Annotated in this window: 46 protein-coding genes and 1 pseudogene (2 of these 47 cut by a window edge); 19 read left to right on the top strand and 28 right to left on the bottom strand. The window is 68.1% G+C overall.

The window, feature by feature from the left end; translation table 11 throughout:
* Positions 1 to 62 (top strand): annotated as a pseudogene (locus LRA89_RS07065) (ThuA domain-containing protein); its annotated part reaches 754 nt to the left of the window's first position; the annotation flags it as partial.
* Positions 63 to 98: 36 nt separating this feature from the next.
* On the top strand, positions 99 to 449 hold the full coding sequence (locus LRA89_RS07060) for a cupin domain-containing protein (RefSeq protein WP_230769768.1): 351 nt from the start codon (positions 99 to 101) through the stop codon (positions 447 to 449).
* Between the two features lie 189 nt (positions 450 to 638).
* Here the strand turns inward: LRA89_RS07060 and LRA89_RS07055 are convergent, their stop codons facing one another.
* The 3 genes from LRA89_RS07055 to LRA89_RS07045 all read right to left on the bottom strand — a co-directional run bounded on the left by LRA89_RS07055 (position 639) and on the right by LRA89_RS07045 (position 3,723).
* A complete protein-coding gene (locus LRA89_RS07055) occupies positions 639 to 1,073 on the bottom strand; it encodes a hypothetical protein (protein WP_230769584.1) in 435 nt (144 codons plus the stop codon).
* Positions 1,074 to 1,089: 16 nt separating this feature from the next.
* Positions 1,090 to 2,628: a carboxylesterase/lipase family protein gene (locus LRA89_RS07050; RefSeq protein WP_230769583.1), complete on the bottom strand. Its 1,539-nt coding sequence runs from the start codon at positions 2,626 to 2,628 to the stop codon at positions 1,090 to 1,092.
* A gap of 69 nt (positions 2,629 to 2,697) precedes the next feature.
* Entirely contained in the window at positions 2,698 to 3,723 is a 1,026-nt protein-coding gene (locus LRA89_RS07045; protein WP_230769767.1) for a LacI family DNA-binding transcriptional regulator, read from the bottom strand.
* A 117-nt stretch (positions 3,724 to 3,840) separates the two neighbouring features.
* Between LRA89_RS07045 and LRA89_RS07040 the strand changes: the two genes are divergently transcribed.
* Together LRA89_RS07040 and LRA89_RS07035 are read left to right on the top strand one after the other, a co-directional pair.
* A complete protein-coding gene (locus tag LRA89_RS07040; protein WP_230769582.1) occupies positions 3,841 to 4,668 on the top strand; it encodes a 2-keto-4-pentenoate hydratase in 828 nt (275 codons plus the stop codon).
* Positions 4,649 to 5,935, top strand: a complete 1,287-nt coding sequence (locus tag LRA89_RS07035; RefSeq protein ID WP_230769581.1) for an MFS transporter — start codon at positions 4,649 to 4,651, stop codon at positions 5,933 to 5,935. The genes LRA89_RS07040 and LRA89_RS07035 overlap by 20 nt, the downstream gene beginning before the upstream one ends.
* 19 nt (positions 5,936 to 5,954) lie before the next feature.
* Here LRA89_RS07035 and LRA89_RS07030 read toward each other — a convergent pair whose 3' ends face one another.
* Complete coding sequence (locus tag LRA89_RS07030) at positions 5,955 to 6,353, bottom strand: EVE domain-containing protein (protein WP_230769580.1); 399 nt, start codon at positions 6,351 to 6,353, stop codon at positions 5,955 to 5,957.
* Between the two features lie 149 nt (positions 6,354 to 6,502).
* Here LRA89_RS07030 and LRA89_RS07025 point away from each other — a divergent pair, with 149 nt between their 5' ends.
* Together LRA89_RS07025 and LRA89_RS07020 are read left to right on the top strand one after the other, a co-directional pair.
* Entirely contained in the window at positions 6,503 to 6,886 is a 384-nt protein-coding gene (locus LRA89_RS07025) for a hypothetical protein (protein ID WP_230769579.1), read from the top strand.
* Positions 6,887 to 6,965: 79 nt separating this feature from the next.
* A complete protein-coding gene (locus LRA89_RS07020; protein ID WP_230769578.1) occupies positions 6,966 to 7,277 on the top strand; it encodes a DUF3297 family protein in 312 nt (103 codons plus the stop codon).
* Positions 7,278 to 7,380: 103 nt separating this feature from the next.
* Here the strand turns inward: LRA89_RS07020 and trhO are convergent, their stop codons facing one another.
* The 6 genes from trhO to LRA89_RS06990 form a co-directional block, all read right to left on the bottom strand.
* A complete protein-coding gene (gene trhO / locus LRA89_RS07015; RefSeq protein ID WP_230769577.1) occupies positions 7,381 to 8,328 on the bottom strand; it encodes an oxygen-dependent tRNA uridine(34) hydroxylase TrhO in 948 nt (315 codons plus the stop codon).
* Positions 8,328 to 9,140 (bottom strand): LytR/AlgR family response regulator transcription factor, encoded by an 813-nt coding sequence (locus tag LRA89_RS07010; RefSeq protein ID WP_055759312.1) that lies wholly within the window; start codon positions 9,138 to 9,140, stop codon positions 8,328 to 8,330. Before LRA89_RS07010 ends, trhO begins: the two co-directional genes overlap by 1 nt.
* Positions 9,137 to 10,237: a sensor histidine kinase gene (locus LRA89_RS07005; protein ID WP_055759315.1), complete on the bottom strand. Its 1,101-nt coding sequence runs from the start codon at positions 10,235 to 10,237 to the stop codon at positions 9,137 to 9,139. The genes LRA89_RS07010 and LRA89_RS07005 overlap by 4 nt, the downstream gene beginning before the upstream one ends.
* Positions 10,238 to 10,386: 149 nt before the next feature.
* Positions 10,387 to 12,888 carry a TonB-dependent receptor gene (locus LRA89_RS07000; protein ID WP_230769576.1) on the bottom strand — a complete coding sequence of 834 codons (2,502 nt, stop codon included), beginning with the start codon at positions 12,886 to 12,888 and terminating at the stop codon, positions 10,387 to 10,389.
* A gap of 153 nt (positions 12,889 to 13,041) precedes the next feature.
* Positions 13,042 to 15,171, bottom strand: coding sequence for an NAD-dependent DNA ligase LigA (ligA, locus tag LRA89_RS06995; RefSeq protein ID WP_230769575.1), 2,130 nt, complete (start codon positions 15,169 to 15,171; stop codon positions 13,042 to 13,044).
* A 32-nt stretch (positions 15,172 to 15,203) separates the two neighbouring features.
* Positions 15,204 to 17,249, bottom strand: a complete 2,046-nt coding sequence (locus LRA89_RS06990) for an EAL domain-containing protein (RefSeq protein WP_230769574.1) — start codon at positions 17,247 to 17,249, stop codon at positions 15,204 to 15,206.
* A 273-nt stretch (positions 17,250 to 17,522) separates the two neighbouring features.
* Here LRA89_RS06990 and LRA89_RS06985 point away from each other — a divergent pair, with 273 nt between their 5' ends.
* Complete coding sequence (locus LRA89_RS06985; RefSeq protein ID WP_230769573.1) at positions 17,523 to 19,043, top strand: fumarate hydratase; 1,521 nt, start codon at positions 17,523 to 17,525, stop codon at positions 19,041 to 19,043.
* Between the two features lie 236 nt (positions 19,044 to 19,279).
* The gene (gene clpB / locus LRA89_RS06980) at positions 19,280 to 21,856 is read left to right on the top strand and encodes an ATP-dependent chaperone ClpB (RefSeq protein ID WP_230769572.1); all 2,577 of its coding nucleotides are present in this window, start codon (positions 19,280 to 19,282) and stop codon (positions 21,854 to 21,856) included.
* A gap of 85 nt (positions 21,857 to 21,941) precedes the next feature.
* On the opposite strand, the gene LRA89_RS06975 is transcribed toward clpB, so the two are convergent.
* The 7 genes from LRA89_RS06975 to otsB all read right to left on the bottom strand — a co-directional run bounded on the left by LRA89_RS06975 (position 21,942) and on the right by otsB (position 33,914).
* Positions 21,942 to 24,968 (bottom strand): TonB-dependent receptor plug domain-containing protein, encoded by a 3,027-nt coding sequence (locus LRA89_RS06975; RefSeq protein WP_230769571.1) that lies wholly within the window; start codon positions 24,966 to 24,968, stop codon positions 21,942 to 21,944.
* A gap of 258 nt (positions 24,969 to 25,226) precedes the next feature.
* Complete coding sequence (locus tag LRA89_RS06970) at positions 25,227 to 28,181, bottom strand: TonB-dependent receptor plug domain-containing protein (protein ID WP_230769570.1); 2,955 nt, start codon at positions 28,179 to 28,181, stop codon at positions 25,227 to 25,229.
* 248 nt (positions 28,182 to 28,429) lie between these two features.
* On the bottom strand, positions 28,430 to 29,050 hold the full coding sequence (locus LRA89_RS06965; protein WP_230769569.1) for a MarC family protein: 621 nt from the start codon (positions 29,048 to 29,050) through the stop codon (positions 28,430 to 28,432).
* Positions 29,047 to 29,922 carry a bifunctional methylenetetrahydrofolate dehydrogenase/methenyltetrahydrofolate cyclohydrolase FolD gene (gene folD / locus LRA89_RS06960; protein ID WP_230769568.1) on the bottom strand — a complete coding sequence of 292 codons (876 nt, stop codon included), beginning with the start codon at positions 29,920 to 29,922 and terminating at the stop codon, positions 29,047 to 29,049. Before folD ends, LRA89_RS06965 begins: the two co-directional genes overlap by 4 nt.
* A gap of 55 nt (positions 29,923 to 29,977) precedes the next feature.
* Positions 29,978 to 31,360: an alpha,alpha-trehalose-phosphate synthase (UDP-forming) gene (locus LRA89_RS06955; protein WP_055760487.1), complete on the bottom strand. Its 1,383-nt coding sequence runs from the start codon at positions 31,358 to 31,360 to the stop codon at positions 29,978 to 29,980.
* Entirely contained in the window at positions 31,357 to 33,153 is a 1,797-nt protein-coding gene (locus LRA89_RS06950) for a glycoside hydrolase family 15 protein (RefSeq protein ID WP_230769567.1), read from the bottom strand. Before LRA89_RS06950 ends, LRA89_RS06955 begins: the two co-directional genes overlap by 4 nt.
* A complete protein-coding gene (gene otsB / locus LRA89_RS06945) occupies positions 33,150 to 33,914 on the bottom strand; it encodes a trehalose-phosphatase (RefSeq protein ID WP_230769566.1) in 765 nt (254 codons plus the stop codon). Before otsB ends, LRA89_RS06950 begins: the two co-directional genes overlap by 4 nt.
* 74 nt (positions 33,915 to 33,988) lie before the next feature.
* Here otsB and LRA89_RS06940 point away from each other — a divergent pair, with 74 nt between their 5' ends.
* Entirely contained in the window at positions 33,989 to 35,221 is a 1,233-nt protein-coding gene (locus tag LRA89_RS06940; protein ID WP_230769565.1) for an MBL fold metallo-hydrolase, read from the top strand.
* A gap of 359 nt (positions 35,222 to 35,580) precedes the next feature.
* A complete protein-coding gene (locus LRA89_RS06935; RefSeq protein WP_230769564.1) occupies positions 35,581 to 36,366 on the top strand; it encodes a DUF3088 domain-containing protein in 786 nt (261 codons plus the stop codon).
* 3 nt (positions 36,367 to 36,369) lie between these two features.
* On the opposite strand, the gene LRA89_RS06930 is transcribed toward LRA89_RS06935, so the two are convergent.
* Positions 36,370 to 37,005 (bottom strand): hypothetical protein, encoded by a 636-nt coding sequence (locus LRA89_RS06930; RefSeq protein ID WP_056497991.1) that lies wholly within the window; start codon positions 37,003 to 37,005, stop codon positions 36,370 to 36,372.
* 156 nt (positions 37,006 to 37,161) lie between these two features.
* On the opposite strand from LRA89_RS06930, the gene LRA89_RS06925 reads away from it, so the two are divergent.
* From LRA89_RS06925 to LRA89_RS06910, 4 genes are read left to right on the top strand one after another with little or no spacing between them, the layout of a single operon-like run.
* The gene (locus LRA89_RS06925) at positions 37,162 to 38,160 is read left to right on the top strand and encodes a glycosyltransferase (RefSeq protein WP_230769563.1); all 999 of its coding nucleotides are present in this window, start codon (positions 37,162 to 37,164) and stop codon (positions 38,158 to 38,160) included.
* Complete coding sequence (locus LRA89_RS06920) at positions 38,157 to 39,176, top strand: acyl-CoA dehydrogenase (protein ID WP_230769562.1); 1,020 nt, start codon at positions 38,157 to 38,159, stop codon at positions 39,174 to 39,176. Before LRA89_RS06925 ends, LRA89_RS06920 begins: the two co-directional genes overlap by 4 nt.
* Positions 39,173 to 39,817 carry a PIG-L deacetylase family protein gene (locus tag LRA89_RS06915; RefSeq protein WP_230769561.1) on the top strand — a complete coding sequence of 215 codons (645 nt, stop codon included), beginning with the start codon at positions 39,173 to 39,175 and terminating at the stop codon, positions 39,815 to 39,817. The genes LRA89_RS06920 and LRA89_RS06915 overlap by 4 nt, the downstream gene beginning before the upstream one ends.
* Positions 39,814 to 40,392, top strand: a complete 579-nt coding sequence (locus LRA89_RS06910; RefSeq protein ID WP_230769560.1) for a class I SAM-dependent DNA methyltransferase — start codon at positions 39,814 to 39,816, stop codon at positions 40,390 to 40,392. Before LRA89_RS06915 ends, LRA89_RS06910 begins: the two co-directional genes overlap by 4 nt.
* Positions 40,393 to 40,682: 290 nt before the next feature.
* Here the strand turns inward: LRA89_RS06910 and LRA89_RS06905 are convergent, their stop codons facing one another.
* Genes LRA89_RS06905 through LRA89_RS06880 form a run of 6 tightly spaced genes read right to left on the bottom strand, consistent with a single transcriptional unit; the run spans position 40,683 to position 46,598 of the window.
* Entirely contained in the window at positions 40,683 to 41,567 is an 885-nt protein-coding gene (locus LRA89_RS06905; protein ID WP_230769559.1) for an RDD family protein, read from the bottom strand.
* Entirely contained in the window at positions 41,554 to 42,546 is a 993-nt protein-coding gene (locus LRA89_RS06900; protein WP_230769558.1) for a stage II sporulation protein M, read from the bottom strand. Before LRA89_RS06900 ends, LRA89_RS06905 begins: the two co-directional genes overlap by 14 nt.
* The gene (locus tag LRA89_RS06895; RefSeq protein WP_230769557.1) at positions 42,543 to 43,769 is read right to left on the bottom strand and encodes a DUF58 domain-containing protein; all 1,227 of its coding nucleotides are present in this window, start codon (positions 43,767 to 43,769) and stop codon (positions 42,543 to 42,545) included. Before LRA89_RS06895 ends, LRA89_RS06900 begins: the two co-directional genes overlap by 4 nt.
* Positions 43,766 to 44,722 carry an AAA family ATPase gene (locus LRA89_RS06890; protein WP_230769556.1) on the bottom strand — a complete coding sequence of 319 codons (957 nt, stop codon included), beginning with the start codon at positions 44,720 to 44,722 and terminating at the stop codon, positions 43,766 to 43,768. The genes LRA89_RS06895 and LRA89_RS06890 overlap by 4 nt, the downstream gene beginning before the upstream one ends.
* Entirely contained in the window at positions 44,719 to 45,927 is a 1,209-nt protein-coding gene (locus LRA89_RS06885; protein WP_230769555.1) for a hypothetical protein, read from the bottom strand. Before LRA89_RS06885 ends, LRA89_RS06890 begins: the two co-directional genes overlap by 4 nt.
* Positions 45,924 to 46,598, bottom strand: a complete 675-nt coding sequence (locus LRA89_RS06880) for a hypothetical protein (RefSeq protein WP_230769554.1) — start codon at positions 46,596 to 46,598, stop codon at positions 45,924 to 45,926. Before LRA89_RS06880 ends, LRA89_RS06885 begins: the two co-directional genes overlap by 4 nt.
* Before the next feature lie 126 nt (positions 46,599 to 46,724).
* Here LRA89_RS06880 and LRA89_RS06875 point away from each other — a divergent pair, with 126 nt between their 5' ends.
* From LRA89_RS06875 to LRA89_RS06860, 4 genes are all read left to right on the top strand, one after another.
* Positions 46,725 to 47,588 carry a hypothetical protein gene (locus LRA89_RS06875; RefSeq protein ID WP_230769553.1) on the top strand — a complete coding sequence of 288 codons (864 nt, stop codon included), beginning with the start codon at positions 46,725 to 46,727 and terminating at the stop codon, positions 47,586 to 47,588.
* A gap of 43 nt (positions 47,589 to 47,631) precedes the next feature.
* Positions 47,632 to 49,038 (top strand): amidohydrolase, encoded by a 1,407-nt coding sequence (locus LRA89_RS06870; protein ID WP_230769766.1) that lies wholly within the window; start codon positions 47,632 to 47,634, stop codon positions 49,036 to 49,038.
* Positions 49,035 to 50,339: an amidohydrolase family protein gene (locus tag LRA89_RS06865; protein ID WP_230769552.1), complete on the top strand. Its 1,305-nt coding sequence runs from the start codon at positions 49,035 to 49,037 to the stop codon at positions 50,337 to 50,339. Before LRA89_RS06870 ends, LRA89_RS06865 begins: the two co-directional genes overlap by 4 nt.
* Positions 50,340 to 50,591: 252 nt before the next feature.
* Positions 50,592 to 50,942: a hypothetical protein gene (locus LRA89_RS06860; protein WP_156349116.1), complete on the top strand. Its 351-nt coding sequence runs from the start codon at positions 50,592 to 50,594 to the stop codon at positions 50,940 to 50,942.
* 42 nt (positions 50,943 to 50,984) lie between these two features.
* Here the strand turns inward: LRA89_RS06860 and LRA89_RS06855 are convergent, their stop codons facing one another.
* The 4 genes from LRA89_RS06855 to LRA89_RS06840 all read right to left on the bottom strand — a co-directional run bounded on the left by LRA89_RS06855 (position 50,985) and on the right by LRA89_RS06840 (position 56,726).
* Entirely contained in the window at positions 50,985 to 51,914 is a 930-nt protein-coding gene (locus LRA89_RS06855) for a glutaminase (protein WP_055760495.1), read from the bottom strand.
* A 123-nt stretch (positions 51,915 to 52,037) separates the two neighbouring features.
* On the bottom strand, positions 52,038 to 53,162 hold the full coding sequence (locus tag LRA89_RS06850) for a GDSL-type esterase/lipase family protein (RefSeq protein ID WP_230769551.1): 1,125 nt from the start codon (positions 53,160 to 53,162) through the stop codon (positions 52,038 to 52,040).
* Between the two features lie 120 nt (positions 53,163 to 53,282).
* On the bottom strand, positions 53,283 to 55,853 hold the full coding sequence (mutS, locus tag LRA89_RS06845; RefSeq protein ID WP_230769765.1) for a DNA mismatch repair protein MutS: 2,571 nt from the start codon (positions 55,851 to 55,853) through the stop codon (positions 53,283 to 53,285).
* A 405-nt stretch (positions 55,854 to 56,258) separates the two neighbouring features.
* On the bottom strand, positions 56,259 to 56,726 hold the full coding sequence (locus tag LRA89_RS06840) for an Lrp/AsnC family transcriptional regulator (protein ID WP_055759392.1): 468 nt from the start codon (positions 56,724 to 56,726) through the stop codon (positions 56,259 to 56,261).
* Between the two features lie 177 nt (positions 56,727 to 56,903).
* On the opposite strand from LRA89_RS06840, the gene LRA89_RS06835 reads away from it, so the two are divergent.
* Positions 56,904 to 57,671: the 5' end (the start) of a histidine kinase dimerization/phospho-acceptor domain-containing protein gene (locus LRA89_RS06835; RefSeq protein WP_230769550.1), read on the top strand. It continues 957 nt past the right edge of the window; only the first 768 of its 1,725 coding nucleotides appear in the window; the start codon lies at positions 56,904 to 56,906; the stop codon falls past the right edge of the window.

The raw sequence follows: 57,671 nt of genomic DNA, 5'->3' as shown, positions 1-57,671 counted from the left end.
GCCTTGGCCATCGCCGCGAAAGCTGGAGCGACGCGCGCGTGCTGGCGCATGTCGCGGGGGGTTTCGGCTGGGCGACGGGCCGCGCGAAGGCTCCGGCGATGGTCGTGATCGACGACGAGGGCACGCGCGTGCGCCAGCCGGTGCCGCACGGCAACATCGGCATGAGCACTGCATGGCGCATCACCGACAAGGTGCCCGGCCGCACGATGGAGTTCCGCCGCCGCACGCTCGACCGGGGCGCGGCGATCGGCCTGCACCCCATCGCGCACGATGAGGTCTATCATGTCGTTTCGGGCGAGGGCGACGTGACCAGCGACGGCGTGACCCGGCGGGTGGGCGCGGGGACGACGGTGTATCTCTACGACGGCGCGGTCGTGGGCATCGCGCAGCGCGGCACCAAGCCGCTGGCGCTGATCGTCAGCTATCCGCTGGCGGAGGCGGTGGAGTAGGACGGCGGCCGGATCGATATTCCGCTACATCCGGTGCAGCGTTTGATCGAACATGCCGTCTTCCTTTGTCAGCCCGGACTTGTTCCGGGGTCCACGGCACGGCGATCGATGCCGCTTGAGGCGCTATCGATAGCGTATGCGGCTGGGTGGACCCCGGAACAAGTCCGGGGTGACGACGCGGCCTGAACCTCATCCGTCGCCGATGGCTTCACCGCAAAGCACGAGCGCCGGGATTTGAAGGCCGCGATCCCGTCCGCCGGGAAAATCCAATACGCCGGACGGCGATCCGCCCTCGCGGATCAGCACATTGCAGATACCGCGCTGCCGAAGATCGCGGATCATCCGGACGGCATGGCCCAGGGTCGGGTCCGGCGCAAGGCTGACATAGGCGAGTCGGGGCAGGCCGGGGAACGGGCGTTCGGTATCCGGCCGTGGGTCCATGTCCCAGCGGCCATCGACCAGCCGCGCCGCCGGCCGGCGCGTCGGCACGACCATGGCCAGCGAATCCAGCTCGATGTGCGTGACGGGAGGGCCAGCCCGTGTCTGCCGGTGCAGCAGCCAAAGTCCGTCGAAGGCCATGAGGACAACGACACCCAGGATCAGGACGGACCGTCGACGCAGCATGCGATATTCTACCGCCTCACGTCCCCGGCTGAACATAGGGAAACTGTGCGAACAGTTCCCGTTCCCAACGGCGTGGATCGTCCGCCACCCGGCTGACCCGGTCGAAGATCATCGTCGCCCGGCGGGGCAAGGTATGGCGCGGCCAGTCCGCCCCCGGATTACCACTCCGCGCCAGCGCGACGAACGCCGCCATCATCCGCGCCGATACCGTGCGCGCATCCGCGCCGGTGCCGCTGACCGATCCGGGGGTGTCGAGCGTGCCGAACACCAGCGGAATATCGTCGGTATGCGCCGCGCCGCCGCCGGGGCGCAGCGGCGAGGAATAATCGAGCTGATACACCCATGCCGGCACCCCGGCGGTGGCGCGCGCCTCCGCCTCGATCACCTGTCCCGGCCAGCTTCGCCCGGCGGTACTGGCGGCATAGAGCAGGTCGGCGGGCGTCATCGCCGGGAAATGCTGGCGATATTGCGCGACCAGCCATTCGGGATGCACGTCGATGCGCAGTTGCGGGGCCAGCCGGGCGGCGATGTTGCTCCAGTCGATCCCACGCAACACCGGACCGTCGGGCGCGATGAACGCGCGGGTTTCCTCGCGTGTGTTGCCGAGGATCAGCGGGATCGTCGCCCCGAGCGGATGCGCATCGGGCCAGAACGGGTGCCGCGTCAGCGACCGCATGTCGACCACCGGCCCCATATACACTCCGCCGCCAAGGATCGGGTCCTCCGCGCCCAGCGCATCGATCAGCCGCTCGACCGGCAGCGTCGCCGCTTGCGCCGGGGTCGCCTTCAACCGGGCGAGGAACGCTTCGGCGCGACGGGTGGCGTTGATCGGGCCGGACCCCGTCACCTGCTGGCCGCTCATCGTCGCGGCGGCGTGGAACAGCCCCCGGGCGGCGGGCATCGCCATCAGCGTCGCGATCTTGGCCCCGCCGCCCGACTGGCCGAATACCATCACGCGGGTGGGATCGCCGCCGAAGCCCGCGATATTGTCGCGCACCCATCGCAGCGCCAGCACCAGATCGAGCTGGCCGACGTTGCCGCTGTCGGCAAAGCGCGGGTCCAGCCGGGCGAGATACAGATAACCAAGCGCGTTCAGCCGGTGGTTGACCGTCACCACCACCACGTCGCCCGCCGCTGCCAGCCGGTTGCCGAACACCAGCGGCTCGACAACCGTCCCGCCCGAATAGGCACCGCCGTGGAAGTACACCATCACCGGCCGCCGCGCGCCCGGTCGCGCTTCAGGGGTCCAGACGTTCAGGAACAGGCAGTCCTCCGCCCGGTCGGGTCCTGTTCCGCGCTGCGGGCAGGTGGGGCCGAAGGCGATCGCGCGCTGCACGTCATGCGACGCGATCGGCGCGCGTGGCGGCTGGAAGCGATAGGTGCCGGGGTCGACGCCGTAGCGGATACCGCGAAAGACCGAGACGCTCGCTTCCCGCAGCCCCTGCCAGCGACCGCCGGGACCCCATGCTATCGGATCGGTCGCCCCTCGCGCCGCACCGGGCATGGCGGCCAGCGCCGCGCCGCCCGCCAAGATCGTGCGCCTGTCGATCTGCATCGTACCTCTCCCGTCCGGCGCTATACGCCGGTTGGGGGAAAGGTAATCGGTGTCATCGAGCTGGGCAAGTCACCCGGCGGGCGGCGCGACCGAGGCGCGGCGGATCAGCGTCGAGACGAACATCGCTTCTTCCGAAGGCTCGCCGATCTCCTCGCCATCCTCGATCAGCTTGAGCGCCGCCGCCCGCGCCATCGTCGCGATCGGCCAGCGTACCGTCGTCAGTGGCGGCCATAGATGCGACGCGATCGAGGTATCGTCGAACCCGATGATCGACAAATCCTGCGGCACGTCCAGCCCGCGTTGCCGCGCGACATGCAGCGCGCCCGCCGCCATCTCGTCGTTCGACGAGAAGATCGCGGTCGGGCGCGGTGACAGATCGAGCAGGCGTTCGGCGGCGCGCATCCCCGATTCGAACGTATAGTCGCCCTGCGCGATCCACGTCCGCTGCATGCCGATCCCGGCGGCCTCCATCGCTTCCTCATAGCCCTGCTGCCGCTCGAACGCCGAGCGGAAGCCATGCGGCCCGGCGATCATGCAGATGCGGCGATGCCCGGCGGCGAACAGATGGTCGATCGCACCGCGCACCGCCTCGCGGTCGTTCGACGATACCATATGAGCGTGCTCGTCGAACGAGGCCGATCCCATGCGGACATAACGGCAGCCGATCTGCGTACACAGCGCCGCCAGCGCGTCATTCTCGGAGATCGGCGGGAGCAGCATCACGCCATAAGGGCGCTGGCGTTCGAGGAAGTGGCGAATCTCGTCGGCCATGTCGGGCGCACCGCGATCGACCGGGTGGACCAGCAATTCGAACTCGGTATCGCGCAGCACCTCCAGCAATCCCTGCTGCACGTTAAGCACCATCTGCGCATTGGGATTGTCGTGGATCAGCGCGATCAGGAAGTTGCGGCGCAGCGCCAGCGCGCGTGCCTGCGGATTGGGGATATAGCCCAGCTCGGCGATCACCGCTTCCACCCGCTCGCGCGTTTCGCCGCCCAGCAACGGCGACCGGTTGATGACGCGGCTGACCGTCTTCTTGGATACGCCGGCGAGTCGGGCGACGTCGTTGATCGTGGGCTGGCCGCTGCGTTTCATCGGCAATCGATAGCGCGGGGTGGCGCGCACGCCAATGTCCCCGTCATGCAATTCGCTCGCTTGTCAGTGACACCGGTTTCCGATACGCCGGTGGCAATCAAAGGAGAGGGGCCGTGTATGGAGAACCGTGACCGGATTGCGCAGGCATTCGTCGCCGCGCGGCGTGATGCGCGCGGACTTGCGCAGTATCCGGGCGATCGTCCGACGACGCTGGGCGAAGCCTATGGCGTGCAGGACCGGGCGATCGCGCTCGATGGGCGGACGGTCGTCGGGTGGAAGGTCGGCAAGATCAACGCGCCACTCGATACGCAACTGGGGGCCAACCGGCTGGCCGGACCGATCTTTGCCGATCAGTTGTTCCTGGACGCCACGCCCGTCCTGCCGGTGATCGCCGACGGGTTCGCGGCGGCCGAGGCGGAATATTGCATCCGCATCGCCCGCAGCCCCGCGCCTGGTGCGTGCCGACTGTCGCACGATGCGGTGCTGGAGTTGATCGACGCGGTCCATGTCGGGATCGAGATCGCTAGTTCGCCCTATCCCGGCATCAACGCCGATGGCCCGCTGGTGACGATCAGCGATTACGGCAACAACCACGGCCTGCTGGTCGGTGCGGAGATTCCCGGCTGGCGCGACGGCGATTTCATCGACTGGCCGGTCGTGTCGCGGATCGACGGCGCGGTGATCGGTAAAGCGAGCGCGCGCACGATGCTCGACGGACCGATCGGCGCGGTGTCGTTTCTGATCGACTGCCTCGCCTCTCGTGGTCTAACGCTGGCAGCGGGGCAATGGGTATCGTCCGGCGCCGTCACCGGGGTTCATCCGGTGGCGCCCGGACAGCGCTTCGATGCCGAATTCGGAAGTCTGCGGGTGAGCTGCGCGATCGATGCCGCCATGCCCGCGCAGGGGATGCAAGGAGAGCTACGGCATGCAAGCGGGGCAGAATGACGGTATCGACCGCGCGGTAGCGCGCGCCGGCCGCTATCGCTGGGGCATCGTCGGCCTGTTGTTCATGGCGACGTGCATCAACTACGTCGACCGGCAGATGATCGGGGTGCTCAAGCCCACCTTGTCGAAAGACCTGCGCTGGACCGAAACCGACTTCGCCAACGTCATCTTCTTTTTCCAGTTCGCCTATGCGATCGGCTATATCGGCTTTGGTCGCATCGTCGACGTGATCGGCGCGCGCATGGGCTATGCCGTCGCCTTCGTGATCTGGCAGATCGCGCACATGGCGCACGGCGGCGCGTACAGCGTTACCCAGTTCGCCATGGCGCGCTTCGGGCTGGGTCTTGGCGAATCGGGCAATTTCCCGGCGGGGATCAAGGCCGTCACCGAATGGTTTCCGGCCAAGGAACGCGCCTTCGCGATCGGGGTCTTTAACGCCGGGGCGAACGTCGGCGCGATCATCACGCCGTTGGCGGTGCCGCTGTTGACCGTCGCCTATGGCTGGCGGATGGCGTTCGTCGTTACCGGCGTCGTCAGCCTCCTCTGGCTGGCGTTGTGGCTGATCTTCTATCGCTCCCCGCGCGATCACAAGAAGCTGTCGAGCGGCGAGCTGGCATGGATCGAGCAGGATCCGGCCGATCCGGTCAAGCCGATCGCGTGGAAGCGGCTGGTCACGAAGCGCGAGACCTGGGCCTATGCGCTCGGCAAATTCTGCATCGATCCGATCTGGTGGTTCTTCCTGTTCTGGCTGCCGGGCTATCTCGGCGATCGCTACGACCTCGACCTGCTGAGCTTCGGGCCGCCGCTGGTCGCGATCTATCTGCTGTCGGACCTTGGCAGCGTCGCTGGCGGCTGGCTGTCATCGCGGCTGATCGCGCGCGGGCGCACCGTCAACTTCGCGCGCAAGACGACGATGCTGGTCTGCGCCTTTGCGGTCCTGCCGGTGCTCTTCGCCCAGTCGATCGACAATCTGTGGGTCGCCGTCCTCGTCATCGGCATCGCCACCGCCGCGCATCAGGCGTTCTCGGCCAATCTCTATACGCTCCCCTCCGACCTGTTCCCGCGCGCGGCGGTCGGATCGGTCGTCGGGATTGGCGGAACGGTCGGCGCGATCGGCGGCATGATGATGGCGAAATACGCCGGCTACGTCCTCGACGGGATCGGTAGCTATGCGCCGCTGTTCTTCGTCGCGGGATCGGCCTATTTCGTCGCGCTGCTGGCGGTGCATCTGCTGTCGCCGCGCCTCGCCCGGGTCGACGCCGCCTGACCGGTCGGCGGGGGAGTGGCTACTCCCCCGCTAGTCGCAGCAGCACCGCCCATTCGGCGTCGCCGACCGGCGATACCGACAGGCGTGACTGGCGCAGCATCGCCATGTCGGCCAGCGCCGCTTCGGCCTTCATCGCCTTCAACGCGACCGGGCGGGGCAGGGGGCGGAGCGGTTCGATACGAACTGACACCCAGCCATCCTCGCCATCCGGCCGTGCAGCGCGCGCGATCCGCGCCACGCCGACCGCCGCCTTGTCCTTGCCCGAATGATAATAGAGCGCCTCGTCACCGACCTGCATGGCGCGCAGATGACCGGCGGCGGCATGGTTGCGCACCCCGTCCCATTCGGTGCCGCCGTCGCGCACCAGACCGTCCCAGCCATAGCTGTCCGGTTCCGATTTCAGCAGCCAATACGCCATCGCCCGTCCTCCCGCCTTCGATAAACCGCCCGTGAATGACCGGTTCCGCGACCGTTCAGTCGCTGCGTGGCAGACATGCCATCATCGACGCGGAGGCGTCGACCCGGTTCGGTTGGTGAACCCTGCCGGGAGATGACAGGAGAACGGGCATGACGACCTTGCTGACAAAGGCCGGTCTGGGCGCGGTACTGGCCGCGACGACGCTGACCGCTGCCGCCCCCGCCGACGCGCAATGGCGTCGCGGCTATTACCGCGACCGCGACAATACCGGCACCGCCGTGGTGGCGGGGATCGCCGGCCTCGCCATCGGCGCGGCGCTGGCGTCGGGACCACGCCATCGGTATCAGCGCGACCGCTATTACCGCGATCGCGGCTATGCGTATAACTACGACGACCGTTATTATCGTCAGCGTGGCTATTATCCGAACGATGGCTATTACGCCTCGCGCTATCGCGATTATCAGCGGTGCTGGATCGAGCAGCGCTACGATCCCTATTACGACCAGAACGTCCGCGTCCGCGTCTGCAACTGACCGGACGGGCGGGGCGGGGGAGGCATCCCCCGCCCTTTGCGCTTGGCGCGCGCACGGTTTTACGGCATGGGCCGCGCCCATGACTGATACGCCCCCCGATCGCCTCTCGATCAATCCGCGCAGCCCCCACTTCGACCAGCCGGTGCTGGAGCGCGGCATCGGCATCCGCTTCAAGGGCGCCGAACGCAACGACGTCGAGGAATATTCGATCTCCGAAGGCTGGATTCGCGTCGCACTCGGCAAGAAGATGGACCGCAAGGGCCAGCCGCTGACGATCAAGCTGACCGGCCCGGTGGAGGCCTATTTCCAGACGCCGGCGGCGGATGCGGCGGATGATGCCGGACAGGCCGAGGCGAACACCGATGAAACGAAAGCCGCCGACGGCGAGTAAGTCTCACACTCCCCTCCCTGACGAGGGAGGGGCCGGGGGTGGGTAGGGTAGTGGGAGCCGCAGCGTTTCCTCGCCGACCGACCCACCCCCAACCCCTCCCTCGTCAGGGAGGGGAGTTGTCCCCTTCACGCTCCATCCGCGCGCCGACGTGGCGTTCCCCCCGAGCAGCGGCCAGCGCGACCTGCCGGTGGCGCTCGGCCTTGCCCGCCAGCGTCGCCGCATCATGGGTGCCGGCACAGGCGGGGCACTCCACCCCTTCGCGGTACAGCGGCGAGGCGCGGTCTACGTCGTTGACCGGCCTGCGGCACCCCCGGCACAGACCGTGGCTGCCCGGCGTCAGGCCATGCCCCACCGCGACCCGTTCGTCGAAGACGAAGCATTCGCCCTGCCACGCGCTGGCCTCCGCCGGCACCGCTTCGAGATATTTCAGGATGCCGCCGTCGAGGTGATAGACCTCCTCGACGCCCTCGCTCTTCAAGAACGCGGTCGATTTCTCGCAGCGGATGCCGCCGGTGCAGAACATCGCGACCTTCGACTTGCCGGCCAGCAGCGCGTCGCGATTGGCGCGAAACCAGTCGGGAAAGTCGCGAAAGCTGTCGGTCCCCGGATCGACCGCCCCGGCAAAAGTGCCGACCTTCACCTCATAGGCATTGCGGGTATCGATCACGACCGTCTGCGGATCGGCGATCAGCGCGTTCCAGTCGGCCGGCGCGACATAGGTGCCGACGATTCGCTTCGGATCGGTGCCCGGCACGCCCATCGTCACGATCTCGCGCTTCAGCCGTACCTTCAGCCGGTGGAACGGCATCGTCGCGGCATGGCTGAACTTGGGTGCCAGGTCTTCGCACCCCGGCACCGCGCGGATCGCAGCGAGCGCGGCGTCGATCCCCGCCGCCGACCCCGCGATCGTGCCGTTCAGCCCCTCGCCCGCGACCAGCAACGTGCCGCGCACGCCATGGGCCGCCAGCACCGCCTCCAGCGCGGCGCGCACGGCTTCGGGATCGGCTACGGGAACGAAGCGGTACAGCGCCGCGACGACGATCTCGGGCATCAGTGGACGAAGCGCGCCACCACGTCGCGGTACGACCGGCTGACCTTCACCTGCGATCCCGATTCGAGGATCAGGAAACATTCGCCGTTGGTATGCGGCTTCACCTGCTTGACGAGGTCGAGGTTGACGATCGTCGAGCGATGGACCCGCTGGAACCGGCGCGGATCGAGCCGCTTTTCGAGGTCCTTCATCGTCTCGCGCAGCACCAGCGAATTGTCGCCGGTGTTGATGACCATGTAATCGCCCGCCGCCTCGATCATCTCGATCGTGTCGACGTCGACGCGGAAGATCTGCCCGCGATCCTTGATGTTGATGAGCTTCTCGAACCGGTTGGCGCCGACCGCGTCGTCGCCGCCGCCATCGGCGGCTTCCATCTCGGCCGCCGTATCGGGCGCGACCTCGGCCAGCACTTCCTTCAGCTTTTCGACCTCGGCTTGCCCACGCTTTTCCGACAGGCGCTGGCGCACCCGGTCGAGCGTGTCGGCGAGGCGCGATTCCTCGACCGGCTTCATCAGATAATCGACCGCATCGGCCTGAAACGCGCGGATCGCATGGTCGCTGTACGCGGTGACGAACACCACCAGCGGCGGTTCGACCTCCATCAGCCCCTGCACGACCGAGAAGCCGTCGAAGCCGGGCATCTGGATGTCGAGGAAGACGAGGTCGGGCTTGTGGGTCTTGATCGATCGGATCGCTTCGCGTCCGTTGGTGCATTTGTCGATGATCTCGACATCGTCATGCGCTTGCAGCCGCAGTTCCAGTCCCTGGATCGCCAGGGACTCGTCGTCGACAAGGATGGTACGGATGGTCATGCGGCCTCTTTGGTAACGTCTTGCGTCTGGAACGGCAGTTCGATCTCGACCACGAAGCCGCCACCCGCGCCGGAGCGGGTGTCGAACCGGTGATCGGGACCATAGGCCTGCGCCAGCCGGTCCCGGATGTTCTGCAACCCGACACCGGTCGACAGCGTCGGCCGCTTCGGGCCGTCGATCAAGCCGGGGCCGGTGTCCGATACGGCAATCTGCACCCGGTTACCGGCGAGCCGAGCGGTAAGCGTGATGTCGGCCCCCTCGATCTGCGGCGTGACCGCATATTTGATCGCATTCTCGACCAGCGGTTGCAGCAGCAGCGAGGGCAGCCGCGCGTGCGCGACGCGCGCGTCGACATCGAAACTGGTGCGCAGGCGCTCCTCGAACCGCATCTTTTCAATATCGAGATAGAGTTTGAGTGTTTCAACCTCCTGCTCCAGCGTCACATGCGCGGTCGGCTCGTTCGCCAGCGTATAGCGCAGGAACGAGGCGAGGCGGCTGAGCATCACGTTCGCCTTCTCGGTCTGTTTGAGGAGGACGAGCGTCGAGATGGAGTTCAGCGTGTTGAACAGGAAATGCGGGTTGAGCTGATAGCGCAGCATCGCGAGCTGCGCCGAGGATGCCTGCATCTCCAGCATCTGCATCTCGTCGACCTGCTGTTCGACCACGAGATAGAAGTTGATGCCGAAATACAGCGCCGACCAGCCCGCCAGCACGGTGAAGTTCAGGAACAGCGTGCCGAGCACCAGCGAGAAGCTGACATCGGGCGATACGTTGCGGATAAAGGTGAAGACGAAGGCGTCGATCAGCGAATAGGCGAAGGTCGCCGCCGACAGGGTACACATCGTCAGGAAGATCGCCGGCAGGCGCGGCATCGACCGGTAATAGCCGTACAGCACGCTCATCAGCAGCGTCAGGCAATAGCCGACGATCACCTCGACGATATTGCCCAGCACGCTCTTGAGCGACGCCGCGCTCGCCACCGTCGAGACCGATCGCAGGATCAGATAGCCGGTCCATCCGGCCGCCTGCAGCAGCCAGAAGGCGCGGTTCTTCTGTTCGAAGAAGGGTCGCGAGAAAATGGCGGGCTTTAGCGTCATGCGCTCCGTCACATCGTTCTGCCCCTGTCCGTTTCTAGGCTGCGGGGGGCGGGTTGCAAAGCGGGTGTGTAGCGGAAACCCGCCCCAAACGAAAACCGCCGCCCCGTTTCCGGGACGGCGGTTTCGCGGATGGCCGGGTTCGGTAGGGCTTAGAAGCCGAACTTGACCGAGCCGATGACGGTACGCGGATAGCCGACCGAGAAGTTCGGGTTGCCCGAACGCGCGTCGACCTGCGTGCTGATGTTGCCGAAATAGCGCTCGTCGAACAGGTTGCGGACGTTCAGCGACAGGCTGGTGCGCTTCAAGCCATAATCCTCGAGGCTGAAACGCGCGTCGAGATCGACCAGCGTATAGGCACCGACGACCACGTCGTTCAGGTCGGTCGCGAACCGCTCGTCGACCCACTTGCCCTGCACGCCGAGGTTGACCGGGCCATAGTTGAACTCGGCACGACCACCGAACTGCCACTCAGGCGTTTCCGTGACCTTCTTGCCGCGCGTCGCGACGACCTGCGTGCCGGTGGTGCGGACGTTCGAGAGCAGCTCGGTATGGGTGTACGACGCGATCGCCGTCAGCCCGACCCACTGCGCCGGACGCACGGTGACGGTGCCGTCGAAGCCATAGCTTTCCACCGCGCCGATGTTGCGGTCGAACGAGATGCCCTGTTCGAAGTCGAACGAGGTCACGATGCGGTTCTTGTAGCCGATGTACCAGCCCGTGACCTGCGACTGCACCATGCGGCTGTTGTAGCGCAGGCCGAGATCGAACGAGTCGGTCTTTTCCGGCTGCACGTCGATGAACGGCGCGCGGTACAGGTTGTCGGTGCGCGGTGCCGAGAGACCCTTGGCGTAGCTGCCGAACATGCTGAGGTTGGTGTCGACGAAGTTGTAGGTGAAGCCGACGTTGGGCAGCAGCGCGTCGTAGGTATATTCCTGCGCATAGGGCGCATACAGCGGCTGGGGATTGCCCGTGCTGGTGAAGGCGGCACCCGGCTGCACGATCACATAGGGCTGCGTGCCCGTCACCGTGGGGTTGGGAATCGGCTGCGACGAGCAATAGGCGAAACCGTCGCGTGCCTGGACCGGGCAGTAGGTCTGGAGATCGCGCTTGAAGAACGGCACGCGCAGACCGGCCTGGATGGTAAAGCTCCGGTCGAAGAAGCGGCCGATATATTCGCCCGAGATCTGGTTCAGCAACGCCACCGACTTGCGATCGCGCTGGGTGATGACGAAGCCGTCGGCGGCCAGCACCGGGCGGCCGTTGCGGCCCGCGAACGGGTTTTCCGGCATGCCGTTCGAATAGAGATAGCCCCATTCGCCGGTCTGACGATGCTGCGCATTGTCATAGGTATAGGCGACGCGGACGCGCTGGTCGTCGCTGAAGTCGTAGCGCAGCGAGGCGATGCCGGTGTAGCGGTTGGTGTTGGTGATGTTCGGCGTGAAGAAGCGCACCGTATCGCGGAAATCGCCGTCGCCGTTATAGTCGACGCCCTGCGAACCGGTCAGGCTGCCCTTGGCACGGGGATCGCTCTCGCTCAGCGTCGTGCTGCCACCGCCATGGGCGAGGACATACTGGTACGACCCGTCGAGCGTCAGCGTCAGCCGGTCGGTCAGCGAAAAGCGCGAATTGGCGCGCACGTTGCCGGTGTTCGACGGGTTGATGCGGACGCCGTAATAGTTCGAGCAGTTGGCCGCCGCCTGTGCCGTGCCGTTCACCGGCGTCGGGGTCGAGCAGAGCGCGTCATTCTCGATGCCGTTGACGACCGCGAACTGGCTGTTCGTGAAGTCGAGCCGGATCGGGTTTTCGGGCGATGCCGCGGCGTTCGCCGCAACGACGCCGGCGGGCAGCGCATTGCGGATGTCACTCAGCGTCGGGTTGCGAAACTGGTTGTTGCGGTTCTCGTTATAGTGGCCCGAGATGCGGATGAAGTCGCCGTTGTCGCCCAGCGGCTGGTAGATGCCGGCGTTGAACTGCTGCTTGCGGATTTCACCGGTGCCACGGAACTTGTCGTTCGAGGCCTTTGACGCCGACAGGAACGCGCGGGTGCCCGACGCGGTCAGGTTGCCGGTTTCGATCAGGCCGAACACGCGGTGGAAATCGAAATCGCCGTACGAAGCGACCAGCGTCGCCGACAGCGTTTCCGACGGGATCAGCGTGCGATAGTTGATCGTGCCGCCCGACGATGATGCGGTCGGGCTGTCGACGTCGGTCGCGCCGAGGTTGACGTTGATCTCGTCGACCAGCTCGGGGTCGAGCTGCTGGTTCGAATAGATCGCATAGTTGCCCGAATCGTTCAGCGGGAAGCCGTCGAACGTCAGCGAGACGCGGTTGCCATCGAAGCCGCGGATGCGGATGTTGCCGCCCGACGAGCCGAACGGATCGCTCTGGGTGAAGTTGACGCCGGGAACGATGTTCAGCGCGTCGAGCACCGTGTTGCCGGGGGTCTGCTTGGCTAGGAATTCCTGATCCAGCACGACGCGCGCCTTGGGACCGTCGGGAATCTTGATGCCGTCGACGCCGTTGTCGGCGCGCGAACCGGTGACGACGATGTCTTCCGATTCGAAATCGGTCGAACCGGTCGACTGCGCAAAGGCCGATACAGGCAGGAGGAGCGCAGCAAAGGCCACGCCGGCAAAGAGCTTGGTGTTCATAAGTCCCCTTTGAATCGCAATATTTTTGGCGCGACTCGTCAGTTGGTTCGGGCGGTGCGCTTCACCGTCCCAGCGCCAATGAACGTCGCATATTTCTATTTTCTGACAATCGAAAGGGGGTGGCCAAGTCTCTGTTGGTGCGTTGCAAAAACATCACGTCGCATTCGATACGATCGCGTTCCACGCCGCCTCGTCGATCACGCGAATACCCAGTTCCTCGGCCTTCGCGCGCTTCGATCCGGCATCGGCGCCGACCACCACCAGATCGGTCTTTTTCGATACCGATCCGGCGACCCGCGCGCCCAGCGCATCGGCCTGCGCCTTGGCCTCGTCGCGGCTGAGCGTTTCGAGCCTGCCGGTGAACACCACCGTCTTGCCGGTCAGTTCCGAGGCGACGGTCGTGTGTTCGACCGGGGCGGGGCGGACTTCGCTCAAGAGATCGTCGACGACCGCGCGGTTATGCTCCTCGGCGAAGAAGGCGAGCAGCGCGTCGGCGACTTCGGGGCCGATGCCCTGCGTCTCGACCGCCGCGACCAGCGCCCGGCCGCGCCGCAGCACGAACTTGCGGTCGTTCTCGCCGATCGCCGGAACCGTTTCGGCGCGCACCGCCAGCGCGCGGTCGATCATCTCGCGGAACGCCTCGATCGTGCCGTAGCGCCGGGCGAGGTCGCGCGCGGTGATCTCGCCGACATGGCGGATGCCGAGCGCGAACAGGAACCGGTCGAGCGCGATCGTCCGCCGCGCCTCGATCGCGTCGAGCAGCTTGCCGACGACGAGGTCGGACATGCGCTCGCGCTGGACCAGCTCGGCGCGTTTTCCGTGCAGCCGGAAAATATCGGCGGGCGAGGAAATCAGCCCGTCGCGAAAGAATTCCTCGACCCGCACCAGCCCCAGCCCGGCGATGTCGAACGCATGGCGCGACACGAAATGGATCAGCCGTTCGACCCGCTGCGCCGGGCAGATGAGCCCACCGGTACAACGCACCACCACTTCGCCCTCACCACGTTCGGCGAGCGACCCGCACACCGGACATTCGGCGGGAAAGACGAAGGCGTCGCGCGGCTCGCCGGCGGTCAGATTCTCGACCACCTGCGGGATGACGTCGCCGGCACGCTGTACCACCACCCGGTCGCCGACGCGCACGCCCAGCCGCTCGATCTCGTCGGCGTTGTGCAGCGTGGCGTTGGTGACGACGACCCCGCCGACCGTCACCGGCTCCAGCCGGGCGACCGGGGTGAGCGCGCCGGTGCGCCCGACCTGAATATCGATCGCCCTGAGCGTCGTCTGCGCGCGCTCCGCCGGGAATTTATGCGCGATCGCCCAGCGCGGCGCGCGGCCGACGAAGCCCAGCCGCTCCTGCCAGTCGAGCCGGTTGAGCTTGTAGACCACCCCGTCGATGTCGAACGGCAGGTCGGCGCGGCGCCCTTCGATCGCGCGATAGACGTCGAGCGCCTCCGCCGTGCCCTCGCACCGCCGGAACGCCTCGGCGATGGGGAAGCCCCAGTCGCGCAAGGCCGCGACGACCCCGGCCTGAGTCTCGGCGGGCAGCGCGCTCGCCTCGCCCCAGCCATGCGCGAGGAATTTGAGCGGGCGGGCGGCGGTGACGGCGGCGTCCTTCTGGCGCAGCGATCCGGCGGCGGCGTTGCGCGGATTGGCGAACTGGCGCGCCTTGGCCGGATCGGGCGCGTCCGCCAGCAGGCGGGCGTTCAGTCCGGCGAAATCGGCCTTGGCCATATACACCTCGCCGCGCACTTCGAACACGTCGGGCGCGCCTTCGGGCAAGGTCTGCGGAATGTCGGCGATCGTCGCGACATTGGCGGTGACGTCCTCGCCGACCGATCCGTCGCCGCGCGTCAGCGCGCGCACCAGCCGCCTCCCTTCATAGCGCAGCGAGCACGACAGTCCGTCGATCTTCGGCTCGGCGGTCAGCGCCACGGCGACATCGTCGGCCAGCCGCAGGAAACGGCGGACCCCGGCGATGAACTCGGCGACGTCGTCGTTGGCAAAGGCGTTGTTGAGGCTCAGCATCGGCCGGGCATGCGCGACCTTCGCCAGATGCCCCGACGGCGCGGCACCGACCCGGCGCGACGGGGAATCGGCGAGCATGAGGTGCGGAAAGGCCGCCTCGATCGCGCGGTTGCGGCGGACCAGCGCGTCATACTCGGCATCGTCCAGTTCGGGCGCGTCCTCGCCGTGATACAGCGCGTCGGCACGGGCGATCCGCGCCGCGAGATCGGTCAGCTCGGCGGCGGCGTCCGCCTCGGTCTTGGGCAACTCGGTCATGCGCCGTGGCTAACCCCGGTAACGGTTTGCGATCAACCCCGGCGGCGGTTCATCATCCGCCGGTCGATCACGATCGGCTGGTCGAAATGCAGCCCGGCGCGGCCGTCCTGCGCCCAGCGCAGCGTCGCCGCCACCCATTGGCCATCGACGATCTCGATCCGAAGGCGATCGCCGACGAGATCGTCGTCGAACACGATCGAATCGATCAGCGCGCCGGTCGAACTCAGGTCGCGGATGCGGGCGATGCGGCGTTCGCCCGCGATCTCGATCGTGGCGCTGCGCAACATGCGGGTGCGCGGCGCGCGATTGGATTTCAGGCCGCTGCTCTCGGCGACGCCGCCGGCGCGCAGTTGCGCGATCGCCGCCTCGGCTTCCAGCGGCTGACCATAGACGAAGCCCTGCACGCTGTCGCAGCCCAGGTCGCGCACGGCGGCGATCTCGTCGTGGAATTCCACGCCCTTGGCGGTCGTCTCGATCGCCAGTGCATCGGCCAGCGTCGTGATCGCGCGCACCACCGCCGCGTTGCGGCCGGCGACGTCGCCCACGCCGCGCACGAAGCTGCGATCGATCTTGATCCGGTCGAACGGCAGGCGGCGCAGGCAGCCGAGCGACGCCGGCCCCGCCCCGAAATCATGGAGCGCGATCCGCACCCCGACCGTCTTGAGCGCGGCGAAGATCGTCGCCGAGGCGTTGAGATCGCGCAACACGCTCGCCTCCGCCACGTCCAGTTCCAGCCGGTCGGGCGGCAGGCCGGCGCGGGCCAGCGCGTTGGTGACGATCGCTGGCAAGGCCGGATTGGCGAACTGCGTCGCTGCCAGGTTCACCGCCAGATGTGTCTCGCCGCCCCAGCGCGCCGCGTCGCGACACGCGGTGCGCAACACCCATTCGCCGATCGGCTCGATCAGCCCCGATTCCTCGGCGACGCTGAGGAAGTCGGCGGGCAGCATCCGCCCGCGCTGCGGATGGTCCCAGCGCAACAGCGCCTCATAGCCGGTGATCGCGCCATCGGCGGTCGCCACGACCGGCTGATAGACCAGCCGCATCTGGTCGAGCGCCAGCGCCTGGCGCAATTCGGTTTCGAGCAACTGGCGCGACCGTGCCCCGTCGAGCAGCGCGTCGTGGAAGAAGCGGTGGACGCCGCGTCCCGCGCCCTTGGCGGCATAGAGCGCGAGATCGGCATGCGACACGAGGGTGTCAGGGCCGTCGCCATGCTCGGGCGAAACCGCGATGCCGATCGAACAGCCGATCGACACGCACGCCTCACCGATGAAAAAGGGTTGCGACAGCGCGGCGATGATTCCCTGCGCCAGCGTCGCCATCGCCGCCCGGTCGCCCATGCGCGGCAGCACCACCTGAAACTCGTCGCCGCCCAGCCTTCCGACGAGGCCGGCCTCGCCGACCGCCCGGGTCAGCCGCGCCGCGACCTGTTTGAGCAGCGCGTCGCCGACCGGGTGCCCCAGCGTATCGTTCACCGCCTTGAACCGGTCGAGGTCGAGCAGAAACAGCGCGGTCCCGTCATACCCCCCTTGCGCCAGCGTCTGTTCGAGCGACATCCGCATCCGCTGGCGGTTGGCCAGCCCCGTCAGGCTGTCGAACAACGCGAGGCGGGTGATCGCCGCATCGGACTGGCGGATCGATCCGGTATCGCTGCCGGTGCCGACGAAGCCCTCGAACCGGCCATAGGGATCGGTGGCGGGGCTGCCCGACACCGTCCAGTGCCAGTCGCCGCTGCCCTTGATCGCCGGGGTGACGGCATAGTCGGCGAAGGCGGTGCGCGCGCTCAGATGAAAGGCGATGGTGCGTTCGGCGTCGCCGCCGCGCTCGGCGCCGCCGGCGATGCGCAACAGGTCGATCAGCGGCATCCCCACCGGATCGAGGCCATGGTCGGCGAACACCGTGGCGATCTTGCCGCTGAGATAGGTCAGCCTGCCGATGCGGTCGGTCTGCCAGAACCACGTCGGGCCATGGTCCTCCGCCTCGCGCAGTAGCAGCAGCGCGCGGTCGGCATCGCCGCGGGCGGGATCGTCCGATCCCTGTACCCACGATCGCAACGCCGCCTTCAGTCCGCCGTGGTGCAACGTCCGTCCCCTTGATCCGACAGGAAGCGATAGCGCGCAGAGGTGAACGAAGTCTTTGCAAGGCAGGCGTCGCACCCTGTAGGACGGCAGACAAGAGTCCGTCTGGAAACTCGCGGAAGAGCGAGTTTCTTGTGCGGTGCCGGCCCGCTACCCCACCCGGCCACCCATCGAGGATACCGTGTGGGTGGCCGGGTGGGGTAGCGGGCCGGCACCGCAAAACGCGCATCCGCGCGTTTTCGGACAGATGCCAAACCGCTTGCCATGGACCCGCCGATGACCGTCACCATAACCGAAGCCGACCTGATCGACAGCGTTGCCGACGCGCTCCAGTTCATCAGCTATTATCACCCGATGGATTATATCCGCGCGCTGGGCGACGCCTATGCCGCCGAAACGTCGCCCGCCGCCAAGGACGCGATCGCGCAGATCCTGACCAACAGCCGGATGTGCGCCGAGGGGCATCGCCCGATCTGTCAGGACACCGGCATCGTCACCGTGTTCGTCAAATGGGGCCAGGACTGCCGCCTCGCCTCCGACCGGTCGTTGCAGGAGGTCGTCGACGAGGGCGTGCGCCGCGCGTACCTGCACCCGGAGAACAAGCTGCGCGCCTCGATCCTCGCCGATCCGGCGTTCACCCGCCGTAATACCAAGGACAACACACCGTCGGTACTGCATGTCGAGATGGTGCCGGGCACGAAGGTGCATGTCGACGTCGCGGCCAAGGGCGGCGGCAGCGAAAACAAGTCGAAGTTCAAGATGATGAACCCCAGCGATTCGATCGTCGACTGGGTGCTGGAGATGCTGCCGCAGATGGGGGCCGGCTGGTGTCCGCCCGGCATGCTCGGCATCGGCATCGGCGGCACCGCCGAAAAGGCGATGCTGCTCGCCAAGGAATCGCTGATGGGCCAGATCGACATGGCGCAGTTGAAGGCGCGCGGCCCGCAGAACGACATCGAGGCGCTGCGCATCGAGCTGATGGACAAGGTCAACGCGCTCGGCATCGGCGCGCAGGGGCTGGGCGGGCTGTCGACCGTATTGGACGTCAAGATCCTCGACTGGCCGACGCACGCCGCATCGAAGCCGGTGGCGATGATCCCCAATTGCGCCGCCACCCGCCACGCGCATTTCACGCTCGACGGATCGGGTCCGGCGTATCTTGAGACGCCGAAACTGTCCGACTGGCCCGACGTCAACTGGACGCCGGACAAGGCGGCGATCCGCGTCGACCTCGACACGCTGACCCCCGAAGTCGTCGCGACGTGGAAGCATGGCGACCGGCTATTGCTCAATGGCAAGATGCTGACCGGCCGCGACGCCGCGCACAAGCGGATCGCCGACATGCTGGCCAAGGGCGAGGAACTGCCGGTCGATTTCCGCGGGCGCGTCATTTATTATGTCGGGCCGGTCGATCCGGTCGGCGAGGAAGTCGTCGGCCCGGCCGGTCCGACCACCGCGACCCGCATGGACAAGTTCACCCGGATGATGCTCGATCAGGGCCTGCTGGCGATGGTCGGCAAGGCCGAACGCGGCGTCGATGCGACCAAGGCGATTGCAGAACGCAAGTCGGCCTATCTGATGGCGGTCGGCGGTGCTGCCTATCTGGTGGCGCGCGCGATCAAGGGATCGCAGGTCGTCGGCTTCGCCGATCTCGGGATGGAAGCGATCTACGAGTTCGAGGTCGAGGATTTCCCGGTGACGGTCGCGGTCGACAGCGAAGGCCAGAACGTCCACCACCTCGCGCCCCTGGTCTGGCGCGAGAAGATCAAGCGGGAACGGCTGCTCGAAGGAGCGTAAGGTTGGAGGCGGGGCAGAGTGTAGCCCTGCCGCCCCCACCTCGTCGTCACCCCGGACTCGTTCCGGGGTCCACCGTGTCGCAGACGACGCGGTCCGATCCTGACCGGCATCGCCCGCCGAAAGGTGGACCCCGGAACAAGTCCGGGGTGACGATGGCGGACAATACCCCCTAACGATCGCCTCTTGTGTTGCCGATATACCACACCATATCGCGGCCAACATCACAGGGGAGCGTTATGAACCTCGAAAAATTCACCGACCGCGCCAAGGGCTTCCTGCAAGCCGCGCAGACCGTGGCGATCCGCAACAGCCATCAGCGCATCGCCCCCGAACATCTATTGAAGGCGCTGCTCGACGACGATCAGGGCATGGCATCGGGGCTGATCGCCGCCGCCGGTGGCGACGCGCGGCGCGCCAATGCCGATACCGACGCCGCGCTCGCCCGGATTCCGGCGGTGTCGGGATCGGGCGCGCAATCGTCGCCCGGCCTCGACAACGATCTCGTCCGCCTGCTCGATCAGGCCGAACAGATCGCGGCGAAGGCGGGTGACAGCTTCGTCAGCGTCGAACGGCTGCTGCTCGCGCTCACCCCGTCGCAAGGGCCGGCGGGCAAGGCGCTGACCGCCGCCGGTGTCACGCCGCAGGGCCTGAACGCCGCGATCGACAAGCTGCGCGGTGGCCGCACCGCCGACACGGCAGGCGCGGAGGACCGCTACGACGCGCTCAGGAAATTCGCCCGCGATCTGACGCAGGCGGCGCGCGACGGCAAGCTCGACCCCGTCATCGGCCGTGACGAGGAAATCCGCCGCACGATCCAGATCCTCGCCCGCAGGACCAAGAACAATCCGGTCCTGATCGGTGAACCCGGCGTCGGCAAGACCGCGATTGCCGAAGGGCTCGCGCTGCGCATCGCCAATGGCGACGTGCCCGAGGGCCTGAAGGACCGCGCGCTCATGTCGCTCGACATGGGCTCGTTGATCGCGGGTGCCAAATATCGCGGCGAGTTCGAGGAGCGGCTGAAAGGCGTGCTCGACGAGGTGAAGGGCGCCGAAGGCCAGATCATCCTGTTCATCGACGAGATGCATACGCTGATCGGCGCGGGCAAATCCGAAGGCGCGATGGATGCCGGCAATCTGTTGAAGCCGGCGCTCGCGCGCGGCGAACTCCACTGCATCGGCGCGACCACGCTCGACGAATATCGCAAGCATGTCGAAAAGGACCCCGCGCTTCAGCGGCGGTTCCAGCCGGTGTTCGTCGGTGAACCGACCGTCGAGGACACGATCAGCATCCTGCGTGGCCTCAAGGAGAAATACGAACTCCACCACGGCGTCCGCATCACCGACGGCGCGCTGGTTTCGGCGGCAACGCTCGGCAACCGCTACATTACCGACCGCTTCCTGCCCGACAAGGCGATCGACCTGATGGACGAGGCTGCCAGCCGCATCCGCATGGAGGTGGAGAGCAAGCCCGAGGAGATCGAGAGCCTCGACCGCCGCATCCTGCGCATGAAGATCGAGCGTGAGGCGCTGCGCCGCGAGAGCGACGCCGCCAGCCTCGACCGGCTCGACACGCTGGAAGAGGAACTCGCCAATGCCGAGGAGCAACTGGCCGGCCTCACCACCCGCTGGCAGGCCGAGCGCGACAAGATCGCCTCCGAAGCCAAGCTGAAGGAACAGCTCGACGCCGCGCGCATGGCGTTGGAACAGGCGCAGCGCTCGGGCGATCTGGCGAAGATGTCCGAACTGACCTACGGCACCATCCCCACGCTGGAGAAGCAACTGGCTGAGGCCGCCGGTGCGTCGGCCGGCGCGATGCTGCGCGAGGAAGTGACCGCCGACGACATCGCCGCCGTCGTCAGCCGCTGGACCGGGGTGCCCGTCGACCGCATGCTCGAGGGCGAACGCGAGAAACTGCTCGCCATGGAGGAGGCGCTCGGCAAACGGGTCATCGGTCAGGCCGAAGCGGTCCGCGCGGTCGCCACCGCCGTCCGCCGCTCGCGTGCCGGGCTACAGGACCCGAACCGGCCGCTTGGAAGCTTCCTGTTCCTGGGGCCGACCGGCGTCGGCAAGACCGAACTGACCAAGGCGCTGGCCGAGTTCCTGTTCGACGATCCGAGCGCCATGGTGCGCATCGACATGAGCGAGTTCATGGAGAAGCACGCCGTCGCCCGGCTGATCGGTGCCCCGCCGGGCTATGTCGGCTACGAGGAAGGCGGCGTCCTGACCGAAGCCGTCCGCCGCCGGCCCTATCAGGTCGTGCTGTTCGACGAGGTCGAGAAGGCGCACGGCGACGTGTTCAACGTGCTGTTGCAGGTGCTCGACGACGGGCGGCTGACCGACGGGCAGGGGCGGACCGTCGATTTCTCGAACACGATCATCATTCTCACCTCGAACCTCGGCAGCCAGTATCTGACCAACCTCGGCGACGGGCAGGGCGTGGAGGTCGTCGAGCCGCAGGTGATGGAGGTCGTGCGGTCGCACTTCCGCCCGGAATTTCTCAACCGGCTGGACGAGATCATCCTGTTCCACCGCCTCGCCGCCGATCACATGGCGCCGATCGTCGACATCCAGGTCGCTCGCGTCCGTCGCCTGCTCGCCGATCGCAAGGTGAAGATCGACCTCACCGAGCCGGCGCGCGCATGGCTGGGGCGGGTCGGCTATGATCCGGTATATGGTGCCCGGCCGCTCAAGCGCGCGGTGCAGCGCTATTTGCAGGACCCGCTCGCCGACCTGATCCTGCGCGGGTCGGTCAAGGACGGGTCGACGGTGTATGTCGATGAGGGTGACGGCGCGCTGACGCTGTCAGTGGGCTGATCTCGCACCGCCCGCATCCAGTCAAAAAGAAGGGGGCGCTTCCGATGTGGAAGCGCCCCCATTTTTTGGCCCGAAGACCGGTTCGTTACAGGTTGAACTTCACGCCGGCGCGGTAGGCGCGACCGATGATCCCGTTGCCGCCCTGCACCGCATTGTACAGGTGCGCGCCATAGGTGACGGGGTCGAGCGGCGGCATGTCGTCGAGGATGTTCAGCACGTTGACGTAGAAGTTGAACTTGTCGTTCACCTTGAACGTCGCGGTGCCATCGACCGTGATGTACGGCGCGATGTGGCATTCGACATAGCCCGGGTTCTGGCCGCAGTCGCCCGCGGTATCGCCCTGGTCCTCGGCTGACAGGTCATAGCCGCCGAACAGGTTGGCGACACCCGTCACCGAGAAGGTGTCGGTGTCGATCGTGTTCTGCCACGACGCGCGCCAGCGTGGCGTGCCGTTGCCGGCGGTCAGGTTGAAGTTGCCGAGCGTGCCGGCATAACGCTGGCGAGTGCCGTCGGCGAAGGTCGTCGACAGGTCGAGGATGTAGCTGGCGGTCGCCGCCGTGGTGAAGCGCACGCCATCGGCGAGATTGAACCGGCCCGTGACCGCCGCGTCGATCCCTTCCGACCGGATCGTGTCCGAATTGACGAGCTGCGACTGCACGAAGGCGATACGCGGCAGCGCGGTCGGGAAGTTGGGATCGGGTGCGTCAGCGATGACGTTGAACCCGGTCGGGATCGCCTGACCCGCATAATAGGCGGCGATTGCCGGGGTGTTGTCGGCCGAGGTGATCGCCCCGGTCTTCTTGATGTTATAGTAATCGACCGTGATCGTGATCGCCCGGATCGGTTCGAGGATGATGCCGCCGGTGAAGCTGCGCGACTTTTCGGGTTCGAGATCGGGCGAGGCGAGCGTCGTCTGACCCAGCGAATAGGTGGTCAGATAGGTCGGGCACGACGTCGGCGTGGTGGCGCAGGCCGCGCCATACTGGGCACGGAAGCTGGCCGGCAGCGTGTTCGGCTGGATCGTGACATAGCCGGTCGTCGGCAGCGCATTGGCTTCCGCGAACGACGGGATGCGGAACCCGCGCGAATAGGTGCCGCGGATCGCCAACTGCGGGATCGGCGTGAACTTCGCGCCGATCTTCGGCGAGAAGGCGTCCTGCCCGCTGCTGTACTTGTCGTAGCGACCCGACAGATTGACGTCGAGCTGTTCGAAGATCGGCGCGTTCAGCTCGGCGAAGGCCGAATAGACCGTCCGGTTGCCCTCGGTGCCAAAGGCGTTCAGGCGGAAATAGCGCTGCGTCGGGCCGTTGGTGTCGGGGTTGGCGCTGGGGGCCTCGATCGCTTCGTAGCGGATCGCGACGCCGACGCCGAGCTGGAGCGGACCGCCGGGCAACTGGAACAGTTCGCGACCGATCGTGGCTTCGGCCTGGTACAGATCCGACGAGGAGTCGGTGATGTTGTCGGGCGCGATGAAGTCGCGCACCGCCTGACTGTTCTGCGACGGGTTGACGAAGTTGTACGACCCCGTGGCGATCGAGCTGAGCAGGTTGGCGATATAGACATAGCCGCTCGACGAGCGACGCAGGTCGGTGTGCATCGCGGTCGCGTTGACCGAGTAGTTCCAGTCGTCGCTGAACGTGCCGTTGATGCCGAGCGCGGCACGATACACGCGGCTGCGCGTCTCGTTATATTCCTGGATGTCGGGCAGACGACCGCCGATGCGGGCAAGCTGACCAACGCCGGCGAACGGGTTGTTCGGGTTCAGGCGACGGTCGGCGGCGGTGGCGCAGTTGACGCCCGTCGCGCAGACGAAGACCGGCAGGACCAGCGCGGCCGATCCGGCGGCAAAGGCACCACCACCGGCGGCGGTCGAATATTGCGGGAAGAGAATGCCGGCCGGCGCGTTGCCGCGAATGGTGGCGGGCAACCCGGTGTAGTTCACCGTGCTCTGCTGGAAGTTCACCATCGCATAGGCTTCGGCATTGTCGCCGACCTGGAAGGTGCCGCGCGCCGAACCGCCGAAGCGTTCGATGTTCGGGGTGATGTTGCCGAATTCCTGCGTCACGTCCTGCGAGCAGACCGTGGTCGGCGCGTTCAGGTTGCTGCTGCCGAGCAGTTCGGCGGCGGTCAGATTATAGGCCGAGCCGCGATCGCAGGCGAGGTTCGGGTTCAGCTTCTGGAAGCGGCCGAGCGTGGTCGTATTCGACGGGTCGACCGGCTGGACATAGAAGTTGCTGGTGTTGAGCGAGAAACCGCCGTTGCGGAAACCACCCGCCGCGTTCAGCCCGTTCAGCACGTTGTTCGGGCCGCACAGCCCGTCGTTGCAGACGCCGCGCAGATCGTCGGTGTTGTAGGGATAGCCGCGCTCGCGGTTCATCACGCCTTCCGAGCGAAAGTAGAAGCCGCTGATATAGGCGTTGTAGCCATTCTCGGACAGGTCGCCGGTGCCGGCGGTCAGGCTCAGGCGATAGTTGGCGGCATCGCCGCGCTCGGAAATACCGGCTTCGGCACGGCCACCGACGCCCTTGTATTCGCGCTTGGTGATGATGTTGACCACGCCGGCGATCGCGTCGGCGCCGTAGCTCGACGATGCACCATCGCGCAGCACCTCGACCCGCTCGACGATGTCGTCGGGGATGGTGTTCAGATCGACGAAGTTGCGCGTGCCGTCATCCGACAGCGGATAGTAAGCGGCGCGCAGGCCATCGAACAGCACCAGCGTCGAGCTGGTCGACAGACCGCGCAGCGACACCGCCGATGCGCCCGCGCCGAACGCACCGTTCGCGGTGAACGAGTTGGTCAGCGCCGGGCCGTTGTTCGACGTGAGCTGCTGGATCGCGTCCTGCGTGGTCGTGATGCCGCGCTGTTCGAACGATTCGGCGGTCAGCACCGTGACCGGCGACGGGGTTTCGCGCGCGGTGGTGCGCAGGATCGATCCGGTGACGACGATTTCCTGATCCTGCGCCTCGGCAGGCGCCGGGGCCTGGAGCGCGGTCGGATCGTTGGTCGGCGTCGTCGTCTGGGCAGCCGCGGGCAACGCCAGCAGGCCGATGGCGAGCGCCGATCCGGCGGCGCCGGTGCGCAGGCTTGCGCGCAGCATGGTAGAAATCATCGGTCGATGAACCCCTTCACTGGTCCGTATCGGACGGTATCGTTGGCAGACGGCCTCCCTAGGCACGTCATCAACGGCAGCGGTATCGAGCGCGTTCCGGGTTCAGTAAATACGTATAACGTTATTGAGTCGCTTTTGATAACGTGTGTAACCAAACAGCAACAGACGGTTACAACGCGGTATCGCCTTGTTGAAGCACGAAAAAAAGGGGGCGCTTCCGCAATGGAAGCGCCCCCCGGCATGATCGCCGCGATCGGATCAGAAGCGGAAGCGGGCACCCGCCGTGTAACGCCGTCCGAACAGGTCGAAGTCGGCCGAGGTTTCGAGGCCGGTCGGCGTGCCGTACGGCGAGCCCGGCAGATACTGCGGCTTGGTATTGAACAGATTGTCGACGTTGAAGAAGAAGGTGAACTTGTCGCTGACGTCCTGGCTGATCTGGATGTTGTGCAGCCAGTAATCCTTGACGTCGTTAAGCGCGAGCACCGCCGGATCGTTGCTGATGAAGGCGTTGCGGATGAACGGACCGCCGCTCAGGAACGTCGTCTGCCAGCTAAACCCGGTGCCGTTGGTGGTATAGGTCGCGCGCGCGTTCAGCTTGTGGGTCGAGAAACCGTTGCCGAACGTGCCGGCGAACTCTTCCTCGGGCGTCGCCGGGTCGGTCTGCGTCTTGTAGTCGAGCAGATAGGTATAGTTGGCGACGAGGCTGAAGCGATCCTCGGCGCTCAGGCCGAGACCGGTCGAGTAGCGCACGCCGACGTCGATGCCGCGCACCTTGAAGCCGGCGATGTTGATGAGCTGCGCGTTGACCGTCTGGAGATAGCCGGTCTGGCCATAGCGGAAGACGTTGTTGCAATAGATCGCGTCGCTGGTCTGCAGGCACTTTTCGATCGTGTCCGACCGGTCGAGCGTGGCGATCGCGTTCTCCACCTGGATGTCGAAATAATCGGCGGTGAACTGGAAACCGCGCACGAACGACGGGGTGTAGGTGAAGCCGCCGGTGATCGTCTTGGCGGTTTCTTCCTGCAGGTTACGGTTGCCGCCGACGAAGCCGTTGATGCTTTGTGCATCGGCAGGCGTGTAGGCGAAGGTGCCGTTCGGGTTGGCGGCGAAATAGGCGGCGATCGCCGGGATCGCACGGCACGCCGCATCGGTGCCGCCGGTCGAGGTGCGGGTGATGCCGTCGCACGGATCGGTGACGCCGGCAAAGGTTTCCGACGGCGCGCTGAACAGCTCGGAGTTGTTCGGCGCACGGTTGGCGACCGCATAACGACCGCGCAGGCGGAAGCCGTCGAACGGTTCCCATTCGGCACCGGCGTTCCAGCTCAGCACGCCGCCGATCGTCGAATAGTCGGAGTAACGTACCGCGCCGTTGACCCCAAGATACTGGAACAGGCCCCGATCGGACAGCAACGGCACGTTCACTTCGCCGAAGACTTCGCGAACGTCCTGCGATCCACTGAGATCAGGAATCTGGTTGCCCGAATTGCCGCCGGTGTTGGTCAGCGTGTCGAGGTCGTCGAACACCGATTCATAACGATATTCGACCCCGACGGCGAGGCCGACGCCACCCGCGCCCAGATCGAACAGCGACGACGATGCCAGTGTCGCGGTGACGACATGCTGTTCGTTGGTGATGTCCTCCGACTTCGGAACGACGGCCTGGACATAGGCGGCCGCGCGCGGATCGGCGGTGCCGCGACCGAACAGGTTGATCGGGATACAGCCGTTGGCGCGCGCCTCCGCGTCGCGGCAGACGATGTCGGTGCCGACGACGTTGCCGGTGCCGACGCGGATCGAATCGAGCGACTGGCGATAGCGTGCGGTGTCGATGTCCTGGCTCGAGTTGAAATCGTTCAGATGGCCGTAGACATAGCTGACGTCGTAGTTCCACGTCGAGCTGAGGTCGCCGCGTACGCCCGCAACCGCGCGCCAGGTGTTGCGCTCGGCCCGGTTGCTGCGGTCGAACACGTCATTCTGGCGACGGCGGAAGCCGATCGACGTTACGTTGTTGTTCGGGTTGGCGTCCGAGTTGGCGGCGGCGATCGCCTGCGCGACCGATGTCGGGAGGAACGCATTCGTGATCGGAATGCCACCCGAGGCATAGACGTCGGTATTCGCCAGCGCGAAAGGCTCGAGCGAGGCGTTCGAGCTCGTCCGGGCGTAGGTCACTTCCGTATAGGCCTGAACGTTGTCGGTAATCTCGTAGTTGAAGATACCGCTGGCGAGATAGCGCTCGAGCGGCACCGCGATACGGCGCAGGCCGTTGCGGTTAAAACCGAATTCGCCCGACTGATAGCCGCCGAGCAGCGCCAGCGACCCATCCGGCCGGTAGGAGAAGTTCGACACCCCGCCAGGCAGGACGCGGCCTACGCCTTGCGGCGAGGTCGGAGAGATTAGCTGGAACTGCCCTTGCGGCGCGAACGAACTGTAGGAGCCCGGCCCGCACACCGCGCCGAAACAATCCTGCGACGAAATCGCGCGGTCGGCGGATTTCAGACCGTTGTCGCGGTCGTAGGAGAAGTTGAGCAGCGCGTTGCCGCGATCGTCGGCACCCCATTTGGTGCCACCGGTGACGCTGACGAAATAGCGGCCATTGTCGCCCTGTTCGGTGATGCCGCCCTGCGCGCGGACCTGCAGCCCCTCAAAGCTGTCACGCAGGATGAAGTTGACGACGCCCGCGATCGCGTCCGACCCGTACACCGCCGACGAACCGCCGGTGACGTTGTCGATGCGGTCGAGGAAGTCGACCGGGATGTTGTTGAGATCGACCGCGGTATCGCCGCCGAACCCGCCGACGAAGCGGCGACCGTTGACCAGCACCAGCGTGCGGTTCGATCCCAGCGCGCGCAGGTTGACGGTCGACACGCCGGTGCCCGACGTCAGGAAGTTGGTGTTGGTCCGGGTCGAACCGATCGCGACCTGCGGCAGTTCGTTCAGGATGTCCGACACGTTCGGCGCGGCGCGCTGGAGGAGCTGCGCACGGTCGACGGTGGTCACGGGAACCGGCGAATCGATTTCCGGGCGGGCGATGCGCGATCCGGTGACGACGATGGTTTCGTCGGTTCCGGTCGTTTCGTCCGCCGCCGGCTGTGTTTCCGCGGCGGTTGCGGTCGTCTGCGCGAATGCCGGAGCGGTGCCCAGACCGGCCAGAACGATCGCCGAAAAGGCGGTGCCGTTGCGTAGCGAAGCACGCAGCATCGAAGACATCATCATTAGCGCCCCTTTATACCGACCCTGATCGGGCCTGTCCGTCACGCCGGGTTCGTCGGAACCGGCCTGCGGGCAAGAGTATCGAGCGCAATTCACCGCAGTGTAAACAGTGGAGGCGTAATGCTTCGGGAAAGTGACGGTTTTTCGTTTCGGGTGTAACGGTAATGCAACAGTGAAACTAGGAGTCCATTAAAGCAATACGTATGTAATCTTCAACGACCTCAAAATCTTGCTGCACAGGACCGGCAATATCACAGAAAACTCGCCCGCAGCCCGTCGATCACGAACTGCGCGGCCAGCGCCGCCAGCAACACGCCGAGCAGCCGGGTGATGACCGCCTCGATCCGCGCGCCGAGCAACTGCATGATCGGCCCCGCCGCCAAGAGCGCCGCCAGCGTCAGCGCGAGGATCGCGGCCAGCGCGCCCAGCACCACGCCGCGCGCGGCCCAGTCGCCGACCTGGCTCATCAGCAGCATCACCGATGCGATCGATCCCGGCCCGGCGATCATCGGCATCGCCATCGGAAAGATCGACACGTCCTCCACTTCGGGGGTGTCGATGATCTCTCGCGCGCGGTCCTCGCGGCGCTGGGTGCGGCGCTCGAACACCATGTCGAGCGCGATCAGGAACAGCATGATGCCGCCGGCGATGCGGAAGCTGTCGAGGCTGATGCCTAGTGCTTTCAGCAGCGCCTGTCCGAACAGCGCGAACACCAGCAGGATCAGCGTGGCGATGCCGACCGCGCGGATCGCCATCGCGCGGCGCTGTACGACCGACGCGCCCTTGGTCAGCCCGGCATAGATCGGCGCGCAGCCCGGCGGATCGATCACCACGAAGAAGGTGACGAGCGACGAGACGAACAGCTCGATCACAGCGTCGCGTCGTCGAACGGCAGCCCCGCGCGGCGGTGCGCCGCGACCAGCGTGTTGCGCAACAGGCAGGCGATCGTCATTGGTCCGACGCCGCCGGGCACCGGGGTGATCGCGCCCGCGACGCTGAGCGCGCCGGCATAGTCGACATCGCCGACCAGCCCGTCGGCGGTGCGGTTGATGCCGACGTCGATCACGGTCGCGCCGGGTTTCAGCCATTCGCCCTTCACGAAATTCGCCCGGCCGACCGCCGCGACGACGATGTCGGCGCGCCCGACATGGCCCATCAGGTCCTTCGTGCGCGAATGGGCGAGGGTGACGGTGCAGCTCTCGGCGGTCAGCAGCGCGGCCATCGGCTTGCCGACGATAGTCGACCGGCCGATCACCACCGCGTCCTTGCCGCTCAGGTCGCCCAGCACGTCCCGGAGCAGCAACAGGCAGCCATAGGGGGTGCAGGGTACCATGCCGGGCAGGCCTGTCGCCAGCCGCCCGGCATTGACCGGATGGAACCCGTCGACATCCTTGTCGGGGTCGATCGCCAGCAGCACCGCATCGGTGTCGAGGTGGGCGGGCAGGGGAAGCTGGACGAGGATGCCGTCGACCGCGGGATCGGCGTTCAGCGCCTCGACCAGCGCGATCAGTTCATCCTGCGACACATCGGCGGACAGGCGATGTTCGAACCCGGCCATGCCCGCCGCGTGCGTCGCCTTGCCCTTCGAGCGGACATAGACCGCCGAGGCGGCATCCTCCCCCACCAGCACCACCGCGAGGCCCGCCGGTCGCCCGGCGCGCGCGGCGAATGCGGCGGCATGGGTCGCCACCTTCTCGCGAAGGGTGGCGGCGAAGGCTTTTCCGTCGATGATCCGGGCTGTCATGCCCGTTCCATAAAGGCTGGCGTCCGCCTTCGCCACCCCTGACGGGCAATGCCGCCTACGCCGCCACCCGTTCCTCGGTCAGCGCGTCGAGGAAGCGCTTGCGCCACCAGATCACGTCCTCCTCGACGACGTTGTCGACCATCTTCTGCCACCGCTCGATCCGCTCGGCGCGCGGCATGCGCAGCGCCTTGTCGATCGCGTCGGCCATGTCCTCGGCGCTGTACGGGTTCACCATGATCGCGCCGCACGCCAGTTGCTGCGCCGCGCCGGCGAAGCGCGACAGCACCAGCACGCCCGGATCGCGCGGGTCCTGCGCCGCGACATATTCCTTGGCGACGAGGTTCATCCCGTCGCGAAGCGGGGTGACGAGGCCGATCCGCGCCGCGCGATAGATGCCGGCCAGCACCTCGCGCGGATAGCCCTTGTTGACGTAGCGGATCGGCACCCAGTCGGTATCGGCATAGGCGCCGTTGATCCGCCCCGACATCTGTTCGAGGCTGTTGCGGATGTCGCGATACGTCTGCACCGCGGTGCGCGACGGCGGCGCGATCTGAAGCAGATAGACCAGCGCGCGCCGGTCGGGATGGTTCTGGAGAAACCGTTCATAGCCCGCGAAGCGTTCGGGCAGCCCCTTGCTGTAATCCAGCCGGTCGACCCCGACGATCAGGCTGCGCCCGACCGCGCTTTCCAACTGGTTGAGCTGTGCCGCCTTGGCGACCGGGCCGTTCGCGCCGGCCATGAAGTCCTTGGCCTCGATCCCGATCGGGCAACTGATCGCGCAGATCGTGCGCCCGCCGACCGTCACCTGATTGCCGTCGATCGATCCGCCCATCTCCTCGCGGACATAGTTGAAGAAGCTGTCGAGCCATTCCTCGTTCTGGAACCCCACCACGTCATAGGCGAACAGCGCCTCGACCATGCGGCGGTGATCGGGCAGCGCGGTCAGCAACCGGCGCGGCGGCCACGGGATGTGGAGGAAGAAGCCGATGCGGTTGGCCACGCCCTGCTGACGCAAAACCCAGCCGAGCGGGATCATGTGATAGTCATGAACCCACACCAGATCGTCGGGCTGGATATGCGGGCCGATGCGCTCGCCGAACACCCGGTTGACCCGTTCGTACCCGCCCTGGAAATCGCGCTCGAACTCGGTCAGGTCGAGCCGGTAGTGGAACAGCGGCCACAGCGTCCGGTTGGCATAGCCGTCGTAATATTCCTCCACATCCTGTTCGGACAGGTCCATGACGGCCGAAGTGACGCCGCCATAGGTCTGGAAGCGCAGGTCGCGGTTGTCGCTCGTCTCGCCCGACCAGCCGAACCAGATGCCCTCTTCCTCGGCCAGCGCGGCATTGAGCGCGACCGCCAGTCCGCCCTGCGCGCCGCCGCCGGTGCCCGGCTGCGGCGCCTGCACCCGGTTGGAAATGACGATCAACCGGCTCATCGGACCATGTTCCATGACTTGCTCAACAGGACGGCCGAATTGATGAGGCCGACCAGCGAGTAGGTTTGGGGATAATTTCCCCACAATTCGCCGGTTTCGGGGTCGATGTCTTCCGACAGCAACCCCGCCGGGGTGCGCCGGTCGAGCATCTCTTCCAACAGTTCGCGCGCATCGTCGTCGCGCCCGGTGGCGTGCAGCGCCTCGATCAGCCAGAAGGTGCAGACGTTGAACGCGGTTTCGGGCAGGCCGAAATCATCCTCGGTCGCATAGCGCAGCATGTGGCTGCCGCGCCGCAGCCCCTGTTCGACCGCCTCCAGCGTGCCGAGGAAGCGCGGATCGCCGGGTTCGAGGAAGCGCAGGTCGAGCAACTGGATGATGCTGGCGTCGAGGTCGTCGCCGCCGAACGTCGCCGACATGCGGTTCGTCTCGGGCCGCCACGCCTCGCGTTCGATCTTGGTGCGCATCGCGGTCGCCCGGTCGCGCCAGAACACCTCGCGCTCGTCCAACCCCAGCGTCCCCGCGACATTGGCCAGCCGGTCGCACGCCGCCCAGCACATCGCCGCGCTGTACGTGTGGACATGGCTCTTGGTGCGCAACTCCCACAGCCCCGCGTCGGGCTTGTCATACGCTTGCCACGCCCGTTCGCCGATCGGCTCCAGCGCCTCGAAATCGGCCTGTTTGCCGACGCGGAACAGCCGCTGGTCGAAGAACCCTTGCGCGTTCGACAGGATGATCTGGCCGTATGCGTCGTGCTGAATCTGCTCATACGCCTGATTGCCGACGCGTACCGGCCCCATGCCGCGATAGCCGTCGAGCCCTTCGGCCTCGCGCTCGACCAGCGTCGCCTCGCCGCCCACGCCGTACAGCGGCTGGATCTGCCCGTCGGCGGCATTGTCGACGATGTTGCGGAGGTATTCGAGATACCCCTCCAGCACGTCGAGCGCGCCCAGCCGGTTGAGCGCCTGCACCGTGTAATAGGCGTCGCGGATCCAGCAGTAGCGATAGTCCCAGTTGCGCTGCGACCCGGCATGTTCGGGGATCGAGGTGGTCAGCGCCGCGACGATCGCCCCGGTTTCCTCATGCTGGCACAGTTTCAGCGTGATCGCGCTGCGGATCACCGCCTGCTGCCATTCGACCGGGGTGGCGAGGCCGCGCACCCAATGCCGCCATTCGTCGATGGTGTTCTTGAGCATCCGCTCGACCGACGACGGCAACTCGTCCGAAAAACTCTCGTCCGGCCCGAGGAAGAAGTGCAGCGTGCGCTCGACGCGGAATAGCCGCTCGTCCTCGATCCAGCCGACCGGCGCGCTGGTCGACAGGCGGATCGCCTCATCGTCGAGCAGGTAGCGGATGTGGTTCGACCCGCGCGTGCGCGGCGCGGGCGCGCTGCCCCAGTCGATCGACGGGCGCAGCCGCACGCGGATGCGTGGGCTACCTTTCAGCGGACGGACGATCCGGCAGAACGCGACCGGCCGGTACATCCGGTCGTGCCGCTTGAAGCGCGGGCAGAAGTCGACGACCTCGATCGCATTGCCCGCCGCGTCCTCGTGGGTCGTCACCAGCACGGGCGTGTTGCGGATATAGCATTGCCGCGTCTCGACCACGCCGTCGAGGTCGATCTCCCAGAAGCCATAGGCCCCGTCCGATGCCCGCCGCCGGTCGTCGAGCAGCGACGAGAACGCCGGATCGCCGTCGACGCGCGGCAGGCAGCCCCACACGAACCGTCCGTTGCGGTCGACCAGTGCCGATACCTGGCAATTGCCGATCGGCCAGAGGTCCATCGTCGCGGTCATAGGGTGTTCTCCAGCCACTCAAGAAAGGCATCGACCGAGTCGACGCGGTAGCGCGCGGCGGTGTCGCGCATCGGCCCGATCAATATGCCCGCGCCGCCGTGATGCGCCGCCACCACCATGCCGGGTTCATCGGTCAGGTCGTCGCCGACGAACACCGGCGCATGGCCGGCGAACGGTGCGCCCTCGCACAAGGTCGCGATGGCGCTGCCCTTGTCATGGCCGTCGAGGCGCAGTTCGATCATCATCTTGCCCGGCTGCACCGTCAGCCCGTCGCGCGCGGCGAATGCCTCGACCAGCGCGTGCGCTTCCTGTTCGCGTTCGGGCGCGGCGCGATAATGGATCGCGACGCCCAGCGTCTTGACCTCGATCACGATGCGCGGATCGTCGCCCATCGCCCCGGCGAAGGCGCGCTCGGCGGCGGTCAGGCTCGCCGGGCGTTCGGGCACGGTCGTCTCGCCGCCCGCCGGGCGGATTTCGGCGCCATGGCTGCCCGCCACCGCGAAGTCGTGGATCGTCTCGCCCAGAAAGCCGTCGATCTGCGCGATCGACCTGCCGCTAACGATCGCGACCCGCCCTTCCAGCCGCGCCGCCGCACGCCGCAACAACGCGCGGAGCGTATCGCCGACGATGATCGCCTCCGGCCGATCAACCAGTTCGACCAGCGTACCGTCGAAATCGAGGAACAGGCCGGCATCGTCGAGCAGGCCGGGGGGCGGGGGAGGGAGGTCGAAATGCGCCATTGCCCCCTGAACGCGGTTCACGCTGAAATCGTTTCGCATATGCGAAGTATTTTGGCACTACGCATCGTTAGCGGGGGAATGGCGTTGAGCGGCACATGAAACGGATCGCGCGGATCATCGGCTGGGGACTGGTGTGGGTCACGGCAATCCTCTGCCTCGCGGCGGTGATCGTTCCGCGCTTCCTCGACCGGCTCTATTATCGCGGCGCGACCAGCGACCATTTCGACGGCGCACGCTTCTTCAACCCCGATGTCGACGATACCACCCATCCGTCGGGGCCGGACGGACGGGCCGGCTTCCTGTGGCGACAGGCGAGCGGCAGCGACGGGCGGCCGCCATGGCCGGCATCGGTTCCGGTCACGCCCGCCAGTCCCACCGAACTGCTGCCACCCACGACGCTGCCGGCACGCGATCCGGCGCGCACGCCGATGCGCGTCACGTGGATCGGCCATGCCAGCGCGCTGGTGCAGACGCCGCGCCTCAACATCCTGACCGATCCGGTGTGGAACGAACGCGCCGGTCCGTTCGGTTTCGGCCCGAAACGGGTGGCGGCACCGGGCATCGCGCTCGCCGACCTGCCAAAGATCGACCTGATCCTCCTCAGCCACAATCACTACGACCACCTCGACCTCACGACGCTGACCGCGCTGTGGCGACGCGACCGGCCGACGATCGTCACCAGCCTTGGCAACGACGCGATCCTGCGCAGCGCCGGGATCGACGCGATCGCGCTCGACTGGCGACAGGCGGCGCGCCTCGGCGGAGCGACCGTGCATGTCGTGCGCAACCATCACTGGGGCAGCCGCTGGTTCGCCGACCGCAATCGCGCGCTCTGGTCGGCGTTCACCGTCGACCTGCCCGGCGGCAACCTCTTCTTCGCCGGCGATACTGGCCTCAGCGACGGCGGCTGGGTTGAGGAAGCACGCGCGCTCGGCCCCTTCCGCCTCGCCCTCATCCCGATCGGCGCGTTCCGGTTCCAGCCGGGGCAGATGGCGAGCGGCGCGCATATCGGGCCGGTCGATGCCCTGCGCGTCTTCAACCGGCTCGGCGCGTGGCGCGGCATGGCGATCCACTGGGGCACGTTCCGCCTGTCCTACGAAGGCTGGGCGACGCCGCCGCGCTTGCTCACCGCCGCGAAAGCCTGTGGCGGCGAAGGCGAGCCCAGCAGCTACGGCGCCAGCTTCGGCACGGTCCCGATCGGCCGGCCGGTCGACATCCCGCCGATCGCCTTCGTACCCGCCCCGCCACAGGTCGTCGCGCCGTCGGCGGTCGACTGGCGCGCGGTGCCCGCCTGCATGGACACCCCGGCGGTCCGCGCGCTGCGCTGAGCGCGGGTTTATCCCCGCCGAACCAAACGTCATCCCAGCGAAGGCTGGGATTTCCATGTGATAGCGCGCGGCGGGAGCCGCCAGACCGGATTGACGTCTAACGAAACGCTGTCGCAACCTGCTCCCCTCCCTGGCAATGGAGGGGTTGGGGGTGGGTCGGCCAGTTGTGGAGCGATTACGTTTCCTCTCGGGCTGACCCACCCCCGGCCCCTCCCTTGTCAGGGAGGGGAGGTGCCACGCCCTCCGCCGGGGCGACGGGACCATGAGTACGTCGCAACCCCCAACGGCGGTTGCGCGCCCCGGCAAAGCGCGGCAGAGCGATGCGCACAACGGGCACCGACGAGCGGAGGGGTGATGTGATGGCCGACCTGCCGATCCAGCGCCTCGGGCCGACCCTGCCGCCCGTCACTGGCACGCTGCCCCGCGCGGCGGACACCGCACCCACCCTGTCGCCGCCGCCGCAGACCCCCATCGCCACCACTTCCCCGGCGGTGCAGACCATGCTCGGCGCGATCGCGCAGGCGGTCGCCGACCTCCCGCCGGGCACCGCGCTCGCCGTCTTCCTCGCCGCCGTCGAGCGGGTTACGGCCGAGGTCGAGGCGCGCGTCGCCCAGAATGCCGCGAAGCGCGGCGACCTGCAGCCCGATCCCGCTCGCCTCGCCACCGGCATGGCGCAGGTCAGCGAGCGCGACCTCGCCGCCGCCGCCGCGCTGATCGCCGGGCGGCTGGTGCCCGACCCGCGTGATCCGCTGGCCCCCGTCACCGCCGACGACACCCTTGCCCTCCCACCGGAACCGATGATGCGCGACCGCCTTTTCCTGCTCGACCCGACTTTCGCCGATCCGGCGCTCCCCGGCCGCAGCTTCTATTGCCGCGACTGCGTGACGATCGACGGCCTGCTCGCGCTGTTTCCGCAGGCCGCCGCCGGGCTGGACGTGATCCGCGTGCCATATCCCCGCCCGCGCGCCGCCGTGGTGCAGGCGGCGGGCATCGCCAACCAGAATCTGCCGCTGCTGGTGTTTGCGCAAGGCGCCGACCCGACGCTGGCCGACGGCCGCCATGGCGAAAGCTGGTTAGCCGCCGATCTCAAGACGATCCTGCGCGCACTCCACCGCCGCCACGGCTTCCCCGAAGCGCATCCGTAACCCTCAATCCTCCGCCGGCCCCGAGGGCGGCGGGGCCGACAATTTGCGCAACGCCGCCGTCCGCTCGCGCTCGACCGCCGCCCGGTCGGACAGCAGCCGCTTGCGCACCGCCAGATAATGCGTCGCCGCCTGTGCGTCCGCCTCGCTCCACTCGCGCTGCGGCAATTCGCGGCGCGCCTCCTCCAGCGCGGCGGCACTCGGCACCGGGGTCGCGTTCGGCAGCCCGGAATGGCCCTGCGAGGCGATGTCGTACCAATGCGCCGCCGCGCGCGAGAAGCCGGGCAGCACCTCCGCCACCCGCTCGAACCGCTCGACCTCGGCCGCCTGGCGCAGCAGTTCGGCCTCGACCGGCAGCAGCGCGCGTTCGGCCATCACCTGCCGCAGCAATCCGGCATCGCGATCGAACCGGTTCCATGCGGCATGATTGAACCCGTGCTGGCTGCGCTGGAGCCGCAGCGCGCGCAGCACCTCGCGCCGGTCGGGCCGCTGCCACAGATACCCCAGCCCCTGGATCGCGAACCACCCCCACGCCACCAGCGCGAAGGCCGCCAGCGCGAGCAGCAGGATGCGCCAGCCCGGCAATCCCGCCGCCGCCGCCGCCCATCCCTCGACCAGTGCGGTCAGCAACGCCGGGATCAACCCGACCCGTGGGTCCCGATACCATCCATCGCGCAAACCGCCTGCTCCTGCCCGTCGTTAAACCGCCCCGGTTATCCTGTCTGATTCCGGTAGCATAGCCGTACCCGCCCGCTTTTGCCGTCGCCAAGCATGAAGGGTGCTGGCATAGCGGGGCGGATGGACGATAGCGCTCAAATATCAATAACCTGTGATAGCGCCATCTGCGTTCCGCTGCGCGACGAACGGCGCAACATCGCCGGTCTGATACGCGCGATCGCCCGGCAGGATCGCACGGCGCTGGCGCGGACGGTGCTGCTGCTCTGCCTCGACGGCGATTGTCCCGCGACCCGTGCCGCCGCCGCGACTGCGCTCGCCGACGTGCCGTGGCTCACCGCGCGGATCGTTGCCATTTCCCGCCTGTCGTCGCCCGACGCCGGCCGCGCGCGTGGCGCGGCGATGGACGCCGCTCTGGCGTTGCTCGCCCCGGACGGCGTGTTGCTGACCACCGACGCCGATACGCGGCCCGACGCCGACTGGCTCGCCATGTCGCTGGTGGCGCTGCGCTCCGCCGATCTGGTGTGCGGGCGCATCCGCCGCCGCGACGCCGCGCGCGACGCATGGCGGCGGCCGATCGAAACCTATCTCGACCAATTGGCGGCGGCGCGCGCCCGGATCGATCCGATCGCGCACGATCCCGATCCGCACTGGAACGAAGGTGGCGCCAGCATCGCGTTGACCGCCGCCGCCTATCGCGCCGTCGGCGGCATGCCGCCATTGGCGAGCGGCGAGGATCGCGCGCTGGTCGACGCCGTCCGCCGCAGGGGCTTGCGCGTCCGCCACGACCCCGCCGTCCGCGTTGCCACCTCCAGCCGGGCGACCGGCCGCGCGACCGGCGGCCTTGCCGATGCGATCCGCGCCGGGCGGGCAGGGGCCGACGCCGGCCTCGTCGAACATCCCGCCGCCGTCCTCGCCCGCTTCGCCCGCGAAAGCGCGATCCGCCGCGCATGGACAAGCCGCCGGCCGCTCCCCGCGTACGGGATCGACGAGGCGGCGCTGGCCTCCGCCGCCTGTGCCGAAGCGCTGTTCCATCACGCCGGCGGCGAGCGCGGCGGCCCCACGCCGATTGCGCTCGCGCTCGACTGGTTGCAGGACCCGCGCCCGGCGGTGGCGGCATGACCCCGCTCGCCGCGATCCGCGCGATCGACCCCGCGCTGCCCCCGCGCAACTGGATGGTCGCCGCCTTCGCCATCGCCCGCGCCGCCGGCCTCGACGATGCCACCTGCGCGACGCCGGGGGAGGCCCGCGCGCTGATGCGGCGGATGGCGGCGGCGGGCCGCGCCGACGTCGCCTTCGGCCGCATCCTCGATGGCCATGTCAACGCGGTGCAACTGGTGCGCCGCTACGCCCCGGCCTTCGCGATCGACGCGCTGCTGGCGAACGGCGCGATCCTCGGCGTGTGGAACTCCGACCTGCCCGGCGACGGCCTGCGTCATGAGGGCGGGACCTTCACGGGGGCCAAGAATTTCGCCTCGGGCGCGGGGTTCGTCACCCATTCGATCGTCACAACGCACGCCAATGATCCGATGGCGACACGGATGTGGCTGCTCGACATGGCCGCCGCCGAGCCGGCGATCGACCGCGACTGGTGGCACCCGATCGGCATGGTCCGCTCCGAAACGCATATCGTCCATCTCGACGGCGTGCCGCTTGCCGCCGCGCAAGCCATCGGGGGTCCAGGCGACTATCAGCGCCAGCCCGATTTCAGCGCCGGGGCGCTGCGCTTCGTCGCGGTGCAGGCGGGCGCGGTCCATGCGCTGTTCGATCACGTCCGCGATCACCTGAACACCGGCGACCGCGCCGCGCATCCGCAGCAGGCGCACCGCCTTGCCCGGCTGTTTGTGCTGGCGGACGCCGGCTATGCACTGATCGACGGCGTCGCCGCGCACTGGACCGGCGACGAGGACGTCCTGCTCCCGCGCGTCGCGGCGGCGCGCGGCGCGCTCGAGGATATTGCGACCGAGGCGATGGCGCTCGCCCAGAGCGCGGTCGGGGTGCAGGGGATGCTGCGCACCCATCCGCTCGCCCGCACGCTCACCGACCTCACCGTCTATCTGCGCCAGCCCAATCCTGATGGCGCGCGGAGCCAGACGGGCGCGGCGGCGGCGGCGGGGCGGATCGTCCCTGGCGCATGATCCTGCCGCTCACCATGGTCCGCCGCGCGCTGATCGTCGCACCGCATCCCGATGACGAGACGATCGGCTGTGCCGCGCTGATCCTGCGCCTCCGCCGACAGGGCGCGCGCGTCGACATCGTGATCGCCACCGATGGTGGCGCCTCCCACCGGAACAGCGCGGCGTTCCCGCGCGCCCGACTGGTCGCCACCCGCGCTGCCGAGGCCCGCCGCGCGGCGAGGCTGCTCGGCGTGTCCGCCGCGCACCTCCACCTGCTGGCGCTGCCCGATGGCGGTCTCGACACGCTGCCGCGCCCGGCGCGTATCCGCCTTGTCCGGGCACTGGCGCACATCCGAGCCGATCTGGTGGCGCTGCCGCTGCCCGACGATGCCCATCCCGACCACCGCGACACCGCCGCCGCCTGCTACCGCCGCCACGGCTGGACCCGGCGGATCGGCTATGGCGTCTGGCCGGGGCGGGGCGGGGGCCGCGCCACCCACCGCCTGCCGCTTGGGTCCGATGGTCCGCGCAAGGCCACCGCGCTCGCTGCGCACGCCACGCAACTCGGCCGCATCACCGACGATCCCGCCGGCTTCACCATCGACGCCGCCACCCGCCGCCGCTTCCTGCGCCCGCAGGAATCCTACCGGTTGCTGCGATGACCCGCGCGATCACCCTCGCCGGGTTCGAGGCGACGTTTCGCGGCAATGCCGATCCATGGGCGACCTTCACCGCGCGCGACGAGGCGCTGAAGCGCCGCGCGATTCTCCATGCGCTGGGACCGGGGCGGCACGGCCGCCTGCTCGAACTCGCCTGTGGCAACGGATCGAACAGCGTCGCGCTGGCCCCGCGCGGGCTCCGCCTCGACGCGACCGACGGCGCCCCCACGGCGGTCGCACTGACCATGCGGGCGCTCGGGGACCACCCCCGCGCCACCGCGACCTGGCTGGTCCTGCCCGGCCGGTTCCCGCACCGCCGCTACGACGCGATCGTCGTGGCCGAAGTCCTTTATTATCTCACCCCGCGCGACCTGACCGCGCTCGCCCGCCAGATCGCCGCGACGTTGCGCCCCGGCGGCCGGCTGGTCCTCGCCCACCACCACATCCGTTTCCGCGACGTGGCGCAACATCCGGCGACGGTCCACGCCCGCCTGCTTGCCGCGCTGGGCCGCAAGGCGTGTATCGACGTCGGCTATCGTACTACCCGCTGGCGGGTCGCCGGCCACAACGTCGATTGAAGAAAGTGTGATCGCGCAGAGGCGCGGAGGCGCAGAGATGTTCCGTGCGGGCCAGCGCATCCCCTTTCAAATACCTGAAGTTCGACCGTGCGACATCGAACCCTGCGTCATCCCAGCGAAGGCTGGGATCTTTGGCGGACAGGGCAGGACAGGAGCCGCTGGAAGGTCCCAGCCTGCGCCGGAACGACGGTTCGGGGCAGATGGACCACCCCCGAACGCAACCCCTCCGCGCCTCCGTGCCTCCGCGCGAACCCATCCAGCCTCACCCCGCCAGCGACCGCACGCCACCCTCACCGATCGAACTTGTCGACCTTCCGCTTCCCGAACAGCAGCTTGCGCTCCAGATGCCCGCGCAACGCCCCGTAATAGGCCTCCAGAAACGCCAGATCGGCCCGGTCATCCCCCCGCCCGAGCTTGCGCCGGATAGCGCTCGCCACCTGATACAGGTCGTCGCGGTCGCCCCGCCGCAATACTTCCTCCAGCCGTTGCAACTCGAACGCACCATAGGCGTCGAGATCGGCCGCGCTGAACGGCGCGATCCGCGCGCGCTCGCTTGCGTGCGCCGTCTCGATCAACAGGTCCTCGCCCAGTTTGCGCACCTCGCGCTCGACCACCCATGTGCCCGCGATCAGGTCGCCGGCGCGCATCCGGTCGCGGTTGAACAGCGGGAACAACAGGAAGATCGCCGCCCAGCCGAACCCCAGCACGGCGGTCCATTTGTCGGCCATCCCCTCCGCATTGGCAAAGGCGAGGAAGGTCAGCGGCAGGAACACCTCGATCTCGCGCAGCAGGTTGCGCGCCAGCACCGCCGCCCCGGTCAGCCGCGCGCCGTCGCGCGACACCACGCGCAGCTTCATCATCCGCTTGCCCGGCGTCGCCGCGCGCCGTCCCGCCTCGAAGCCCACGAAATAGAAGTTGCGCAGGCAGAAATAGCCGAGCAGCCAGATGATCTGATAGGCCGAGGTCGCACCATGCGCCCCGCCGCCGATCGCCGCCCAGAAGATCAGCAGCGACGCGCCGATCAGCAGCACCAGCATGAGGAGCGTGTCGATAACGAACGCTCCCGCGCGCGCCCCGCCCGATCCCAGCCGGATGGTCAGCGGTACGCCTTCGGGCGTCACCAGTTGCCGCACCAGCGTGCGCGGCGGGCGGGGCGGGCGCTTACGCCTGGCCACGCCGGCCGCCGAAGGTGAAATACAGCGTCCACAGCATCAGCATCGCCGCCCCGATCGCAAGGCGCGCGGTATCGTCGCGCACCAGTTGCCGGGCGAATCCTTCGAGCAGCCCGGCGATCAGCAGCATCAGGATGACGCCGATCATCACGATCGCCGCGCGCCGCCCGGCCTGTGCCGCCGCCGCCATCCGCGACGCCTCGCCCGGAAAGGCAACCGCGCGCCCGATATGGATGCCCGCCGCGCTCGCCAGCGCGATCGCGGCCAGTTCGGTCGTGCCATGGATCATCAGCCACGCGAACAGACCCCAGCCCAATCCATGCGGCACGAACGCGGCGAACAGCGCGCCGCCGGTCGCGCCATTCTGCACCAGCAGGATCATCGTCGGGATGCCGAACGCAAAGCCCAATGCAAAGCCGAGGATCGCGACCTGCGAATTATGGGTGAACAAGGTGGTGGCGAACACTTCCAGCCCGCCATTGCGCGGTTCGCCGTACAGCGATTCGCGCAATGTCGCGGCACTCGCGCCCATGTCGCGCCCCTGCGCCAGTTCGCCTGGGATCATCGCGCTGAACCACGCCGGGTCGCTGCGCACTAGATGATAGCCGGCAACGGCGCTGAGCAACAGCAACGCGGTGGCCAGCAACACTTCCCACCGGATCGCCCGCACCGCGCGCGGCCAGTCGCGCGCGAAGAAGTCGACCACCTGTCGCCCCCATGGCTCGCGCGCGCCGTAGAGGATGAAATAGGCTCGCGTCGACAATGCCTCCAGATACGCGACCAGCGATGCGTCGAGCGAGGTCGAGCGCGCCACCGACAGCGCCGACAGCGTCGCGCGGTACAGCCGGGGCAGGTCGATCAGGTCGGCGTCGGACAATCGGCGCGGCGACTGTTTCTCGACCCGGTCGAGCAGTTCCTCCAGCCGGGCCCAGTCGCCCTCGCGCTCGGCGCGGAAATGGCGTGCGGCGAACATCACGCTCATTTGCCGCGCTCCCGGTGCGAAACATACCGCTCGACCAGCGACAGCGCCATCGCGTCCGCCACCGTCTCGATCACCTCGACCCCCATTCGCCGCAGCCGCTCGATCACGATCGCGCGGTCGCGCAGCAGCATGTGCGCGACGTTCGCGCGCACCAGATCGTCGGCCTGTTCCGGCACGGCACCCTGCATCGCCTCCAGTTCGGTATCGCGCAGCAGCACGAACAACAGCCGGTGGCGTTTCAGCATCCGCGCGGCGGCGGCCAGCATCAGTTCGGCGCTGGTCGGGTCGGTGAATTCGGTGAACAGCACGATCAGCGCGCGCCGGTCGAGCTTGGTGTCGAGCGTGACGAGGCCGAGCGTGTAATTGCTCTCCTCGGTGCCATAGTCGATGTCCGCCGCCGCGCGGTGGAGTGCTGCGAAGCCGCGCGCGCCGGTCACGCTGCCGCTGTCGACCTGCGGTCGCGCGCCGAACGAGAACAGCCGCACCCGGTCGCCCGATTTCAGCGCGACGAACGCGGCGAGCAACGCCGCCGACACCGCCCGGTCGACGCGGGGCAGGTCGCCCACCGGATCGCTCATCGACCGTCCGGCATCGATCGCGAACACGATCATATTGTCGCGCTCGGTATGGAATTCGCGCGCCAGCAGCGATGCGTGGCGCGCCGACGCCTTCCAGTCGATCGCGCGGCGTTCCATGCCGGGCTGGAACTCGGTCAGCACCTGGAAATCCTGCCCGTCGCCATGGTCGCGGCGGATGCGCTGGCCGCTGGTCACGCTGTTGAGGAACTGGCGCATCCCCTGATCGCGCACCGGGCGGATGTCGGGCAGGATCACGCTCGACGCTTGCGCCCTGTCGCTGGTCTGCCGCCACGCGAGCCCCATCGGCCCGGCCCGCCTGCGCCACACCCGCGTCAGCGTCGCCCGCCCGCGCCGCACCGCGCGATAGGTGCCCGGCGCGATCCGTTCGAGCGGCCCGTCGATCCGCAAGGCATGGGCATCGTCGTGCAGCCGCACCTCCTCGCCCACGTTCAGCGTCGCGGGCATCGCCACGCCGCCCTTGTCGCGCGCGCGCGCCAGCAGCGCATCGGCGACGATCAGCAGCAGCAGCGCGCCGATCCACACCGGCGCGACGATCCACGCCGCCGGTTTCAGGACGCCCAGCGCCAGCCCGACCGGCGCGGCGAGCGCGGTCAACTGGATGGCGCGGGGCGTCGGCAGGATCACCGCGGCGCGTCCACCGACGCGATCAGGCTGGCGACGACATCGTCGACCAAGCGGCCGTCGATCTCGGCGCTGGGCGACAGGATCAACCGGTGGCGCAGCAGGGCAGGGGCCAGCGCCTTCACATCGTCGGGCAGCACGTAATCGCGCCCGTCGAGCGCCGCCGCCGCGCGCGATGCCGCCGCCAGCGCCGCCGCCGCGCGCGGCGACGCCCCCGACGACAGATCGCCGTGATCGCGCGTCGCGCGCACCAGCCGCACGATATAATCGATCACGTCGCCGACCAGCCGTACCCCGCCCACCGTGTCGATCGTCGCGGCGATGGCACCTGCGTCGGCGACCTGCTCGACGCCCGAATCCTGCGGGGCGGGGGTGCCGGTGCGCGTGCCGTACTGCGCCACGATCGCGCGTTCGGCCTCGGCGGTGGGCCAGCCGATCGTGATCTTGAACAGGAACCGGTCGAGCTGCGCCTCGGGCAGCGGATAGACGCCCTGCTGCTCGATCGGGTTCTGCGTCGCGACGACGGTGAAGCGGTCGGACAGATGCTCGGTCCGCCCGTCGATCGTGATCCGCCGCTCCTGCATCGCCTCCAGCAGCGCCGCCTGCGTCTTGGGCGGGGTGCGGTTGATCTCGTCGGCAAGCAGCAGTTCGCAGAACACCGGCCCCCGCGTCAGCGCGAATTGCGACGTCTGGAAATTGAACAGGTTCGATCCGATGATGTCGCCCGGCATCAGGTCGGGCGTGAACTGGATACGCCCGAAATCGAGCCCCAGCGTCCGCGCGAAACTCTGCGCCAGCAGCGTCTTGGCGGTCCCCGGCGGCCCCTCCAACAATACATGCCCGGCGGAAAACAGCGCGATGGTCAGCAGCCGCACCGCCGCTGCCTGCCCCACCACCGCCCGGGCGATCTGTTCCTCGATCGCGCGCCCCAGCGCGCGTACGTCGTCCAGCGTCATGCGCCTGCTTCCTTTTTCCATGCGTGGAGCGCGCGTGCCGCCGCCAGCGCTTCCGGTTCGGTTCGGGCGGCACGCAGCCGCCGGTCGATGTCGCCATAGCCGGGATGCACCCGTTCGAGCGTCGCGGCATCCGCACCGCCCAGCGCCAGCGAACGCGCGATCGTCTCGATCATCAGGTCGGCATAGCGCGGCCCGGCGTGGCGGGTGCGCCCCGCCAATCGCGTCAGCGACACGATATTGTCGACCAGCGCGCGCTTGCCCGGCGGCACCGCCCGGCGCTCGCGCGCGGGTGGGCCGAAACGTCGCGCGGTCGCGATGCCGGCAAGGATCGCCGCGACGATCAACGCCAGCGTCACGCCCAGGAACGGCGGCAGGAACAGCAGTTTCACCAGATTGCGATTGCCCGCCGCATAATGCAGCGTCCGGTCGAACCGCGCCCGTCCGCCGTGTTCGGGATCGATCGCGCGCAACATCGCCAGTGCCGCGCGCGCGTTGCGTTCGTCGGCCAGCGCGCGGTTGTTGACGGTATCGGCATCGGCCAGCACGAAGGTGTCGCTGCTGCCGATCTGCCCCAGCACCGCCGCGCCATCGCGCGCGCCGATCAGCGGGGTGATGGTCTCGCCCTTCACCGCGTCGACCAGCCGGTCGGGCATCGCGAACGGGCGCAGTCCGGCATAGGCCGTATCGGCCATCGGCCCGGTGTCGCCCACTTCCTCGCCATGCCCCTCGACGCTGGCCGGGATGAGCGGGAGCGTGCGGAAACTGCCGACCGGCCCGGTCCGCTCGACCCGCCCGCCGCCCAGCGGGATTTTTGCGACGTCCCATTTAGGCAGGATCAGCAAGGTCGGATAGCGATCGGGCGTGCCCTCTGCTTCCTCGTTGGCCATGTCGGCCAATTCGATGCGGTGGTCGATGATCGCCTTGACCGCCTGCGGACCGGTCGTCCCGGTCGGCGTCAGGATCAGGATGCCGGGCGTGCCGATCGGATCGCCGTCGTCGGCCGCCGCCGGTTGTACCGCATCGACCAGCCGCTGGAACGCATGATAGCCCGCGCCATCCTTGCGATCGGCGGCGGGCGCGTCGCCCACCACCCGCGATACTTCGTCGCCGAACCCCGACAACAGGATCGCCGACAGCATCAGCAACGCGCCGCCGATCACGAGGATCAGCACCGTCCGCGTCGAGAAGGGCGACGGCTGGCTCATGCCCGCCGCCCCAGCGCAAAGCCGGCATAGTCCTCGCGCGCCCGCCGCCAGTCGGCCTCGCCCAGTTCGGCCCCGCCGAACAGGCTGCGCTCGACCGCCGCGACGATCCCGGCGAACACCCCGCGCGCATGGGCCGGCAGCGCGTCGGCGCGGGCGATGTCGCGGCTGGTATCGGCCACGCGCACCACGTCGCCGCGCCACGCGACGATGTCGTCGATGCTGCGGAACAGCAGCAGGTGGACCGCCTCGCCATAGCGTCCCGCCGCCGCCAGCGCGTCGGCGTCCTCCAGCAACGCGCGCGCGCTGCCCTCGTCCGGGGTCCAGCCCGGTTCCTCGACCGTCTCCTTGCGCCCGAACCATGCGGCGAACCAGTCGCGCAGCCCCGGCACCAGCGCCACGACCAGCGCGATCGCGATCAGCGCCAGCACGCCGTACAGCAGCACGCGCCACCCGCCGCCGACCCATTCGACGAACCGCCCGATGCCGCGCAGCACCGCTTCCAGCCAGGCGGGCGCCGGCTCGCGCGGCGGCACGACTTTCTCGGGCAGGTCGAACTGGATCGAGCGATCGGCGCGGATCGATTTCCACGCGGCGGCCACGCGGTCGCCGTCGATCGGCGGTGGTGCCGCGCTCGCTTGCGCCGTCTGCTCCACCACCCGACCCCGCGTCACGCCCGTCCCCCGGCACGCCCGTCGTGGCGTCGCGCCGGTTGGAGCAAATCGGCGATTTACATGCAACGCTTTTCGTTTCACCCTTTACGAAACGCCGGGGGGCTGGCGGATGTTTAGGGGGTGCCGATGGCGACGACGATTACGTTGATTTTGCTTGCGCTCCTGCCGCTCCTGACCCTGCTGGCTTGCGCAGTGATCCTGTTCGCGGCTTGGCGCGAGGGGCGGCGCTCGCCTTACGCCTTCGGCATCGGTCGCGTACTGTCGAACAGCTTCACCGCGATCGGCGGCGCGCCGCTCGCCTTTCTCGCGGTCGCGGTGGTGCTGAGCGCAATCCCCGGCGCGTTCGTCACCTCGCAGGTCACGACGATGACCGCGATGGCCGGCCGGTCGCCGCAGGTGATCGAGGCGATGGCCGGGCGATGGACGACCACCTATGGCGGCATTTTTCTGGTCCGGCTGCTGCTCTGGCCGCTGGGGCAGGTGCTGCTGACGCTGCTCGCGCTCGACACGCTGGCCTGCCGCACGCCCGACATCCGCGCCTCCGCTGGCCGGGCGCTGCGCGTGTGGCCGTTCGCCATCGCGCTGGCGATCCTCTCGTGGATCGGCGTAATCATCGGCTTGCTGCTGCTGGTCGTGCCGGGCATCGTGCTGGCGCTCAACTGGTTCGTCACCTTGCCGGTCCTCGCCGCCGAACGCCGCGGCATCCTCGCCAGCTTCAGCCGCTCGACCCACCTGCTGCGCGGCATGCGCTGGCGACTGGTGGTACTGCTGCTGGTAATGGCGGTGTTGTGGTTCGTCGTGGCGATGGTCGGCGGCGTGTTGCAGATCGCAGTCGCTGGACAGGCACCGTGGCTGCTGATCGTTACCAGCGTCATCGGCAACACGCTCTCGGGCATGATCCTCCCCGCCGGCGTCGCGGCGGTCTATCACGAGGCGCTGGTCGCCAAGGAAGGCTCGGCGGGCGAGGCGCTCGCCGACGTCTTCGCATGAGACATCAGAACAAAGGGGTATCCGCGTGATCCGAACATTGACGATGCTGGCGCTGGCGGCGGGGCTCGCCGCCTGCGCCGATGCGGACGGCCGCGACACGCGCTCGGCCGGGGCCGATGCGCCGGGCAAGGGGCCGGGCGCGGGCAAGGGCTATGACCACGACCCGTATCCCTCGACCTATCGCCCCTATGGCGGCCAGCCGACGCTCGTCACCAACGTGACGATCCTCGATGGCGAGGGCGGGCGGATCAACGACGGATCGGTGCTGTTCCGTGACGGCAAGATCGTCGAGGTCGGACAGGCGATCGCCCCGGCCGCCGGCGTGACCGTGATCGACGGGCAGGGCAAATGGGTGACGCCCGGCATCATCGACGTCCACAGCCACCTGGGCGACTATCCCAGCCCCGGCGTCGATGCGCACAGCGACGGCAACGAGATGACCGGCCCCGTCACCGCCGAGGTATGGGCCGAACACAGCGTCTGGCCGCAGGACCCGGGTTTCGCCCGCGCGCTGACCAACGGCGGCGTGACGACGCTCCAGATTCTCCCCGGCTCGGCGAACCTGATGGGCGGCCGCTCGGTCACGCTCAAGAACGTCTATGGCCGCACGATGCAGGCGATGAAGTTCCCGCAAGCGCCCTACGGCCTGAAGATGGCGTGCGGCGAAAATCCCAAGCGCGTCTATGGGTCAAAGGGGCGGATGCCCTCGACCCGCATGGGCAATATCGCGGTCGACCGCGCGACATGGCTGCGCGCGAAGGATTACGACCGCAAATGGGACAAATATGAAAAGGACGGCGGCGACGAAGCCCCGACCCGCGACATCGCGATGGACACGTTGCGCGGCGTGCTCGACGGCGAAATCCTCGTCCACAACCATTGCTACCGTGCCGATGAAATGGCCATCGTCATGGATATGGCGCAGGAAATGGGCTACAAGGTCACGGCCTTCCACCACGCCGTCGAAAGCTACAAGATCGCCGATCTGCTAAAGGCGCGCGGCGTCTGTTCGGCGGTGTGGGCCGACTGGTACGGCTTCAAGATGGAAAGCTACGACGCGGTCGGCGAGAACCTCGCGATCCTCGACCGGCAGGGTGCCTGCGCGATGATCCATTCCGACGACGCGAACGGCATCCAGCGGCTCAACCAGGAAGTGGCCAAGGTCATCGCCTCCGCCCGCCGCGCCGGCATCGCGGTGACGCCCGAACATGCGTGGACATGGCTCGGCATCAATCCGGCCCGCGCGCTCGGCATCGACCGCGTCACCGGCTCGCTCAAGGCGGGCAAGATGGCCGATGTCGTGCTGTGGAACGGCGATCCGTTCAGCGTCTACACCCGCCCCGAAAAGGTCTGGGTCGACGGCGCGCTGCTCTATGACGCCAACAACCCCCGGCTGCGCCCGGTATCCGATTTCGAACTTGGCCAGCCCGGCGAAGGGGACGTGAAGTGAAGCGCCTGATCCTCGCCGCCGCCGCGCTCCTCGGCTCCACCGCTGTCCCGGCACTCGCGCAGGACGTGGTCGTCACCAACGCGAAGCTGGTGATCGGTGACGGCTCCGCGACGATCGAGAACGGCACCGTCGTCGTGCGCGGCGGCCGCGTCGTCGCCGCCGGACGCATCGTACCGCCGGCCGGCGCGCGCAGCATCGATGCCGGTGGCCGCTATGTGACGCCGGGCATCGTCGCCGGCTTCACGCGCCTTGGCATCGTCGAGGTCGACGGCGTGTCGGCGACCAACGACGCCTCGGCTTCGGGCAGCGTGTTCAACGCCGGGCTCGACGTCACCGCCGGCCTCAACCCGCGCGCCACCCCGATCGCGATCAACCGCGCCGAAGGGCTGACCCGCGCGATCGTCGCGCCCGACAACGGCCAGTCGATCTTCGCGGGGCAGGGCGCGGTCATCGATCTCGGCAACGACATGGACGCCGTCACCCGCCCGCGCGCCTTCCAGTTCATGGAATGGGGCGAGGCCGGCGCGCGCGCGGCGGGCGGCAGCCGCCCGGCGGCGATGGCGATGTTCCGCAACGCGCTGTTCGAGGCGCAGGCATACGGCCGCAACCCCGCCAGCTTCGCCGATCGCGGCAAGGAGGCGCTGCTCACCCGCGCCGACGCACAGGCATTGCAGGGCGTGTTGTCGGGGCAGGTGCCGCTGCTGATCCATGTCGAACGCGCGTCGGACATTCTGGGCGTCCTTGCCCTGAAACGCGAGTTCGCCACGCTGCGCCCGGTGCTGGTCGGCGCGACCGAGGCATGGACCGTCGCCCGCGACATCGCCGCCGCCGGGGTGCCGGTGATCGCCAGCCCGCTGGCCGATCTTCCCGCAAGCTTCGAACAACTCGCCGCGACCCAGTCGAACATCGGGCGGCTGAAGGCGGCGGGCGTCACCGTGGCGATCGGCACGATCGGCGATGACGAGGCGCGGCAGGCGCGGCTGGTCAAGCAATATGCCGGCAATCTGGTCGCCCTGTCCAAGATCCCCGGCGCGGCGGGCCTCGACTGGGCATCCGCCTTCGCTACCATCAGCTCGCTACCCGCCAAGGCGATCGGAATGGGCGGCGAGATCGGCTCGCTGGAGGCCGGCCGGCGCGGCGACGTGGTGATCTGGGACGGCGATCCGCTCGAGATCGGCTCGATGCCAACGCAGGTGTTCATCGACGGCGTCGAGCAACCGCTCGTCAACCGCCAGACCCGGTTGCGCGACCGCTATCTGGTCCCGACCGAACAGGGTCTGCCCAAGGCGTATCAGCGGTAAGCCCGGTCGACTTTCAACGGTGCTGCTCCCCTCCCTGAGAAGGGAGGGGTTGGGGGTGGGTAGGCCGGTTGTGGCACGCATCGGTTTCCTTATCGGCCGACCTACCCCCCGGCCCCTCCCTTTCAGGAAGGGGAGGTGTCGCGAGCCGCTGTCGGGCTGAAGCTCTATCGGTCCTCGTTTCGGATCAGACCGACGGGAACCGGACGCCGGGTCGGCGATTGTCGTGGTCGACGATCAACTGGGGAGATGATGATGCGTGGTTTCGTGATGACGATCGCCGGATCGCTGCTGCTGGCCGCCTGTGGCCCCAGCGCGCAGGAACAGGCCGCCGCCAACGCCGCGACGCAGGCCAGCCAGCAACAGGCGCAGGAAGCCGCCGCCAAGGTCGCCGCGCTCGCCCCCGGCCAGCGCGACGGCGTGTTCATCCGTGCGATCCGCGACGCCGGCCTGCCATGTCAGGGCGTCACCGGATCGCAGCCCGGCGACAAGCCGGGAAGCTGGGTCGCGACCTGCCAGGAAGGATCGCGCCACATCATCACCTTCGGCGCGAACGGCATGGCCAATGTGACGAGCTTTACCCCGCAGCCTGCCCCGCAGCGGTAACATCCGCGTCGTTCCCGCCCGCGCGGGAACGACGCCATGCCCCTATCGCGGCTCGAACACCGACCATCCGGTGCGCTGCACCAGCCGTTCGAGCGCCAGCGTCCCCAGTTGTGAATTGCCGCGCTCGTTCAGCCCCGGCGACCACACCGCGATCGACGCCAGCCCGGGCGCGATCGCGAGGATGCCGCCGCCCACGCCACTCTTGCCCGGCAATCCCACGCGGAACGCGAACTCGCCCGATCCGTCGTAATGGCCGCAGGTCAGCATCAGTGCGTTGATCCGCCGCGCGCGCTGCGCCGACACCACCTGCCGCCCGGTCGACGGATTGACCCCGCCCGCCATCAGATAGCGCCCGGCCAGCGCCAGTTGCCGGCAACTCATCGCCAGCGCGCATTGGTGGAAATACACCCCCAGCGTCACCGGCGGATCATGGTCGAGATTGCCGAAGCTGCGCATGTAGCTCGCCAGCGCCAGATTGCGAAAGCCCGTATCCTGTTCGGCGCGGGCGACGCCCTCATCGATGAAGATGCCGTCCTCGCCCGCCACCGCGCGCACGAAGCGCAGCAACTCGCCCAGCGCCTCGCGCGGCTGATACCGGCCGAGCAATATGTCGGCGACGACGATCGCTCCGGCATTGATGAACGGATTGCGCGGGATGCCGTGTTCGCTCTCGAGCTGCACGATCGAGTTGAACGCGCTGCCCGACGGCTCGCGCCCGACCCGCTTCCACAACTGGTCCCCGACCGCGCCCAGCGCCAGCGTGAGCGCGAACACCTTCGACACCGACTGGATCGAGAAGCTCTCCTCGGCATCGCCCGCCAGATGGCATGTTCCGTCGGCCGCGATCACCGCCATCCCGAAGCGCTTCGGATCGACGGCGGCCAGCGGCGGAATATAATCGGCCGGCGTGCCCCGGTCGGGCGCGTCGGCCATCTCGGCGGCGATGTCTGCGACGATGGCGGAGAGGTTCATGGGCCGGGTGTAGGCGATCGACCTGCCACACGGGAAGCGGCCACGTCCACCGATCCGGCAGGCGAGCAATCGACGTGTCGCCCCTGCGTCACGGTTTTCCGATCGGAAACGGCGTTCGTGACGTCAACGACGATCGGGCCGCTTCCACAATGCTGGCCGGGCGTTCAGCCACGCTGTCATCCATTCCGCCAACTGCCGGTGATCGTTGCGACTGCCGTGATAGTCGCCCGCCGAATTCTCGGGCACGAAAGACGGAAGCAACGGAAACTCGATGCGCGACATGCCGGCATCGATCGCGGCGGTGCGGATCGCGGTCTGCGCCCCGGCGCTGAACTGTTTCAGTGCCGCGTCATCGCTTTTGTCCAGATCGATCCACGGCAACACCAGCGTCGCTCCGGGCGATTGCCGATGGATCGCATCGATGAGCTGCCGGTAGGCGCGGACATAGTCGCCAACCAACGCGGCCCGATCCGACCAACGCTCGCCCGGATGCAACGCCGTTCCAAAGTCGTTGAAGAGCACGATCACCACGATCATCGGATGCCATGAAGGATCGCGCCATTCCTGCGGGGCGCCCGGCAGGACGCGGGGGTAGAGCGTGGACATCGCACGCCCGGGCATGACACCTTCGAAATTTCGTACCAGCCCGATCCCGGAGATCGCGTTGATCTGATAGTCCGCGTCGATCGAACGGGCGACCATCGCCGGCCACGCCGCCGAGCTGTCGGTGCGTAACCGTACCTCTTCCTTGGTGCAGGTGCGGGTATCGGATCGGATGCCGTACCCGGTCATGCCCGAATCCCCGATGAATTCGATCTGTCGGGCACGGGGCAGGGGAGGCGGACGCACCGCCTCACTCCGCGGAACGAAAAAGCCATGGAACGTACCCGCGGAGTCGACGCTTTCCGTGATCTTGTCGAGGCGCACCCGGTGCCGCCCCGGCCCGAGGCCCCGAACGATCATCTCGACCCGCCCCGGTTGGGGCAGTCGCCGGGGCGCTGCTCCATCGACCGTCAGCCGATACTCGTTTTTGTCGTCGTCGAACTTCAGCAGCAGCCGATCGCCCGTAAAGGCCGCTTCCCAATAGATGGCCGGCCACTGGTGGCGGTAGCCGCGTGCCCCCTTTCGAGCCGACGGAACCGACGGCGAGACCGCCACCCGACCACCGACATGGGGCACCAGAGACCGTGCGTCCTGCCTTATGCTGCGATTGGTCGGGTCCGTCGTCAGCGTGACGCTGGCAGGCACCGAAGCCGCCAACAACACGCCAACTGCCCATATCAACATCGACCGCCCCCCGATGACTCTATTCCGGGACCTATATCGCTATATCCGATCGTCGTCGCGCCTCGTCGTTCCGTTGGAACATCAAACCAGCCCCTTCAACCGGTACAACGCCTCCATCGCTTCCCTCGGCGACATCGCATCCACATCGATCCCCGCCAGCGCCGCGCGCAACCCGTCGACCGGCGCTTCCTCCACCGGGGCCATCGCCGCGAACAGCGGCAGGTCGTCCAGCCCCGCCGCGATCCCGCCGGTCTTCGCCTTGCCCGCCTCCAGCTTCGCCAGCACTGCCTTGGCGCGCTGCAACGTGGCGGGCGGCAGCCCGGCCAGCCTTGCCACCGCGATGCCATAGCTGCGATCCGCCGGCCCCTCGGCCAGTTCGTGGAGCAGCACCAGATCGCCCTTCCACTCGCGGGCGCGGACATGGTGGAGCGACAGCGCCTCGCACCGCTCGGCGAGCCTCGTCAGCTCGTGATAATGCGTCGCGAACAGGCAGCGGCAGCGATTGTCCTCATGGATCGCCTCGACCACCGCCCATGCGATGGCGAGGCCGTCGTAGGTCGAGGTCCCGCGCCCCACTTCATCGAGGATCACGAACGACCGGGGCGTCGCCTGCGCGAGGATCGCCGCCGTCTCGACCATCTCGACCATGAAGGTGGAGCGTCCCCGCGCAAGGTTGTCCGACGCGCCGACCCGGCTAAACAGCCGGTCGACAAGGCCCAGCGTCGCCGAGGTCGCCGGCACGAAACTGCCCGCCTGCGCCAGCACCACGATCAGCGCGTTCTGCCGCAGGAAGGTCGACTTGCCACCCATGTTCGGCCCCGTCACCAGCCACAGCCGCGACGCAGGCGACAGGCGGCAATCGTTGGCGACGAACCGCCCGCCTGCCTTCGCGACGGCACTTTCGACCACCGGATGCCGCCCGCCGGTGATCTCCAGACAGGGGTGATCGACCAGCACCGGCCGCGCCCAGCCGCCCTCGGCCGCGCGTTCGGCCAGCGCGGTCGTCACGTCGATCCGCGCCAGCGCGTCGGCGGTCGCGGCGATCCCCTCACGGTTCGCCAGCGCGGCCTCGGTAAACGCCTCCAGATGCGCCGCCTCCGCCGCCAGCGCGTGCGCGCCGGCCTGCGTCACCTTCAGCGCCGCTTCGTGCAGGTCGGGCGCGTTGAAGCGCACCACCCCGGCCAGCGTCTGGCGGTGAGTGAAGCCGCTGTCCGCCGCCATCAGCTTCTCCGCCGCGCGCGCCGGCACTTCGACATGATAGCCGAGCACGCCATTGTGGCGGATCTTCAGCGCCGAAATCCCGGTGCTGCCACGATACTGGGCCTCCAGCGCGGCGATCGCCCGGCGTCCGCCCGCACCCGTATCGCGCAGCGCGTCGAGCGCGGCATCGAATCCTTCCGCGACATAGCCGCCCGCCGCCGCATCGATCGGCGGGGTCGGGACCAGCCCGCGCTGCAACAGGTCGATCAACTCGCCATGCCCGCGCAACCGCGGCCCCAGCGCCGCGATCAGCGGCGGCACCTCGCCGATCGCCGCCAGCCGCTGGCCCAGCGTCCACGCCGCCGCCAGTCCGTCGCGCAACTGCCCCAGATCGCGCGGAGAGCCCCGCCCGGCGGCGATCCGTCCCAGCGCCCGCCCGATGTCGGGCAGCGCGCGCAAGGCGGTGCGCAGTTCGTCGCGCAGCCCCGGCGCATCATGCGCCCAGCCGACCGCCGCATGGCGCGCCTCGATCGCGCCCCGGTCCATCAGCGGCGCGGCGATGTCGGCGGCGAGCAGCCGCGCGCCGGCCCCCGTCACCGTCCGGTCGACCTCGGCCAGCAGGCTCCCGCCGCGCGTGCCCCCCGCCGTGCGGGTGAGTTCGAGGCTCTCGCGCGTCGCCGCGTCGATCGCCATGCACGCGCCGTCCGCCGCGCACACCGGCGGGCGCAGGAACGGCAACTGCCCGCGCGCGGCATGGTCGAGATAGGCGATCAGCCCCCCCGCCGCCGCCAGCGCCGCGCGGCTGAACTGTCCGAACCCGTCGAGCGTCGCGACGCCGTGCAGCGCCTTCAGCCGCGCCTCGCCGCCCGCGCTGTCGAACCCGGCCTTGCCGCGCAGCAGCGTGGCGACCTCGGCGAAGGCCGAGGTATCGGCGGCGACGACCTCGACCGGCTGCAACCGGGCGAGTGCTGCGGTGAGGCCCGTCGCGTCGGTTTCGATCACCTCGAACCGGCCGGTCGACACGTCGGCGGCGGCGATCGCCACGCCGCCCGCCGCCTCGCCGATGGCGACGCACCAGTTGGCGGCCCGCGCGTCGAGCAGCGCCTCCTCGGTCAGCGTGCCCGCCGTCACCACCCGCACGATCGCGCGATGGACCAGTGCCTTCGATCCGCGCGCTTTCCGCGCCGCTTCGGGGCTTTCGGTCTGTTCGGCGATGGCGACACGGTGCCCAGCCTTGATGAGCCGCGCCAGATAGCCCTCGGCGCTGTGGACCGGCACGCCGCACATCGGGATCTTCGCGCCCTCATGCTCGCCCCGCGCGGTCAGCGCGATGTCGAGGGCTGCGGCGGCGACCTTCGCATCGTCATGGAACAGCTCGAAGAAATCGCCCATGCGATAAAACAGCAGACAGTCCTCGACCTCCGCCTTCAACGCCAGATATTGTGCCATCATTGGGGTGGGGGCAGGGGCCTCGCCCGCCGCAGCCTGTCTCGCCATCGCACAGGCCCTACCGGTCGAGCGGCCGCCACGCAATCGCACGCCCCGATTCGCGCGATGAGAGTGGAGCAAACGTCATACCAGCGGGTGGATCATCCCTTGGGACCAACCCGCTTCGTCACCCCGGACCTGTTCCGGGGTCCACCGCCCCGCAAACGCCGTGCCCGGGGGGCGCCCGACACCCTTCCTTCCACGGAACGCTACCGCCCCCTTGGCATGAATGTCACTAAAAACAACGCCTTGGGCAAAGCGCTGTCCTACACGACGCACCCGGCCTACCCATGGGTTCCCTTCGACCCGGAGACGCCCCTGATGCCGCCTGCACGACGCCCGCTAGTGTAAACTTTGTAAACTTTGGCCTCACCCCGCCGACACGGGAATCCCCGGCAGGGCCTTCGACGTGCGGACCGTCGGCGACGTCTTGACGCTGGCGACATTGGGCGCGGTGATGAGCTGCGTCGTCAGCATCGACTGGAAACTTTCCAGATCGGCGGCGACGATCTTCAGGATGAAGTCGATCTCGCCGTTCAGCATATGGCATTCGCGCACCTCGGGGATGGTCGCGACGTGCGCCTCGAACGCCGCAAGGTCGCTCCCCGCCTGGCTTTTCAGGCTGACGAGCGCGAAGACGGTGATGGTGAACCCCAGCAGCCGGGGGTCGAGCGCCGCGTGATAGCCGCGGATCGCCCCGGCCTCTTCCAGCGCGCGGACCCGGCGCAGGCACGGCGGCGCGGTCAGCCCAACGCGCTCGGCCAGCTCGACGTTGGTCATCCGCCCGTCTTCCTGCAACAGGGCGAGGATCTGCCGGTCGATACGATCGAATGCCATTGGTCGCGATTCCATGGATGGGAAAAGATAGAAAGCCCTGCCTACCGCATTATAAAATTACGTGAAAGCGCAATTGTCCCACATTGCGACGTGCCGATTTGGCATGTTCCGGTCGGGCGGAGAGGGCGCTAAGCAGTTGGTACGCCCATGATTCGGCGCAAGGCTGGTGACGAGTAGATGGTACACTTCGACGACAGCCTAGAAACGGTACTGGCCTCCGACCTGTCGGGGGAGGGGGCGCGCGCCTCGGCATGGCGGCAACTGGTCGACCTGATCGGTCGCGGCCGGGCAAGCCCCAATCCCCGCGCGATCGCCATGCTGGAGCGTATCCGCGACAGCGTGCCACGCACGATCCGCATGGCCAGCGCGCGCGACATCGAACACGCCGGCCCGCCGGCATCGCTGGTCGCGCTGCTCGCCACCGACACGATCGAGGTGGCGTTGCCGGTGCTGCGCAGCGCCGAGCTGTCGGTCGCCGACTGGACCGCGCTGATCCCGACGCTCGGCCCCGCCGCGCGCGGCGTGCTGCGCAACCGCCGCGACCTGCCCGTTGCCGTCCGCCTCGCGATCGACAGTTTCGGACCCGTGGACCTCGTGCTGGGCGACGACCGCGCCGACGCCGAACCGGTGGTCGAACCGCAGCCTGTGGCCTTGCCGGAACCCACCGCCGACCCGCAGCCCGTGATCGAACCGCAACCCGTGGCCAAAGCCGAACCGGTGGCACCACCGAAGCCTCCGGTCGAGCCGCAACCGTTGATCGACGCGACGGACCCGATCGCCGGACCCGACCTCGCCGGCCCGTTCAGCATCGTCGACGTCATGGCCCGGATAGTGGCGTTCGAGCGCATTCAGGACGCCGTACCCGCCCCCCGCGCGCCGCTGCCCCGGCACGACCAGTTCCGCTTCGAAACCGACGCCACCGGCATGCTTCGCTTCGTCGACGGC

This window comes from Sphingomonas sp. Leaf4, from assembly GCF_920939515.1.
Lineage (GTDB): Bacteria > Pseudomonadota > Alphaproteobacteria > Sphingomonadales > Sphingomonadaceae > Sphingomonas.
Note: the sequence above shows the minus strand (reverse complement) of the source record. Positions and strands in the feature narration are given on the sequence as shown.

What these genes read in the sequence shown, in the direction of transcription:
- LRA89_RS07060 (WP_230769768.1), top strand. Translation starts at nt 99, where the DNA reads ATGGTCGTGATCGACGACGAGGGCACGCGCGTGCGCCAGCCGGTGCCG.
- LRA89_RS07055 (WP_230769584.1), bottom strand. Translation starts at nt 1,073, where the DNA reads ATGCTGCGTCGACGGTCCGTCCTGATCCTGGGTGTCGTTGTCCTCATG.
- LRA89_RS07050 (WP_230769583.1), bottom strand. Translation starts at nt 2,628, where the DNA reads ATGCAGATCGACAGGCGCACGATCTTGGCGGGCGGCGCGGCGCTGGCC.
- LRA89_RS07045 (WP_230769767.1), bottom strand. Translation starts at nt 3,723, where the DNA reads ATGAAACGCAGCGGCCAGCCCACGATCAACGACGTCGCCCGACTCGCC.
- LRA89_RS07040 (WP_230769582.1), top strand. Translation starts at nt 3,841, where the DNA reads ATGGAGAACCGTGACCGGATTGCGCAGGCATTCGTCGCCGCGCGGCGT.
- LRA89_RS07035 (WP_230769581.1), top strand. Translation starts at nt 4,649, where the DNA reads ATGCAAGCGGGGCAGAATGACGGTATCGACCGCGCGGTAGCGCGCGCC.
- LRA89_RS07030 (WP_230769580.1), bottom strand. Translation starts at nt 6,353, where the DNA reads ATGGCGTATTGGCTGCTGAAATCGGAACCGGACAGCTATGGCTGGGAC.
- LRA89_RS07025 (WP_230769579.1), top strand. Translation starts at nt 6,503, where the DNA reads ATGACGACCTTGCTGACAAAGGCCGGTCTGGGCGCGGTACTGGCCGCG.
- LRA89_RS07020 (WP_230769578.1), top strand. Translation starts at nt 6,966, where the DNA reads ATGACTGATACGCCCCCCGATCGCCTCTCGATCAATCCGCGCAGCCCC.
- trhO (WP_230769577.1), bottom strand. Translation starts at nt 8,328, where the DNA reads ATGCCCGAGATCGTCGTCGCGGCGCTGTACCGCTTCGTTCCCGTAGCC.
- LRA89_RS07010 (WP_055759312.1), bottom strand. Translation starts at nt 9,140, where the DNA reads ATGACCATCCGTACCATCCTTGTCGACGACGAGTCCCTGGCGATCCAG.
- LRA89_RS07005 (WP_055759315.1), bottom strand. Translation starts at nt 10,237, where the DNA reads ATGACGCTAAAGCCCGCCATTTTCTCGCGACCCTTCTTCGAACAGAAG.
- LRA89_RS07000 (WP_230769576.1), bottom strand. Translation starts at nt 12,888, where the DNA reads ATGAACACCAAGCTCTTTGCCGGCGTGGCCTTTGCTGCGCTCCTCCTG.
- ligA (WP_230769575.1), bottom strand. Translation starts at nt 15,171, where the DNA reads ATGACCGAGTTGCCCAAGACCGAGGCGGACGCCGCCGCCGAGCTGACC.
- LRA89_RS06985 (WP_230769573.1), top strand. Translation starts at nt 17,523, where the DNA reads ATGACCGTCACCATAACCGAAGCCGACCTGATCGACAGCGTTGCCGAC.
- clpB (WP_230769572.1), top strand. Translation starts at nt 19,280, where the DNA reads ATGAACCTCGAAAAATTCACCGACCGCGCCAAGGGCTTCCTGCAAGCC.
- LRA89_RS06975 (WP_230769571.1), bottom strand. Translation starts at nt 24,968, where the DNA reads ATGATTTCTACCATGCTGCGCGCAAGCCTGCGCACCGGCGCCGCCGGA.
- LRA89_RS06970 (WP_230769570.1), bottom strand. Translation starts at nt 28,181, where the DNA reads ATGATGATGTCTTCGATGCTGCGTGCTTCGCTACGCAACGGCACCGCC.
- folD (WP_230769568.1), bottom strand. Translation starts at nt 29,922, where the DNA reads ATGACAGCCCGGATCATCGACGGAAAAGCCTTCGCCGCCACCCTTCGC.
- LRA89_RS06955 (WP_055760487.1), bottom strand. Translation starts at nt 31,360, where the DNA reads ATGAGCCGGTTGATCGTCATTTCCAACCGGGTGCAGGCGCCGCAGCCG.
- LRA89_RS06950 (WP_230769567.1), bottom strand. Translation starts at nt 33,153, where the DNA reads ATGACCGCGACGATGGACCTCTGGCCGATCGGCAATTGCCAGGTATCG.
- LRA89_RS06940 (WP_230769565.1), top strand. Translation starts at nt 33,989, where the DNA reads ATGAAACGGATCGCGCGGATCATCGGCTGGGGACTGGTGTGGGTCACG.
- LRA89_RS06935 (WP_230769564.1), top strand. Translation starts at nt 35,581, where the DNA reads ATGGCCGACCTGCCGATCCAGCGCCTCGGGCCGACCCTGCCGCCCGTC.
- LRA89_RS06925 (WP_230769563.1), top strand. Translation starts at nt 37,162, where the DNA reads ATGGACGATAGCGCTCAAATATCAATAACCTGTGATAGCGCCATCTGC.
- LRA89_RS06920 (WP_230769562.1), top strand. Translation starts at nt 38,157, where the DNA reads ATGACCCCGCTCGCCGCGATCCGCGCGATCGACCCCGCGCTGCCCCCG.
- LRA89_RS06915 (WP_230769561.1), top strand. Translation starts at nt 39,173, where the DNA reads ATGATCCTGCCGCTCACCATGGTCCGCCGCGCGCTGATCGTCGCACCG.
- LRA89_RS06910 (WP_230769560.1), top strand. Translation starts at nt 39,814, where the DNA reads ATGACCCGCGCGATCACCCTCGCCGGGTTCGAGGCGACGTTTCGCGGC.
- LRA89_RS06900 (WP_230769558.1), bottom strand. Translation starts at nt 42,546, where the DNA reads ATGAGCGTGATGTTCGCCGCACGCCATTTCCGCGCCGAGCGCGAGGGC.
- LRA89_RS06890 (WP_230769556.1), bottom strand. Translation starts at nt 44,722, where the DNA reads ATGACGCTGGACGACGTACGCGCGCTGGGGCGCGCGATCGAGGAACAG.
- LRA89_RS06885 (WP_230769555.1), bottom strand. Translation starts at nt 45,927, where the DNA reads ATGAGCCAGCCGTCGCCCTTCTCGACGCGGACGGTGCTGATCCTCGTG.
- LRA89_RS06875 (WP_230769553.1), top strand. Translation starts at nt 46,725, where the DNA reads ATGGCGACGACGATTACGTTGATTTTGCTTGCGCTCCTGCCGCTCCTG.
- LRA89_RS06870 (WP_230769766.1), top strand. Translation starts at nt 47,632, where the DNA reads ATGCTGGCGCTGGCGGCGGGGCTCGCCGCCTGCGCCGATGCGGACGGC.
- LRA89_RS06860 (WP_156349116.1), top strand. Translation starts at nt 50,592, where the DNA reads ATGCGTGGTTTCGTGATGACGATCGCCGGATCGCTGCTGCTGGCCGCC.
- LRA89_RS06855 (WP_055760495.1), bottom strand. Translation starts at nt 51,914, where the DNA reads ATGAACCTCTCCGCCATCGTCGCAGACATCGCCGCCGAGATGGCCGAC.
- mutS (WP_230769765.1), bottom strand. Translation starts at nt 55,853, where the DNA reads ATGATGGCACAATATCTGGCGTTGAAGGCGGAGGTCGAGGACTGTCTG.
- LRA89_RS06840 (WP_055759392.1), bottom strand. Translation starts at nt 56,726, where the DNA reads ATGGCATTCGATCGTATCGACCGGCAGATCCTCGCCCTGTTGCAGGAA.